This window comes from Nocardioides guangzhouensis (assembly GCF_004519545.1).
GTDB classification, from domain to species: Bacteria; Actinomycetota; Actinomycetes; order Propionibacteriales; family Nocardioidaceae; genus Nocardioides; species Nocardioides guangzhouensis.
Genome location: NZ_SDKM01000028.1, coordinates 1 through 57,671, shown reverse-complemented (window position 1 = coordinate 57,671; position 57,671 = coordinate 1). Strand labels below are relative to the sequence as shown.

At 71.8% G+C, this 57,671-nt stretch carries 47 protein-coding genes and 1 pseudogene (1 of these 48 running past the window's edge); 28 read left to right on the top strand and 20 right to left on the bottom strand.

The window, feature by feature from the left end:
• From EKO23_RS17705 to EKO23_RS17675, 7 genes are all read left to right on the top strand, one after another.
• Nucleotides 1-258: the 3' portion of a hypothetical protein gene (locus EKO23_RS17705; RefSeq protein ID WP_134719455.1), read on the top strand. Its footprint begins 351 nt before the window's first position; only the last 258 of its 609 coding nucleotides appear in the window; its start codon lies off the left edge, out of view; it ends in the stop codon at nt 256-258.
• A 55-nt stretch (nt 259-313) separates the two neighbouring features.
• Complete coding sequence (locus tag EKO23_RS17700) at nt 314-970, top strand: ArsR/SmtB family transcription factor (RefSeq protein ID WP_167880539.1); 657 nt, start codon at nt 314-316, stop codon at nt 968-970.
• Nucleotides 967-2,199, top strand: a complete 1,233-nt coding sequence (locus EKO23_RS17695; protein WP_134719453.1) for an MFS transporter — start codon at nt 967-969, stop codon at nt 2,197-2,199. Before EKO23_RS17700 ends, EKO23_RS17695 begins: the two co-directional genes overlap by 4 nt.
• A gap of 133 nt (nt 2,200-2,332) precedes the next feature.
• A complete protein-coding gene (locus tag EKO23_RS17690) occupies nt 2,333-4,093 on the top strand; it encodes a DUF429 domain-containing protein (RefSeq protein ID WP_134719452.1) in 1,761 nt (586 codons plus the stop codon).
• Nucleotides 4,094-4,197: 104 nt separating this feature from the next.
• Entirely contained in the window at nt 4,198-5,208 is a 1,011-nt protein-coding gene (locus EKO23_RS17685; RefSeq protein ID WP_167880538.1) for a patatin-like phospholipase family protein, read from the top strand.
• A gap of 351 nt (nt 5,209-5,559) precedes the next feature.
• Complete coding sequence (locus tag EKO23_RS17680) at nt 5,560-5,898, top strand: ArsR/SmtB family transcription factor (protein ID WP_134719450.1); 339 nt, start codon at nt 5,560-5,562, stop codon at nt 5,896-5,898.
• Nucleotides 5,895-6,404 carry an SRPBCC family protein gene (locus tag EKO23_RS17675; protein ID WP_134719449.1) on the top strand — a complete coding sequence of 170 codons (510 nt, stop codon included), beginning with the start codon at nt 5,895-5,897 and terminating at the stop codon, nt 6,402-6,404. Before EKO23_RS17680 ends, EKO23_RS17675 begins: the two co-directional genes overlap by 4 nt.
• A 23-nt stretch (nt 6,405-6,427) precedes the next feature.
• On the opposite strand, the gene EKO23_RS17670 is transcribed toward EKO23_RS17675, so the two are convergent.
• The 3 genes from EKO23_RS17670 to EKO23_RS17660 all read right to left on the bottom strand — a co-directional run bounded on the left by EKO23_RS17670 (nt 6,428) and on the right by EKO23_RS17660 (nt 8,443).
• Nucleotides 6,428-6,895, bottom strand: a complete 468-nt coding sequence (locus EKO23_RS17670) for a hypothetical protein (RefSeq protein WP_134719448.1) — start codon at nt 6,893-6,895, stop codon at nt 6,428-6,430.
• Between the two features lie 30 nt (nt 6,896-6,925).
• Nucleotides 6,926-7,843: a GNAT family N-acetyltransferase gene (locus EKO23_RS17665; protein ID WP_134719447.1), complete on the bottom strand. Its 918-nt coding sequence runs from the start codon at nt 7,841-7,843 to the stop codon at nt 6,926-6,928.
• Between the two features lie 75 nt (nt 7,844-7,918).
• A complete protein-coding gene (locus EKO23_RS17660) occupies nt 7,919-8,443 on the bottom strand; it encodes a type 1 glutamine amidotransferase domain-containing protein (RefSeq protein WP_134719446.1) in 525 nt (174 codons plus the stop codon).
• A 140-nt stretch (nt 8,444-8,583) separates the two neighbouring features.
• Here EKO23_RS17660 and EKO23_RS17655 point away from each other — a divergent pair, with 140 nt between their 5' ends.
• Nucleotides 8,584-9,366 (top strand): PIG-L deacetylase family protein, encoded by a 783-nt coding sequence (locus tag EKO23_RS17655; RefSeq protein WP_134719445.1) that lies wholly within the window; start codon nt 8,584-8,586, stop codon nt 9,364-9,366.
• A 130-nt stretch (nt 9,367-9,496) separates the two neighbouring features.
• On the opposite strand, the gene EKO23_RS17650 is transcribed toward EKO23_RS17655, so the two are convergent.
• Nucleotides 9,497-10,147 (bottom strand): helix-turn-helix transcriptional regulator, encoded by a 651-nt coding sequence (locus tag EKO23_RS17650; protein ID WP_134719444.1) that lies wholly within the window; start codon nt 10,145-10,147, stop codon nt 9,497-9,499.
• A 150-nt stretch (nt 10,148-10,297) separates the two neighbouring features.
• On the bottom strand, nt 10,298-10,903 hold the full coding sequence (locus EKO23_RS17645) for a YceI family protein (protein ID WP_134719443.1): 606 nt from the start codon (nt 10,901-10,903) through the stop codon (nt 10,298-10,300).
• Nucleotides 10,904-11,169: 266 nt separating this feature from the next.
• Between EKO23_RS17645 and EKO23_RS17640 the strand changes: the two genes are divergently transcribed.
• The 5 genes from EKO23_RS17640 to EKO23_RS17620 all read left to right on the top strand — a co-directional run bounded on the left by EKO23_RS17640 (nt 11,170) and on the right by EKO23_RS17620 (nt 15,843).
• Nucleotides 11,170-12,132 (top strand): alpha/beta hydrolase, encoded by a 963-nt coding sequence (locus tag EKO23_RS17640; RefSeq protein ID WP_167880537.1) that lies wholly within the window; start codon nt 11,170-11,172, stop codon nt 12,130-12,132.
• 60 nt (nt 12,133-12,192) lie between these two features.
• Nucleotides 12,193-13,983: a DEAD/DEAH box helicase gene (locus EKO23_RS17635; protein ID WP_134719441.1), complete on the top strand. Its 1,791-nt coding sequence runs from the start codon at nt 12,193-12,195 to the stop codon at nt 13,981-13,983.
• A 230-nt stretch (nt 13,984-14,213) separates the two neighbouring features.
• Complete coding sequence (locus EKO23_RS17630; RefSeq protein WP_134719440.1) at nt 14,214-14,633, top strand: hypothetical protein; 420 nt, start codon at nt 14,214-14,216, stop codon at nt 14,631-14,633.
• A 122-nt stretch (nt 14,634-14,755) separates the two neighbouring features.
• A complete protein-coding gene (locus EKO23_RS17625) occupies nt 14,756-15,355 on the top strand; it encodes a TIGR03086 family metal-binding protein (RefSeq protein ID WP_134719439.1) in 600 nt (199 codons plus the stop codon).
• 32 nt (nt 15,356-15,387) lie between these two features.
• Nucleotides 15,388-15,843, top strand: coding sequence for a nuclear transport factor 2 family protein (locus tag EKO23_RS17620; protein ID WP_246051161.1), 456 nt, complete (start codon nt 15,388-15,390; stop codon nt 15,841-15,843).
• Here EKO23_RS17620 and EKO23_RS17615 read toward each other — a convergent pair.
• Nucleotides 15,831-16,319, bottom strand: coding sequence for a cupin domain-containing protein (locus tag EKO23_RS17615; protein ID WP_134719438.1), 489 nt, complete (start codon nt 16,317-16,319; stop codon nt 15,831-15,833). The two genes, EKO23_RS17620 and EKO23_RS17615, sit on opposite strands and share 13 nt — an antisense overlap.
• 62 nt (nt 16,320-16,381) lie before the next feature.
• Entirely contained in the window at nt 16,382-17,701 is a 1,320-nt protein-coding gene (locus tag EKO23_RS17610) for an ankyrin repeat domain-containing protein (protein WP_246051160.1), read from the bottom strand.
• Nucleotides 17,702-17,779: 78 nt separating this feature from the next.
• Here EKO23_RS17610 and EKO23_RS17605 point away from each other — a divergent pair, with 78 nt between their 5' ends.
• The 4 genes from EKO23_RS17605 to EKO23_RS17590 all read left to right on the top strand — a co-directional run bounded on the left by EKO23_RS17605 (nt 17,780) and on the right by EKO23_RS17590 (nt 24,061).
• Entirely contained in the window at nt 17,780-20,491 is a 2,712-nt protein-coding gene (locus EKO23_RS17605) for a helix-turn-helix transcriptional regulator (protein ID WP_134719436.1), read from the top strand.
• A 202-nt stretch (nt 20,492-20,693) separates the two neighbouring features.
• Nucleotides 20,694-22,598 (top strand): M4 family metallopeptidase, encoded by a 1,905-nt coding sequence (locus EKO23_RS17600; protein WP_217702679.1) that lies wholly within the window; start codon nt 20,694-20,696, stop codon nt 22,596-22,598.
• A gap of 411 nt (nt 22,599-23,009) precedes the next feature.
• Entirely contained in the window at nt 23,010-23,744 is a 735-nt protein-coding gene (locus EKO23_RS17595; RefSeq protein WP_134719435.1) for an AzlC family ABC transporter permease, read from the top strand.
• The gene (locus tag EKO23_RS17590) at nt 23,741-24,061 is read left to right on the top strand and encodes an AzlD domain-containing protein (protein WP_134719434.1); all 321 of its coding nucleotides are present in this window, start codon (nt 23,741-23,743) and stop codon (nt 24,059-24,061) included. Before EKO23_RS17595 ends, EKO23_RS17590 begins: the two co-directional genes overlap by 4 nt.
• A 247-nt stretch (nt 24,062-24,308) precedes the next feature.
• Here the strand turns inward: EKO23_RS17590 and EKO23_RS17585 are convergent, their stop codons facing one another.
• Both EKO23_RS17585 and EKO23_RS17580 read right to left on the bottom strand, forming a co-directional pair.
• A complete protein-coding gene (locus EKO23_RS17585; RefSeq protein WP_134719433.1) occupies nt 24,309-24,722 on the bottom strand; it encodes a VOC family protein in 414 nt (137 codons plus the stop codon).
• A 49-nt stretch (nt 24,723-24,771) separates the two neighbouring features.
• Nucleotides 24,772-25,827, bottom strand: a complete 1,056-nt coding sequence (locus EKO23_RS17580) for an endonuclease/exonuclease/phosphatase family protein (RefSeq protein ID WP_167880536.1) — start codon at nt 25,825-25,827, stop codon at nt 24,772-24,774.
• Between the two features lie 138 nt (nt 25,828-25,965).
• On the opposite strand from EKO23_RS17580, the gene EKO23_RS17575 reads away from it, so the two are divergent.
• From EKO23_RS17575 to EKO23_RS17560, 4 genes are all read left to right on the top strand, one after another.
• The gene (locus EKO23_RS17575) at nt 25,966-27,186 is read left to right on the top strand and encodes an MFS transporter (protein WP_134719431.1); all 1,221 of its coding nucleotides are present in this window, start codon (nt 25,966-25,968) and stop codon (nt 27,184-27,186) included.
• Between the two features lie 201 nt (nt 27,187-27,387).
• Nucleotides 27,388-28,764 (top strand): NAD-dependent succinate-semialdehyde dehydrogenase, encoded by a 1,377-nt coding sequence (locus EKO23_RS17570; protein WP_134719430.1) that lies wholly within the window; start codon nt 27,388-27,390, stop codon nt 28,762-28,764.
• Between the two features lie 57 nt (nt 28,765-28,821).
• A complete protein-coding gene (zwf, locus tag EKO23_RS17565; protein ID WP_134719429.1) occupies nt 28,822-30,258 on the top strand; it encodes a glucose-6-phosphate dehydrogenase in 1,437 nt (478 codons plus the stop codon).
• Between the two features lie 43 nt (nt 30,259-30,301).
• Nucleotides 30,302-31,282 (top strand): DUF2332 domain-containing protein, encoded by a 981-nt coding sequence (locus EKO23_RS17560; protein ID WP_134719428.1) that lies wholly within the window; start codon nt 30,302-30,304, stop codon nt 31,280-31,282.
• Between the two features lie 127 nt (nt 31,283-31,409).
• On the opposite strand, the gene EKO23_RS17555 is transcribed toward EKO23_RS17560, so the two are convergent.
• The 5 genes from EKO23_RS17555 to EKO23_RS17535 form a co-directional block, all read right to left on the bottom strand.
• Nucleotides 31,410-33,785, bottom strand: a complete 2,376-nt coding sequence (locus tag EKO23_RS17555; RefSeq protein WP_134719427.1) for an ABC transporter permease — start codon at nt 33,783-33,785, stop codon at nt 31,410-31,412.
• A 9-nt stretch (nt 33,786-33,794) separates the two neighbouring features.
• Nucleotides 33,795-34,517, bottom strand: a complete 723-nt coding sequence (locus EKO23_RS17550) for an ABC transporter ATP-binding protein (protein ID WP_246051159.1) — start codon at nt 34,515-34,517, stop codon at nt 33,795-33,797.
• A 216-nt stretch (nt 34,518-34,733) separates the two neighbouring features.
• Nucleotides 34,734-37,514 (bottom strand): LuxR family transcriptional regulator, encoded by a 2,781-nt coding sequence (locus tag EKO23_RS17545; RefSeq protein WP_134719426.1) that lies wholly within the window; start codon nt 37,512-37,514, stop codon nt 34,734-34,736.
• 91 nt (nt 37,515-37,605) lie between these two features.
• Nucleotides 37,606-38,193, bottom strand: a complete 588-nt coding sequence (locus EKO23_RS17540; protein WP_134719425.1) for a TIGR03086 family metal-binding protein — start codon at nt 38,191-38,193, stop codon at nt 37,606-37,608.
• Nucleotides 38,190-39,200, bottom strand: a complete 1,011-nt coding sequence (locus EKO23_RS17535; RefSeq protein ID WP_246051157.1) for a sigma-70 family RNA polymerase sigma factor — start codon at nt 39,198-39,200, stop codon at nt 38,190-38,192. The genes EKO23_RS17540 and EKO23_RS17535 overlap by 4 nt, the downstream gene beginning before the upstream one ends.
• 162 nt (nt 39,201-39,362) lie before the next feature.
• Here EKO23_RS17535 and EKO23_RS17530 point away from each other — a divergent pair, with 162 nt between their 5' ends.
• Nucleotides 39,363-39,734 carry a VOC family protein gene (locus tag EKO23_RS17530; RefSeq protein ID WP_246051164.1) on the top strand — a complete coding sequence of 124 codons (372 nt, stop codon included), beginning with the start codon at nt 39,363-39,365 and terminating at the stop codon, nt 39,732-39,734.
• Here the strand turns inward: EKO23_RS17530 and EKO23_RS17525 are convergent.
• Both EKO23_RS17525 and EKO23_RS17520 read right to left on the bottom strand, forming a co-directional pair.
• Nucleotides 39,698-41,245 (bottom strand): glycerol-3-phosphate dehydrogenase/oxidase, encoded by a 1,548-nt coding sequence (locus EKO23_RS17525; RefSeq protein ID WP_134719423.1) that lies wholly within the window; start codon nt 41,243-41,245, stop codon nt 39,698-39,700. The genes EKO23_RS17530 and EKO23_RS17525 overlap by 37 nt on opposite strands.
• Nucleotides 41,242-41,808, bottom strand: coding sequence for a TetR/AcrR family transcriptional regulator (locus EKO23_RS17520; RefSeq protein WP_134719422.1), 567 nt, complete (start codon nt 41,806-41,808; stop codon nt 41,242-41,244). Before EKO23_RS17520 ends, EKO23_RS17525 begins: the two co-directional genes overlap by 4 nt.
• Nucleotides 41,809-41,825: 17 nt before the next feature.
• On the opposite strand from EKO23_RS17520, the gene EKO23_RS17515 reads away from it, so the two are divergent.
• The 4 genes from EKO23_RS17515 to EKO23_RS17500 all read left to right on the top strand — a co-directional run bounded on the left by EKO23_RS17515 (nt 41,826) and on the right by EKO23_RS17500 (nt 47,764).
• Nucleotides 41,826-43,388, top strand: a complete 1,563-nt coding sequence (locus EKO23_RS17515; protein WP_246051156.1) for an FAD-binding oxidoreductase — start codon at nt 41,826-41,828, stop codon at nt 43,386-43,388.
• The gene (locus EKO23_RS17510) at nt 43,385-44,326 is read left to right on the top strand and encodes a diacylglycerol/lipid kinase family protein (RefSeq protein WP_134719421.1); all 942 of its coding nucleotides are present in this window, start codon (nt 43,385-43,387) and stop codon (nt 44,324-44,326) included. The genes EKO23_RS17515 and EKO23_RS17510 overlap by 4 nt, the downstream gene beginning before the upstream one ends.
• Nucleotides 44,327-45,422: 1,096 nt before the next feature.
• Nucleotides 45,423-46,268 (top strand): glycosyltransferase family A protein, encoded by an 846-nt coding sequence (locus EKO23_RS25385; RefSeq protein WP_167880535.1) that lies wholly within the window; start codon nt 45,423-45,425, stop codon nt 46,266-46,268.
• A gap of 80 nt (nt 46,269-46,348) precedes the next feature.
• Nucleotides 46,349-47,764, top strand: coding sequence for a glycosyltransferase (locus EKO23_RS17500; RefSeq protein ID WP_167880534.1), 1,416 nt, complete (start codon nt 46,349-46,351; stop codon nt 47,762-47,764).
• A gap of 6 nt (nt 47,765-47,770) precedes the next feature.
• On the opposite strand, the gene EKO23_RS17495 is transcribed toward EKO23_RS17500, so the two are convergent.
• Nucleotides 47,771-49,075, bottom strand: coding sequence for a UDP-glucose dehydrogenase family protein (locus tag EKO23_RS17495; protein WP_134719418.1), 1,305 nt, complete (start codon nt 49,073-49,075; stop codon nt 47,771-47,773).
• 18 nt (nt 49,076-49,093) lie between these two features.
• Complete coding sequence (locus EKO23_RS17490; protein ID WP_217702678.1) at nt 49,094-50,338, bottom strand: nucleotide sugar dehydrogenase; 1,245 nt, start codon at nt 50,336-50,338, stop codon at nt 49,094-49,096.
• A 119-nt stretch (nt 50,339-50,457) separates the two neighbouring features.
• Between EKO23_RS17490 and wecB the strand changes: the two genes are divergently transcribed.
• Nucleotides 50,458-51,540 (top strand): non-hydrolyzing UDP-N-acetylglucosamine 2-epimerase, encoded by a 1,083-nt coding sequence (gene wecB, locus EKO23_RS17485; protein ID WP_134719416.1) that lies wholly within the window; start codon nt 50,458-50,460, stop codon nt 51,538-51,540.
• A gap of 12 nt (nt 51,541-51,552) precedes the next feature.
• On the opposite strand, the gene EKO23_RS17480 is transcribed toward wecB, so the two are convergent.
• The gene (locus tag EKO23_RS17480; RefSeq protein ID WP_167880533.1) at nt 51,553-52,176 is read right to left on the bottom strand and encodes a hypothetical protein; all 624 of its coding nucleotides are present in this window, start codon (nt 52,174-52,176) and stop codon (nt 51,553-51,555) included.
• A 116-nt stretch (nt 52,177-52,292) separates the two neighbouring features.
• On the opposite strand from EKO23_RS17480, the gene EKO23_RS17475 reads away from it, so the two are divergent.
• Entirely contained in the window at nt 52,293-54,398 is a 2,106-nt protein-coding gene (locus EKO23_RS17475) for a glycosyltransferase (RefSeq protein ID WP_167880532.1), read from the top strand.
• Between the two features lie 1,069 nt (nt 54,399-55,467).
• Here EKO23_RS17475 and EKO23_RS17470 read toward each other — a convergent pair.
• Nucleotides 55,468-56,799: pseudogene (locus tag EKO23_RS17470) on the bottom strand (IS1380 family transposase).
• Nucleotides 56,800-57,671: the final 872 nt, after the last annotated feature.

Sequence of the window (57,671 nt, the reverse complement as noted above, 5' to 3'; positions counted from 1 at the left end):
CCGGCCTGGTGCGCGGTGACCGACCCGGTCGCGCGGGTCGTCCTCGACGGGGTGCGCACCCGCGGGAGCGCGGGCGGCGGCCGTCGCGAGTGGTACGGCGCCACGTCGGTGCGCGCGGTGACGTCGCTGGCCGGGCGCTTCGACGGCACCGACCTCGGGTCTCTCGCGGAGGTCGACCCGCCCTGCCGGTTCGGCTTCACCTCGACCCCGCGGCGTCCGTCGCTGACCGACGTGGTCACGACCGTCGACGTCCCCTGACCGAGTCATACAAGGGCACTTGTGCATGTCGGCGGGGACCGTCACGCTGACGCCCATGACCCGCCGTACCGCCGCCGAGCGGCACTCCGACTCCGCTCCCGACCGCGCCCCCGGCGCCGAGTCCGGTGCCGACCTGCTCGACGTCCTGATCGCCTTCCACCACCCGACCCGACGCTGGCTGTGCGAGGTGCTGTCCGCCGAGGGCCCGGCCAACGTCGGGATGCTCGCCGAACGCACCGGTCTCGCCGTCGGATCGGTCAGCCACCACCTCAAGGCGCTGCACCGGCACGGGTTCGTCGAGCCGGCGCCGGAGCTGGCCCGCGACACCCGGCAGAGCTGGTGGCGACTGGTGGCCCGCGACCTGAGCTGGCTCTCCGACGACTTCGTCGAGGGCACCATGGGTCGCCGGCTCGCGGAGGACGCCGAGGTCGCGAACTTCCGACACCACGTGCGTGCGGTCCGGCAGTGGATGGCGGTCGCGCACGAGGTGCCCGACGAGTGGCGCCGGGCCGCGGTCAGCACGGACACCTACGTCCGCGCCACCGTCGAGCAGACCACCGAGCTGAGCCGTCGGGTCACCGAGCTGCTGGTCGACTGGTCCCGGGAGTGCCGGGCCGACGAGCGGGCCCGGCCCGACGCCGTACGCCGACCGGTGCGGGCGCATGCCCGGGTCTTCCCCAGCGGCCCGGTCGCTCCGGAGCGGACCCGATGAGCCCGACCGTGACCGGCGCCCCGGTCCTGCTCGGTCCGCCTCCGCCGCTGGTCCGCCGCGACCGGATGGTCGTCATCTGGGTGCTCGCCGTCACGGTCTCGTGGTTCGGCGACGCGATGTGGACCGTGGCACTCGCGTGGACGGCGGCCCACACCCTCTCCCCGGCGATGGCCGGCGCGGTGATCGGCCTCGAGACGCTGCCGGCCGCCGCCCTGGTCCTGGTCGGCGGCGTCCTCGCCGACCGTTTCGACACCCGCCGGGTGCTGGTCTTCGGCCAGCTCGCCCAGGCGCTGGTGATGGTGGTCGGCGCGATCGCGTGGACCGCCGGGTACCAGGGCGCGACCACGCTGGTCGTGCTCGCCGTGTCCTTCGGTGTCTCGGTCGGGCTGACGCTGCCCGCCGGGATGACCCTGGTCCGCCAGCTGGTGCGCGAGGAGGACCTGGGCACGGTCAGCGGCTGGAACAACGTCGCCGTCCGGGTGGCCCGCCTGCTCGGCGCCCCGGCCGGCGGTCTGCTCGTCGCCTGGCGCGGACCGGCCGCGCCGATGCTGCTCAACGCGGTCACGTTCCTGACCATCGCGGCCACGCTGGCGCTGGTCGTCCGGCCGCGCTACCGGATCCCGCGCACGCCCGCCCCGGTGCTGGCCAGCCTGAGCGACGGGCTCGGCTACCTGCGCAGCACTCCGGCCGCCCGCCTCCTGGTGATCGGTCTGACCGGCCTCAACGTCTTCGTCACCCCGGCGGTCGCCCTCGGCGTCGCCCTGGGCGTGAGCCGGTCCGGCTGGGGCTCGACCTGGCTCGGTCTCGCCGAGGGCGCGCTCGCCGCGGGTGCCATCGTCGGCAGCCTGCTCGCGATCCGGCACCGACCGCCGCGCCCAGCGCAGCGCTCGTTCGGCGTGCTCCTCGTGCAGGCGGTCGCGATCGTGGGCATCGGGATCGGCGACCGCGGGGTGCTGGTCACCTCGATGGCCGTCATCGGGCTGACCTCCGGCCTGGCCTCGGTGTGGCTGTCGGCGACCTTCCAGCGGACCGTCGCCAGCACCCACCTCGGCCGGGTCTCGTCCGTGCTGCTGCTCGGGGACCGCACCCTGGTCCCGCTCGCCCTGCCGGTGTTCGGCGCGCTCGCGGCCGGTGCCTCGCTGGTCACCGCGACCGCCGTGTTCGGGGCCGGCATGTTCGTGCTGTGCCTGACCCTCGCCACCCGCCCGTCCGTCGCTCGCCTCCGCTGACCCGGCACAAGATGTGCCGACTCACCGTGATCCGGCGACGGTGACCCGGCACAAGATGTGCCGACTCACCCTCGGAAGGGCATGGTGACCCGGCACAGGATGTGCCGGGTCGGCGGTGCGGCATGCTGACCCCGTGCACTTCGTCGGCGTGGACCTGGCCTGGGGAGACCGCAAGCCCACCGGGCTCGCGGTCCTCGACGACGGCGGACGGCTGCTGCGGGTGACCGCCGCCGACACCGACGAGGCGATCGGCGCCGAGCTCGCGCCGTACGTCGACGGCGCCTGCCTGGTCGCCGTCGACGCGCCGCTCGTGGTCACCAACGCCAGCGGCAACCGGCCATGCGAGGCTGCGCTCAACCGCGACTTCGCGAAGTTCGACGCGGGAGCCCACCCGTCCAACACCCGCAAGGCGGAGTTCCGCGACGAGCCGCGCGGCGCCCGGCTCGCCCGCGCCCTCGGGCTCGACATCGACCCCGCCTCGACCGCGAAGCGGCGGGCGATCGAGGTCTACCCGCACCCGGCGACCGTCGCGTTGTTCCGGCTGGGCCGCACGCTGAAGTACAAGAACAAACCGGGCCGCTCGCTCGACCAGCTCCGCGGTGAGCTGCTCTCCCTGGTGCACCACCTCGAGGGCCTCTCCGACGCGGCGACCCCGCTGCTGCTCGACCACCCGGACTGGGCGGCGCTGGTCGGGCGCATCGAGCAGGCGCGCACCAAGGCCGACCTGCGGCGCTGCGAGGACCCGGTCGACGCGGTCGTCTGTGCGTACGTCGCGCTGTTCGCCGAGCGCGAGCCGCAGCAGACCACGACGTACGGCGACCTCGAGCGCGGCTACATCGTCACTCCCACCCTGCCCCCGGGTCATCGCCCCGCCCCGCGCCAGGCGGCGGCCGAGGCCGCGCAGGACCGGGCCGAGCAGCAGCGGGTCGAGGAGGGGGCCTCCGACGCCGTGCAGGCCTATGCCCGGCTGCAGCCGTCACTGCGCGAGGTGACCGAGCGGTGCGTGGCCGCGGTGACGGAGGCGCTGGACGAGGCCGGCATCAACTACCTGTCGGTGAGCGGGCGTGCCAAGAGCGTCGCGTCGTTCGCGGCCAAGGCGGCCCGCCAGATCGATGGCACCCCGGTGTTCACCGACCCGCTGCGTGAGATCACCGACCAGATCGGGGTCCGCGTGATCACCTACCTGCAGCCCGACGTGACCGCCGTGGCCGGGCTGCTCGCCGAGCAGGCAACCGTCCTCGACGACCGCGACATGGGCCGGGAGACCGCGAGCGAGGGCCGGTTCGGCTACTCCAGCCGCCACCTGCTGCTGGAGATGGACGCGGCGCGAGCCGTGCGCCTGCCGGTCCAGGTGCAGATCCGGACCGTCCTCCAGCACGCGTGGGCGGAGTTCGAGCACGACATCCGCTACAAGGGCACGATCCCCGCGGAGCACGTGCCCGACCTCGACCGCCGGTTCACCCTGGCCGCCGGGCTGCTCGAGCTCGCCGACCGCGAGTTCTCCGAGATCCGCGACCGCCTCCAGGCGGGGATGTCCGGGCAGCGGCCCGAGGCGGACCGGGCCGACCCACGCATCGGTGCGCAGGAGCTGGCGGCCTTCCTGGCCGGGCAGTACGCCGACGCGAGCTGGTCGCGCACCGACCACTACGCCTGGATCTCCGGGCTCCTGCTGGAGCTCGGCGTCACCTCGCTCACGGAGCTGACCGACCTGCTCCGGCCCGTCGACAGCGAGGCGATCAACGAGCGGCTCGGCTACAAGCACCCACCCAGCGCCGTACGCCGCCTCGACGACGCACTGCTGTCGGTGTTCGGCGAGAAGTACCTCGCCCTGCACGGCAACGAGCACCGCGAGAACCTGCTGCGCACCCGCCTGGAGAAGATGCGCTCGGCCTGACCAGGCGTGGCGACCTCGCCGCGGGTATCACGCAGCGGCGTACGGCGCTCCTCGATTCCATGGCGGCCGTGCCGGGAGCGGCTGCACCGATGGGGGGAGGAGCCATGGTCGACGAGGCGCAGGCATCGCCGGAGCGCGAGACGGCCGACCTGGTGCTCGAGGGCGGGGGCGTGAAGGGCGCCGGCCTGGCCGGCGCGGTGGGCGTGCTCGCCCGGGACCACGACTTCCACCGGGTCGCGGGTACGTCGGCCGGCGCCATCGTCGCCGCGTTCGTCGCCGCGGGTCGCACCCACGACCTGGAGCGGCTGACCATCGACACCGACTTCGCGCAGTTCCTCGACGAGGGGGTCGGCGGCCGGTTCCTGGGGCCGATCGGCAACGGGCTCGACGTGATGCTCCGCGAGGGGATGTACCGCGGGCGGGTGCTCTACCACTGGTTGCGCGAGAACCTGGCCGCTGCCGGCATCACCACGTGGGGCGACCTGCGGCTGCCCGGCGCCACCCGCCGTACGCCGATCGAGCACCGCTACCGCCTCGTCGTGATCGTCTCCGACGTCTCCCGCGGGCGGATGCTGCGGCTGCCCTGGGACTACGAGCGGCTGCTCGGCGTCGCCCCGGACGGGATGCCGGTCGCCGACGCGATCCGGGCCTCGGCGTCGATCCCGTTCTTCTTCCGCCCGTGGCGGCTGCCGGTCGACCCGCGGCTCACCGGCGGTCGGCGCCGGCTGGTGCTCACCGACGGCGGGATGCTGTCCAACTACCCGATCGCGCTCTTCGACGACGAGCCCGACCATCCGACGATCGGGGTGAAGCTGTCGGCGCGGATGGCGCTGTCCGAGACCCGCTGGCAGGAGTCCGACAACCCGGTCTCGCTGGCCCGCGCGCTGATCGCCACGATGACCAACGCGCACGACCAGATCCACGTCGACCAGCCGTCGGTCGCCTCGCGGACGATCTTCGTGGAGACCAGCGGCGTCCGCTCGACCGACTTCCGGCTGGACCCCGAGACCAAGCGACGGCTGTTCGACAACGGCGCCGACGCGGCGACCGACTTCCTCGCCTCGTGGGACTACGACGCCTGGCGCGCGGCGTACGCCCCGGCGCTGGTGGCGTGACCGCCGTCGCGCCCCGTGGTGCTGTCGTGCTCGTGCTGCCGTAACCCCGCAATCGCAGCCGCATGACATGGGGAGGCCGCTCGGCGATCCGTCGTACGGCCGCAATTGCGGCCGCATGACATGGGGAACGGCTGGCGATCCGTCGTACGGCTGCAATTGCAGCCGCATGACAGGGGTTGGCCCCGGAATTCAGTCACGCGGCTGCAAATGCGGGCTTGTGACATCCCAGGGCGGCGCCCGTGGTGTCGTACGGCTGCAATTGCAGCGCCATGACAGTCGCGGAGCCGAGATCCGCAGCGCCAGCCAGTCCGTAACTAGACAGTTACGTAAGTCGCCCGTTACATTCACCGGGTGACCAGCACCTGGGACTGCCTCGCCGACCCGGTCCGCCGACAGATCGTGCGGCGCCTGGCGGCCGGGGAGCTCACGGCCGGTGAGGTCGCGGCGGACTTCGCGATCAGCCGCCCGGCCGTCTCGCGGCACCTCCGCGTGCTGCGGGAGGCCGGCGTGGTCGTCGTGCGCGCTGACGCGCAGCGACGGGTCTACGCCCTGGCCCCGGACGGGCTGGACGAGGTGCGCACCTGGCTGGACGAGGTCACCGCGTTCTGGGGCGGACGCCTTTACGCGCTCGGCACCGAGCTGGCCCGCGGACGGCGGGCACGACGAACGACGGAGGAGAGGCCCCGATGAACACATTCCGGCAGGACCTGGAGCCCGACCTCGCGCTGGTCGACGGGCAGGCGGTGGTCCGGTTCGAGCAGACCTGGGACACCGACGCCGCCGACCTGTGGGAGGCGGTCACCGACCCCGGCCGACTTGCCCGCTGGTTCGCCCCGGTCGAGGGCGACCCGGTGGTGGGTGGCGAGGTCGTCGTCCACTTCGACGACGGCGACGTGCCCGGCTTGCGGGTGCTGGCCTGCGACGCCGGCCGGTCGTTCACGGTGGCCTGGCCGATGGCGCAGGGCGGCAGCGAGGTCGACGTCGAGGTCCGCGCGGACGGTCCGGCCCGCAGCACGCTGGTCCTCACCCACCGGCTGCTCCCGCGCGACAAGGCCGCCGGGTACGCCGCCGGCTGGACGGCGCACGTCGGGCACCTGCACGCGCACCTGGCCGGTGGGAAGCCTGGGGACTGGGCAGCTGCCTTCGGGGCGGCGCGCGAGCGGATGGTTGCGCGGGTCGCCGCCCTCGGCGACTGAGCCGGAGCCACGACACCGGGCCATCAGGGACGCCGGCGCAGCTGCCGCGCCCGAGTCGCGGCGAGCAGCCCGACGGCGGCGGTGACCGGCAGCAGGACGACGACTGCCCAGAGGACTCGCCACGAGAGGAACCCGTCCGACGCGACGGTGCCGATGAGGTCACCGTCGAACAAGCCGGCCAGCACGCTCAGCAGGCAGAACGCGCTGAGGACCACGGCTGCGATCCGCCCGACCGGAGGTCGCACGTTGCGTGCTGCCAGCCAGGCCAGGACGAGCTGCACTGCCCCGACCGGCAGCGGCACCGTGGACTCGGTGTCGAAGCCCCACGCCCCGCCCCACGTCTCGGCCCCCGTGGCGACGCCGATGAAGCCGCCGATCACGTCGCAGACCAGCAGCACCACCATGGAAGCGAGGAGCGCTCGCCCCGAAGCCACCCACGGCATGGCCTGGAAGCGGAGCAGGGCCCCCTCCTGCCGCGGCTGTTCAGCCATGGACACAGGATGTCACCACGACCGCCGCCGTCAGACGTCGATCGCGCGGTTGACCCAGTTCGACGTCACCTGCATGCCGACCCCCGCGTAGAGCCCCAGCGCCCCGGTCCGCGAGTCCGTGCTCAGCTCCGAGCGCGTGGCGCCGTGCTCGCGGGAGATCGCGAACGAGTCGGCCAGCAGCGCGGTGGCCAGGCCCTGCTTCCGCTGGTCGCGGCGTACGGCGAGCTTGTCGACGTAGGCGCAGCCCGAGGCCAGCACCACGATCGACACCCCGACCACCGCGCCCTCGGGGTCGGTGGCGACGCGGAGGTTCCACGGCTCGAACCCCGGCCGGCGGAACACGCTCGCCGCGAAGTCCTCGAAGGTCTGCCGCGGCCGGACCGACCACTCGAGGAAGGCGTCCTCGACCACGGTCCACACCGCCTCGTGCTCGTCCGGGGTGGCCGTGCGTACGGCGTACCCCGGGGGCAGCGGCCGGGACGGGATCGCCGCACCCTCGGGCAGCTGCAGCACCCAGGAGTTCCAGCGCACCCGGAAGCCGAGCGACTCCAGGAGCCGGTCGCCGGGGGAGCCCTCGGGCTTGGGCATCCCGATCACGTCGTCACCGGCGGCCCGCGCGGTCTCCTGCAGCCAGCCGGCCAGCCAGGTGCCGATGCCCCGGCCCTGGTGGTCCGGGTGCACCGCGGCGTCGCCTCGGGTGTGCCCGGACCGCTCGGCGTACCCGACCAGGGCGTCGCCGGCGAAGACGCCGATCGTGGAGGCCGTGATGTCGAAGCTGGGTCGTTGCCAGTCGCCGACGATGTCGGCGTACTCGATGACCACCTCGCCGAGGACCGCCATCTCCTCGGCGGCCATCACGTCGGTCACCGCCTGGGCGTCGTCGAGCGTGAGCGGACGGGCGAGGAGCCCCTCGGGCAGGCCGTCGGTGAGATCGGGGTGCTGGACCATGTCCGCATTGAACCGGTTGCCCCGGTTCACCGCAGCCGGTTTCCGGGTCCCGGCCCCCTGCCCGTCGCGCGGACGTCAGGAAAGCGCGTCGAGCAGCGTGCCGTTGAACGCCGGGAGGTCTCCCGGGTTGCGGCTGGTGATGAGGTTCCCGTCGACCACCACCGTCTCGTCGGTCCACTCGCCGCCCGCGTTGCGGATGTCGGTCTGCAGGCTCGGCCACGAGGTGAGCCGTCGGCCGCGCAGGACGTCGGCCTCGACCAGCGTCCACGGCGCGTGGCAGATCGCCGCGACCGGCTTGCCGGAGGCGACGAACTCGCGGACGAAGGCGACCGCGTCCTCGTCCAGCCGGAGCGCGTCGGGGTTGGCGACGCCGCCGGGCAGGACCAGCGCGTCGTAGTCCTCCACGGACGCCTTGCCGACCTCGGTGTCGACGGGCCGGGTCTCGGCCCGGTCGAGGTGGTCGAAGGTCTGCACCTCGCCGGACTCGGTCGACAGCAGCGAGGCCCGGTGGCCCGCGTCGGTGACGGCCGCCCACGGCTCGGTGAGCTCCACGCGCTCGATGCCCTCGGTGGCGGTCAGGAATGCGATGTGCTTGCTCATGCCCTGTCCGTAGGCCACACGGGCCATCGGTAAACCCACCCCTCGGGATGGTTTGCGGGGCAATGTGCCGCGACTAGGGTCCCGAGGTAGCGGTGGAAGCAGGCGCCGTCGTGACGACGACCCATGCGACGGGAGCACGCATGACCGACCTGATCACCGGCCCCCGGGAGCACGTGCCCGAGGGCCTCCATGCGCGGGTCCTCGACCCACGCCCGACCGCGGTGCCGCTGCGCGCCTGGCAGGACCGCCTGGCCCGCATGGAGTCGCGACCCGACCCGCTCGCGGGTGCCGACCGGGTGCTCGTGGTGTCCGCGCACCCCGACGACGAGACGATCGGCGCCGGCCGTCTGGTGGCAGGCTTCCCCGGCCCGGCGGTCGCGGTGACCATGACGGCGGGCGAGCGCTGCCTGGCCGGGGAGGGCGTCGACGCCGTCGACATCGGCGTACGGCGGGTGGCCGAGTGGCGCTCCGCCGTCAGCGCGCTGGGGGCCGAGGCCCTCGAGACCCAGCGCTGGCCGGACGGGCAGCTGGACCGGCACCAGGCCGAGGTGGCGCGACTGCTGGTCCGTCTCGCGCAGCCCGGCGACGTGCTCCTCGTGCCGTGGCGGCACGACCCGGACCGCGACCACCGCGCGCTCGGCGCGGCCGCGGTCGAGGCGGCGGCGGTCGCCGGAGTGCGCGTGGTCGAGTATCCCGTGTGGGCGCCGTACCTCCGGACTCCGCACGAGGTCGGCGCCACTGGCCAGGCCCTGGTGCCGGTCGACACGGACGCCGAGGCCGGGGCCCGGTGGCGCCGAGCGCTGGGGGAGTACCTCAGCCAGGTCGAGCCCTGGCTCCCGGGCTGGGCGCCGCTGGTCCCGGCGGACCTGCTCCAGCACCATGTGACCCAGCTCATCGTGGAGGGCGAGCAACTTCACCCCTAGGGGTGTTACGCGCCCCCTCCGCGCCCCCTAGATTCGTCCGGGGCTGGGTGGCGCCGCCTGCTCGGTGCCGCCCAGCCCCCGCTCGGGGGAGTGCGGGTCTCCTCGCCCGGGTGCGCGCAGCGAGCCGAGCTCAGCTGCCCGAGATGTCCGGCTCGGAGACCCGCACCCGGTCCGGCAGGAAGCCGTGCGTGGCGCCCCAGAGCACCGCCTGCGACCTGCTGACCGCGCCGATCTTGCGGTAGCAGGACCGGATGTAGGACTTGATCGAGTTGATCGAGAGCGACGTCCGCAGCGCGATGTCGGCGTTGCTCATGCCCTGCGTGATCAGCGCGAGCACCTCCGCCTCGCGCGCCGTGAGCCCCTCCTCGCGGCCCGGCCAGTCGCCGCCGATCACGGCGCTGCGGCCGGGATCGGGCGAGATCACGGTCTCCCCGCGCGCCACCGCCTCGAGGGCCGAGGTGAGCTCGGCCGCGGTCAGCGACTTGGAGAGGTAGCCGGCCACCCCGCGCTGCATCGTCGCGGTCGTGAGCAGCTCCTGGAGGTTCCACGAGTACACCACCAGGTGGCGGACCCGCGGGTTGGCGAGCAGCTCCTTGACCCGGTCTCCGTCGCCCTGGGGCTGCGCGAACGTGTCGTAGAGCGCGATGTCGACCGGTTGCTGCACCGGGAGCGCGGCGTCGAGCTCCACGACGTCGAAGGCGTCGGTGTAGGAGCGCAGCATGTCGGCCAGCCCCCGCACCACCACCTCGTAGTCGTTGACGAGGGCGAGACGGATGGCCATGTCGCCACCGTACGCCGTTCGCGGCTGGTCCGGACCGGTTCCCCTGGCGCCTTTCTGCGCCGACGTACGACGACGCCCGCCGGGGGTGCGCATCCCCGGCGGGCGTCGTAGCAGTGGCAGGAGCCGGGCGGCTCCGTGCGTGAGGTGAGGTCAGGCGTTCTGGATCGCCGAGACGTCGAACTCGAGCTTGATCTTCTCGGAGACGAGCACGCCGCCGGTCTCGAGCGCGGCGTTCCAGGTCAGGCCCCAGTCCTTGCGGTTGATGCTGGTCGCGCCCTCGAAGCCGACGCGCAGGTTGCCGAACGGGTCGCGGGCCGAGCCGGTGGACTCGAACTCGATCGTGACCGGCTTGGTGACGCCCTTGATGGTCAGGTCGCCGGTGATCTGCCAGGTGTTCTCGTCCTCACGGACCACCTCGGTGGAGGTGAAGGTGATGGTCGGGAACTGCTCGGCGTCGAAGAAGTCGCCGGAGCGCAGGTGGCCGTCGCGGTCCGCGTTGCCGGTCTCGATGCCGGCGACGTCGATCGCGAGGGAGACGGAGGACGCCGCCGGGTTGGCGGTGTCGATCTTCGCGGTGCCCTCGAAGGAGGGGAACGAGCCGCGAACGGTGGTCACCATCGCGTGCCGCGCCGAGAAGCCCAGTCGGGTGTGGCTGGTGTCGAGGGTGTAGTCACCCGAGATGTCGTCGACGGCGGTGGTGGCGGCGTCGAAGACGGTGTCCTCGGTGGCGGGGCGGTTGCGGGTGAAGATGCTCATCAAAGCTGCCTTTCCTGGGTGTCTTGGTGCTGCCTTGTTGAACTTTCAACCATGATCCTAGGTCGGTTCATTCCCACTTTCAACCTGCAACTTTCTGTGATGCATGCCACAAGCCGCGATCGGGCACGGGAGGATCGCCAAGCAGGGCAGGAGATTCTCGGCGGAACTTTCACTGCGCAACCGTTCCGATGTCCGTGACCTGGACCACATGCCGGGCTAGTGTCCGGCCGAGCCGCCGGGCCCGGGCCGGCCACGAGGAGGACCGCGTGATCGAGATCCACCCGCGCCGCAGCTGTCGGTCGGTGGCCGTCCGTGGCCTGAGCCGGGCCACCGTCCGGCCGGTTCTCGGGTTCTTCCCGGTGCGCGGGCCGATGTCGCCGCTCAAGGCCGCGGTCGATGTCACCGCCGGCCTGCTGCCCCGCCTGCCCAGCACGACGTACCACCACGTCGAGGGCGACGGCTGGACCGCAGAGCTGGTCACTCGCCGCGACCTCGCCGACCAGGAGCTGGTGGACGCGCCGGGCGCGATCGTCTACTTCCACGGGGGCGCGTTCGTCTTCTGCGGGCTGGCCACCCACCGCCGGATCGTCGAGCGGCTGGCCGAGCGGACCGGGCTGCCGGTCCTGTCGGTGGCATACCGCCAGCTGCCGGGGCACCGCGTCGAGACCAGCGTGTCCGACTGCGTCGGTGCCCTGAACTGGCTGCTGGAGCAGGGCGTCGACCCCGCGGGCATCGTGCTCGCCGGTGACTCCGCGGGTGGCCACCTGGCCTTCGCGGTGGGCCTGGAGGCGACCGCGCAGGGGGTCGACCTGGCCGGCATCGTCGGGCTCTCGCCCTGGCTCGACTTCGACAACGCCGCCCGCCGCCGGCACCGCAACGCGTGGCGCGACGACTTCATCCCGACCTTCCGCCTGGACCGGGTGGCCCGGCTGGTCACCGGCGTGCCGGTGCTGGACCCGGAGCACTCGCCGGTCAACCGCGACCTTGCCGGGCTGCCGCCGGTGCTGATGATCTGCGGCCACGACGAGGTGCTGCGCCACGACGCCGAGCTCATGACCGAGCGGCTGCTGTCAGCCGGCGTCGCGGTGACCCTGCACCTCTGGCAGGGCCAGGTGCACGCGTTCCCGGTGCTCGGGAACTTCCTGCCGGAGAGCGCGGCCGCGCTCGACCAGGTGGCCACGTTCGTCGGCAGCACCGTCGGCGTACGCCGGCTCCGGGCGGTCTCCTGAGCCGTCCGGCCATCGGCGAACGATTCGGGCGGGACAGCTCTGCGGGCCTACCCTTGACCGGTGAGTGACCCTTCCCCCGACCGGCTCGACGACGACCAGCACGACGATCCCGGCCCCACCTTCGCCGACCTCGGCCTCGACCAGGGCGTGCTCGACGCGCTCCGTGCCGTCGGGTACGAGACCCCGTCCCCCATCCAGGCCGCGACCATCCCACCGCTGCTCGACGGCCGGCACGTGGTCGGACTCGCGCAGACCGGCACCGGCAAGACGGCGGCGTTCGCTCTGCCGCTGCTCTCCCGGCTCGACCTCGCGCAGGCCACGCCGCAGGCCCTGGTGCTCACCCCGACCCGCGAGCTCGCGCTCCAGGTCTCCGAGGCGTTCGAGAAGTACGCCGCGCGCCTCAGGGGTGTGCACGTGCTGCCCGTCTACGGCGGACAGGGGTACGGCGTGCAGCTCAGCGCGCTGCGCCGCGGCGTGCACATCGTGGTGGGCACGCCGGGCCGGATCATGGACCATCTGGAGAAGGGCACCCTCGACCTGTCGGAGCTGCGGTTCCTGGTCCTCGACGAGGCCGACGAGATGCTCAAGATGGGCTTCGCCGAGGACGTCGAGACGATCCTGGCCGACACCCCGGACGACAAGCAGGTCGCGCTGTTCTCCGCGACCATGCCGGCGCAGATCCGGCGGATCTCGAAGAAGCACCTGACCGACCCGGTCGAGATCACGGTGAAGAACCGGACCACGACCGCGGCCAACATCGCCCAGCGGTACCTGATGGTGTCCTACCCCCAGAAGGTCGACGCGCTCACCCGGATCCTCGAGGTCGAGAACTTCGAGGGGATGATCGTCTTCGTCCGCACCAAGAACGAGACCGAGACGCTCGCCGAGAAGCTCCGCGCCCGCGGGTTCTCCGCCGCTGCGATCAACGGCGACGTCGCCCAGGCCCAGCGCGAGCGGACCGTCAACCAGCTCAAGGCCGCGAAGCTCGACATCCTCGTCGCCACCGACGTCGCCGCCCGCGGCCTCGACGTGGAGCGGATCAGCCACGTCGTCAACTACGACATCCCCACCGACACCGAGTCCTACGTGCACCGCATCGGCCGCACCGGTCGGGCCGGGCGCAGCGGCGACGCGATCTCGTTCGTCACCCCGCGCGAGCGCTACCTGCTCAAGGCCATCGAGAAGGCCACCCGGCAACCGCTCACCCCGATGCAGCTGCCCACCGTGGAGGACATCAACGTCACCCGGCTGGCCCGCTTCGACGACGCGATCACCGAGGCGCTGGCCACCGAGCGGGTCTCGTTCTTCCGCGACGTCGTCTCCCACTACGTCCGCGAGCACAACGTGCCCGAGGTGGACGTGGCCGCGGCGCTGGCCGTCGTCCTCCAGGGCGACGAGCCGCTGCTGCTCGAGGACGAGCCGGCGCCGCCGGCCCGCGAGCGCCGCGGCGACCGCCCGGAGCGTGGCGAGCGGGGCGACCGGGGTCCGCGCCGGGACCGTCCGCAGCGCGGTGGCAGCGGCGGCCCGCTCGCGCCGTACCGGATCTCCGTCGGCAAGCGGCACAAGGTGGAGCCGCGCCAGATCGTCGGCGCGCTCGCCAACGAGGGTGGCCTCGGCCGCTCCGACTTCGGCCGGATCGACATCCGCGGCGACCACTCGATCGTGGAGCTGCCGCGCGAGCTGCCCTCGGGCACCGAGGACGCGCTCCGGGGCACCCGGATCAGCGGCAAGCTGATCGAGCTCCGGCCGGCCGCCGCGACCGAGGCCGAGCACCGCCCGCGCCATGACCGCGGCACCGACCGCGGGTACGACGACCGGCCGCGCAAGAAGCCGCGCCACAAGCGCCCCTGACCTACCGCCCCGCTGGTTGAGGACGCCTGCCCCCGCTGGTTGAGGAGGTCGCTCTGCGACCGTCTCGAAACCAGCGGACCGGCTGCGGCCGACGCGCCCCGACCCCGGGGCCCGTCGGGGTGTCGTCGGGTCAGTCCCGCCCCGAGCAACCACCCCAGAGTCCGGCCCCTGCCCTTCCGCCACGCCGGTGCCCCCGACCTACGCTGCGAGGTCCGGGGGAGGAGACGACCATGGTGCGGACCCTGTGGGCGGTGGTGGGCGCCGTCCTCGTCGTGCTCGGGCTCACCGTGGGGCTCGGCGCCTGGCACCAGGCCCGGGACTACCGCGAGGCGACGGCCGCGCTCCAGGCCGCGCTCCGGCCGGACCCCGAGGAGTACCTGCGCCAGGTCCGGCCGCACCTGGAGCAGCCGCAGAGCGACCAGCAGCTGCTGGCGACCGGCAACTCCCTGTGCGTCGAGCTCGACCGCTCCGACGGTGACGTCCGGGCGCTCGCGGCCGACATCGGGGCGCACGGGCCGACGGACCCGGACGAGCTCGCGACGTACTCCCACGACATGACGTACATCGCGGACAAGTCGATCAAGTGGCTGTGCCCGCGGTGGGTGGATGCCTACCTCGAGCAGTTCCCCACCGGATCCCCGACCGTCTGACCGCTGACCCGGCACAAGATGTGCCGGGTCGGCGTCGGTCTGGCCCGGTGAGTCGGCACAAGATGTGCCGGGTCGGCGTGGGGGTGCGATGAGTTCTGTGGACGACGCGGGTCGGACCACGCATGGACACCAAGGACCCCGCCCACGACCCCGCCCATGACTTCAGGCCCGCGACCCGCACGATGACCCGGCTGGTGGCCGGCGTCCGGGACGACCAGCTGACCGACCCGACCCCGTGCCCGGACTACACGGTGGGCGACCTCGCCGACCACATCGGCGGGCTCGCGCTGGCGTTCACCGCCGCGGCGCGCAAGCAGGTGCTGCCCGGCTCCGAGAACGGCGGCTCAGGGGATGCCTCCCGACTCGAGGACGGCTGGCGCGACCGGGTGACCGGCGACCTGGCCGCACTGGCGGACGCCTGGACCGACCCCGCGGCGTACGACGGCGAGGCCACGGCCGGCGGCGTGACCATGCCGGCGCCGGTGATGGCGCAGGTGGCGCTCAACGAGGTCGTCGTGCACGGCTGGGACCTGGCCCGCGCCACCGGCCAGGACTTCGACGCGCACGACGCCGACCTGCTCGCCTGCCTGGCGTTCGCCGAACCGTTCTCCCAGCCCGGGACCGAGGAGATGCGGGGCACCGCCTTCGGACCGGTGGTGCCGGTGCCGGACGGGGCCGACGACCTGACCCGGCTGCTGGGCTACCTGGGGCGCCGGGCCTGACGGTCGACCGGCGACGCAGCTACGGTGGGGCCGTGGTCGACGACGTGCACGCGAGCCGCGGCACCGCCGCAGACCGGGAAGCGGTCGAGAGCGTCGTCCGTGCCTTCTTCGCCGCCTTCACCTCCGGACCCGACAGCTCCGCCCGGCTCGACACGCTCAGGTCGCTGTTCCTGCCCCGGGCGGTGATCACCAGCGCGTGTGGCCCGGAGCCCGCGGCGTACGGCGTGGAGGAGTTCATCGCCCCTCGCGAGGCGCTGCTGTCCGGCGGCACCCTGGTCGACTTCCGGGAGTGGGAGGAGGGCGGCCGCATCGACCTGTTCGGCGACGTCGCCCACTGGTTCGGCAGCTACGCCAAGCAGGGCGTGCTGGACGGGGAGCCGTTCACCGGCCGCGGGGCCAAGTCCCTGCAGCTCGTCCGGACCTCCGCCGGATGGCGGATCAGCGCGGCGGCCTGGGACGACGAACGAGACGTGGCTCAGAGCCAGTAGTTGTCGTGCGCGAGGTAGAACGCGTCCTTCTCCTCGTCGGTCATCGTCAGCCCCTCGCCGAGCTTCTTGAGGGTCTCGAAGTACTCCTCGCGCGGTGCGCCCGGCGAGAACATCAGCAGCATCGACGCGCGCTCGCCGGACTCGTTCCGGAAGCCGTGGATGCCGCCGGCCGGCACGTGCGCGAAGTCGCCGGCGGTGCAGTCGGTCCAGCCGGTGCCGTCGTGCAGCCGCACCGTGCCGGAGAGGATGAAGAAGGACTCCGAGATCGTGCGGTGGAAGTGCGGGTCCGGGCCGCTGACGGCGGTGCCGAAGTTCCACCGGTAGAGCCCGAACTGGCCGCCAGTGGACGCGCCGGTCGCGAGGTAGTCGACGCTGCCGCCGGAGCGGTACTCCAGGTCCGGTGCGCTGTCACCCCGCCGGATGGTCGCGCTGGTGGTGCCGTTCTCGCCGAAGTAGATCGGGTCGGGGTAGCTCATGCGCCCACTCAACCCCGGTCCGGCCCGCGCCGTCGACCGTTACTGGCCGATGCGGCTGCGGCTCAGTCGGCGCGGGCGAGGATGGCGGCGACCCTGGCCTGACCCTTCGATCGGGCGTGCTCGAGGGCGGTGACGCCGTCCTGGTCGGCGATGCCCGGGTCGGCGCCGGCGTCCAGGAGGATCCGCACGATCTGCTGGTACGGCGCGGACCCGTCGCCGAGGATCACCGCCTCGAGCAGCGCGGTCCAGCCGAGGTCGTTGATGTGGTTCACGTCGATGCCGGTGCGGGAGACCCGGCGCACGTAGTCGACGTGGCCGCGCTCGCTGGCCGGGATGATCGACACCCCACCGTACCGGTTGCGCAGGGTCAGGTCGGGGTCGTGGCGCAGCAGCAGCTCGGCCATCGGCACCGAGCCGGTCACGCCGGTGACCAGCCACGGGGTGTCGGAGCGGTCGTCGACGGCGTCGGGCGAGGCGCCCAACGCGACCAGCACCTGCGCGGCCGCGAGGTGGTCGGCCGCCGAGGCCAGCAGCAGTGCCGTCCGGCCGTTCCCGTCCCGCGTCTCGAGGTCGGCGCCGGCGCGCAGGGCGACCGCCACCCCGTCGGCGTCGCCGTGGGCCGCGGCCCGGAGCAGGGCGGCGTCCGGGCGGTCGGGTACGGCGCCGAGCCCCCGGCGGAGCGTCCGGACCACAACGTCCTGCCCGCGGTCCGTCGCCTCCTGCAGCGCGGTGGTGCCGGTGCCCGTCGGCACGTCGAGGTCCGCCCCACCGGCGACGAGCACCCGCACCGTCGTGACGTCGTCGGGGGTGCCCTGGCCGAGCACGATCGCCTCGTGCAGGGCGGTCCAGCCGAGGTTGTTCACGTGGTCGACGTCCTTCCTCAACGGGGTGCGCAGCAGCCGGCCGACCACCTCCCAGTGCCCGCGCTCGGCGGCCCGGATCAGGCCGGTGCCGTCGAAGCTGTCGTGCAGGTGGACCTTCGCGCCGCGGTCGAGGGTGAGCTCGAGCAGCCGGAGGTGCCCTTCGCTGGTGGCGATCAGGAACGCATTCTGCACCGACGCGTCGCGCCAGTTGACGTCCGCGCCGCGGTCGATCAGCCGCCGGGCCCGTCGTACGTCGTTCGCCCAGGCCGCGTCGACCAGCGCCCGGTCGAGGCGGGGCCCGCCGTCGGGCAGAGCCGTGCTGGTCGACGTCCTCGTCGGCGGGGTCGTGGGGGCGCTGGTCGGCGCGCTCGGGCGAACGGTCGGGCCGTCGCCGGTGGTCTCACCCTCACCGTCCGCGCCGCTGCACGCGCTCGTGAGCACCGCCAGCCCGGCCAGCACCACCGACGCTCCGCGCCCCAGCCTGGCCCGCCGTGCCGTCCTGCCCACGCTCCCTCGCACGCGTCCAGTCTGCCGGGTCGGGAGCAACGTCACCGGTTGTCGTGGCAGTCGCCCGCCCCGGACGTTAGCCTTCCGGGGATGTCGTCCCTGGTCGGTCGCGGAACGCTGCTCGACGGCGTACGCCGATCGCTCGCGGCCGGACGCGCCGTTGTGCTGCATGGCGCCCCCGGCGCCGGCCGGAGCGCGGTCCTCGACGAGCTCGAGACCGCCGCCGCGTCCGCGGGGACCACCGTGCTGCGGGTCGGCGGTGCCGCCAGCGAGCAGGGCCTCGCCTGGGCCGCGCTGCAGGACTTCTGGGACCAGGCGCCGGCAGAGCTGGTGGCCGCGCTGCCGTCCGGGGACGCCGCGCTGCGCGAGGGCCTGGTGGGTGCCCCGACCGACGAGGAGACCGGGCACCGGGTCGGCCGCGCCTGGCTGCACCTGCTCGAGGGGATGGCCGACGCGGGGCCGGTGCTGGTGCTCATCGACGACGCCCACTGGGTCGACGAGCCGTCCGTCCGTGCCGTGGTCTACGCCGGTCGGCGGCTGGTCGACCGGGTCGGCTTCGTGGCCGCCGTCGGCGACGAGGTGCCCGAGATGCCCGGCCTCGCGCGGGTCGACCCCATCGAGGTCGGGCCCCTGGCGGCCACCGACCTGGTGGCGCTGCTGACCACGCACGGCCTCACCCCCGCGGTCGCCCAGCGGGTGGCCGCGGAGTCCGGCGGCGTCCCGTCGCTGGCCCTCGCCCTCGCCGGCGCCCTCGGTGAGCACCCGTCCGTCCAGGGCCGGCCGCGTCCCACGCCGCCGAGCATCGCGCGGATGCTGCGCGAGCGACTCTCGACCCAGCCGGACGACGTACGCACGACCCTGCTGCACGCCGCCCTGCTGCTGCGGCCCACCACCCGGCTGCTCGTGCGGGCCGGTCTCGACGACGCCGAGGCGCACCTGCGGCAGGCGACCCGGGCCGGGCTGGTGGTGGTCGACGACGAGGCGGTGCGGTTCACGCCGGCGGCGCTGGCGCAGGTCGCGGCCGAGGCAGTGCCCGCGGCCGAGCGCGCGGCCACGCACCGGCGGCTGGCCGTGGCCGCACCGTCCACGAACGAGCGGCTCCGACACGAGGCGCTGGCCGCGCCGGGTCCCGACGCCGAGCTCGCCGGGCGGCTGGCCGACGGCGCCGGGGACGCGCTGCGCCGCGGTGCCCGCGAGCTCGCGGCCGAGCTGTTCCTGCTGGCCGCCGACCACGGCCCGGCCGAGCTGCACGCCGAGCGGACCGAGTGGCTGGCCTGCGCGATCGAGGCCGGCGCCCCCGGCAACCACGCCGACCTCGTCTACCGCGCGATGGACGACTTCGACTTCGCGGATGCCGAGCCCGGCCAGCGGGTCCGGGTCCGGCTCGCGCTGGTCGAGCTCGCCGGCACCGGCCGGTCTGCGATCGACGAGGTGCTCACCGCCGCGCTCGCCGACGCCGGCGACGACCCGCTGCTGGTGGCCAACGTGCTCCTCCAGCGGGCGCGGCTGCACCTCATGGAGTCCCGGCCGCTCGAGGTCGAGCGCAACGTGGTCGAGGCGGTCCGGATCATCCGGCGTACCGGTGACGAGGAGGCAGAGGCGATGGCGCTGCCGCTCCTCGCCGTGACCCGGCGCTGGACCGGCGCCGGCGACCACGACGAGGTGCTGGCCCGCGCGGTCGCGCTGCCCCAGCCGCCGACGCCCGGGCTCGTGCACACGACCCCGCGCTACATGGCCGCGCGGTTCGCGTTGTACGACGACCGGCTCGACGAGGCGTGGAGCCGGTTCCTCGCGCTGCTCGCCCAGGTCGAGTCCGGCGCCGGGCAGGACACGGTGCACGTGCTGCGCTGCCTGGTCGAGGTCGGGGTGCGGCTCGGGCGCTGCCGCGAGGCGCTGGAATACGCCGCCCGCGCGGCGCGCGTCGCCGAGCGCTTCGACCTCGACCCGCAGGCGAGCTGGTTCATCAGCGCCGTGGCCGAGCTGGCCGGCGGCGACCTCGAGCGGGCCAGGACCCTGGCCGCGCAGGGCGTCGCGGTGTGCGACGAGCGCGGCGACATCCGGTACCTCCAGCGACACCTGCTGGTGCAGGGCCAGGTCCTGCTCCGGCTCGGTGCCGCCGGAGACGCGGTGGCCGCGCTCACGCGGGTCCGCGCGATCGAGCGCGAGAACGGCATCAGCGACCCGACCGTCAACCGCTGGCAGGCCGAGCTGGTCACCGCGCTCGTCGCCACCGGCGACCTCGACGAGGCCGCCGCCGTCGCCGCCGAGGCCCACGCGCGGCTCGACGGCCGGCCGGGCGCCGAGGGCACCCGGGCCCAGCTCCTGCGCGCCGAGGCCGGGCTGCACACGGCGCGCGGGGACCTCGACCGTGCGGACGTGCTGCTCGACGAGGCAGCGGCCACCTTCGAGCGGCTCGGGATGCGGGTCGACCTCGGCCGGGCACTGCTCGGGCGCGGGTACGTCGAGCGGCGGCGGCGCCGGGTCGCGGCCGCCCGCGAGGCCCACCTCGCGGCGTACACGCTGTTCCGCGAGATCCACGCCGAGCCGTGGGCTGCCCAGGCCCAGCGCGCCCTCGAGCCGGCCCGCGCCGAGCCTGCTGTCGGGGACGACCCGGCCGCGCTGCTCACCGACACCGAGGCCCGGGTCGCGCGCGAGGTCGCCGACGGCGCCAGCAACCGGGAGATCGCCGAGCGGCTCTACCTGTCCGTGAAGACGGTCGAGGCGACGCTGACGCGGATCTACCGCAAGCTCGAGGTGCGGTCCCGGACCCAGCTCGCCCGGCGGATGGTGCCGCGCGGCTGACGGCCCTGCCGACCGCTGGTTGAGGAGCGAGCGCCAGCGAGCGTCTCGAAGTCAGCCGGTGGTCTCGAGACGGCCTCGTCCCTCGGCCTCCTCAATCACACGGTGGCGCAGGTCGAGGGTTTTCCCCGTTACGCCGCGACGTACCCGCGCCGTTGACTCGATCCGGCCGCCCGCCAACCCCCGGGCGCCGGAAGGAGCAACCGTGAAGTCCCCCACCTCACCGACACGGAGCCGGGTCATCGGTGCCGTCATGGCGACCACCGTCGCCGGCGCCCTGGCTCTCGCCGCCCAGGCCCCGTCGTACACCCAGGCCGGCACCGAGCGCACCGCGCCGCCGGCCGTGGCGAAGGACGCGCAGGGCCGCTCGGACGCGATGTCCGCCGCGAAGGAGTACGTCGCCGAGCACGGCTCGATGTTCAAGAAGAGCAAGGACGACACGTTCGTCCGCACCGGTGTGCACCAGGGCAGCGCCGGCACCTGGTACGTCGCCTACGAGCGCACCTACCAGGGCATCCCGGTCGCCGGCGGCGACTTCGTGGTGGCCGTCAACAAGGACGGCAAGGTCACCGGCCGCACCTCAGGGCAGGAGAAGACCATCGACCTCGCGTCCGTCCAGCCCACGGTGAGCAAGTCCGCGGCCCGCAGCGACGCCCGTGCCGAGCTGAAGAAGGACGAGGGCGCGACCGCGCCGCAGCTCGTGGTGTACGCCGAGGGGACCCCGCGGCTGGCCTACGAGACCGTGGTGACGGGGGAGAAGAGCGGGATCCCGTCGAAGCTGCACGTCTACACCGACGCGAAGACCGGTGAGACGCTGAGCAGCTGGGACGAGGTCGTGGCCGGCACCGGCTCCGGCTACTACAACGGCTCGGTCTCGTTCGGCACCTCCGGCTCCGGCACATCGTGGTCGATGACCGACACCTCACGCTCGGGCCAGAAGTGCGGCGGCCAGAACGGCGCGGCGTACACCGGCGCCGACGACGTCTGGGGCAACGGCACCGGCACCAGCCTGGAGACCGGCTGCGTCGACGCGATGTACGCGATGAACAAGGAGTGGGACATGCTCGCGTCCTGGCTGGGACGCAGCGGCATCAAGGGCAACGGCACCGGCTACCCGGCGCGGGTCGGACTCAACGACGTCAACGCCTACTGGGACGGCTCGATCACCAACTTCGGCCACTCCTCGGACAACGCGCGGCAGCTCACCGCGATCGACATCGTCGCCCACGAGAACGGCCACGGCATCTTCTACACCACGCCCGGCGGCTCCTCGGGCGACAACGAGACCGGCGGCATGAACGAGGCGACCGGCGACATCTTCGGCGCGCTGACCGAGGCGTACGCCGCGAACCCGAACGACCCGGCCGACTACCTCGTCGGCGAGGAGGCCAATCTCACCGGGTCCGGCCCGATCCGCAACATGTACAACCCGAGCGCCCTCGGCGACCCCAACTGCTGGTCGACCTCGATCAAGAACACCGAGGTGCACGCCGCCGCCGGCCCGCTGAACCACTGGTTCTACCTGCTGGCCAAGGGGTCGAGCTCCTCGCCGGCCTCGCCGACCTGCAACGGCTCGACGGTGACCGGCCTCGGCATCCAGACCGCCGGCAGGATCTTCTACAACGGCATGCTGCTGAAGACGTCGAGCTGGACGCACGGTGCGGCCCGCAAGGCGACGTTGCAGGCGACGATCAACCTCTACGGCACCTCGAGCTGCACCACGTTCAACACCGTCAAGGCGGCCTGGGACGCGATCTCCGTGCCCGCCCAGTCCGGTGAGGCGACCTGTGGCGGTGGCGGCGGTACGTCGTGCACCGAGGTGACCACGACCGGGTCCGCGATGTCCGGCTACTCGACCTACAAGCCGTCGTCGTCGGGCTTCTCGGCCGCGGCCGGCACCATCAAGGGCTGCCTTTCCGGCCCGACGGGCGTCGACCTCGACCTCTACCTGCAGCGCTGGAACGGCGCCTCGTGGGTGGACGTCGCGGCCAGCGAGGGCACCACGTCGACCGAGACCATCACCTACTCGGCGACCGCCGGCAGCTACCGCTGGGACGTCTACGCCTACTCCGGTTCCGGCAGCTTCACCCTCAAGTACGACGTGCCCTGACCCGCACGTCGTACCTCCGGGCGGCCGGCCCACCCAGGGGCGCCGGCCGCCACCGGGCGGGGTGCCCACCCCCCAACAGGGGCACCCCGCCCCCGGACCGCCCCGGGACCGTCCCCCGCGGGACGGCCGGCGGCCCACCGACCCGGACGTGCCGACTCCGCTCGTCCGGCTCCGGGAGTGCAGCTCGGGCACCGCGCTCCCGGAACCCGGCCCCGGCGGGCCTCACCACCTGCCGGGGCCGGTCTCATTCCCGCCCAGGTGCCCGGTCTTGTCCGCCGAGGTGCCCGGTCTTGTCCGCCGAGGTGCCCGGTCTTGTCCGCCGAGGTGCCCGGTGTTGTCCGCCGAGGTGCCTGGTCTTGTTGGTCGAGGTGCCCGGTCTTGCGGGAGCGGCCTGATGCTTGAATCGCGGCTATGAGGGGGAGCGGGCTGCGGCGGCTGCGCGAGGACCTGGGCGCCGAGCTGATCCGGGACATCACGCTCGTGTGCCTGGCGGTCGGCGTCGTGGGCGTGTCGTACGGCGCGATCACGACGTCCGAGGGCCTGCCCGTGTGGACCCCGACGTACCTCTCGATCGTCGTGCTCGCCGGCGCTAGCCAGTTCCTGTTCACCGCGCTCGTCGCCGCCGGCGGCAGCCCGTTCGCGGCCGTGCTTGCCGGGCTGCTGGTCAACGCCCGGCACCTGCCGTTCGGGTTCGCGCTTGCGGACACGGTCAAGGACCACCGCTGGATCGGCAGCTACCTGATGATCGACGAGTGCGTGGCGTTCGCGCTCGCGCAGCGCGACCCGGTGCGGCGCCGGCTGGTCTTCTTCACCTGCGGTGCCTCGCTGGTGGTCTGCTGGAACGTCGGCGCGCTGGTCGGGGCGCTGGCCGGTACGGCGATCGAGGACACCGACGCGTTCGGGCTCGACGCCGCGCTCCCCGCCGTACTCCTGGCCCTGGTGCTGCCCGCCCTCCGCGACCGCGGCATCCGGCGGCCGGCGCTGCTCGGTGCCGCGATCGCGCTGGTGGTGACTCCGTTCGTCCCGGCCGGGCTGGCGGTCCTGTGCTCGCTCGGCGGCCTGGTGCTCGCCCGCCCGGGGCACAAGGAGCCCGACCGCCCGGAGCCCGGCCGCCCGGAGCCCGATCGCCCGGAGCCCGACGCATGATCGGCACCACCGAGATCCTCGTGGCCGGCGCGGTGCTGGGTGCCGGCACCTACGCCTACCGAGTGGCCGGCCCGCTGCTGCACACCTGGTTCACGCCCAGCCTCCGCGTGCAGGCGCTGATGACGATCGCGGCCACGGTGCTGCTCTTCGCGCTCGGGGTCACCAGCGCCCTGATGGACGGCACCCACCTGGCCGACGCCGCGCGTCCCGCCGGGGTGGCCGTCGGTGCGGTGCTCGCCTGGCGTCGTGCCCCCTTCGTGGTCGTGGTCGTCGCCGCGGCCGGCACCGCCGCCGGCCTGCGCCTGCTCGGCCTCTGACCCCCTCGTTGAGTCGCGCCCGCCTGGTCGTTGAGTTGCGCCCGCCTGGTGGTTGAGTTGCGCCGGGCCGGTCGTTGAGTGGCGGCGCGCGCGTGGCGCGACCCAACGCTGAGGGATGCGCGACTCAACGCTGAGCGGGGCGCAACTCAACGCTGATTGAAGCGCGACTCGACCCTTAGCGGGGCGCGACTCAACGCTGAGCGGGGCGCAACTCAACGAACAGGGAGGCGCAACTGAACGGAGGGGGTCAGAGGGTCAGCCGGATCTGCCGGGGACCGCCGCCACCGTCGCGCTCGGCAGGGGACCGCTCGATGCAGAACTCGTTGCCCTCCGGGTCGGTCAGCGTCACCCACCCGGAGCCGTCCTCCTTGCGGTGGTCGCCGGTCACGGTGGCGCCCAGGGCGACTGCCCGCTCCACCTGCTCGTCGCGGGTGCAGTCGGTCGGCTGGAGGTCGAGGTGCATCCGGTTCTTCGCGGTCTTGCCCTCGGGCACAGGTATGAACAGCATCGTCGGGAACGACTGCGGCGGGTACGTCGGCGCCACCAGCACCTCGGGATCGTCGTCGTAGTAGAGGTTCCAGCCCGTGAGCGCGGACCAGAACGACGCGAGCGAGCGGGCGTCCGCGCAGTCGACGGTGATGTTGTGCAGGGAGACGGTCATGGGTCGATCCTGACAGCGCCGGGAGCGCCGGTCACGGGAGTTTCGGCGGTCAGTCCCGGGCGCGCTCGAGCGGGACCTTGCGGCCCGGGATCGCCACCTCGGCCGCCACCAGCGGGTGGTCGCTGGTGCGGTTGACCAGCCCGCCGTCGATGACCCGGTAGCCGCTGAACGACACGGCGTCGGAGCCGAAGATCCAGTCGACCTGCATGCGCGGCGGCGGGGCGCAGCCGCTGCCGGTGCTGCCGCCGTTCGCTGCCTTCAGCGTGGTGTTGGCGGTCAGCGGGCAGAAGTAGTCGGCGCGATCGTTGAAGTCGCCGGTGAAGAAGACCGGGTAGCCGGAGGCCGACAGCTCGTTGGCCAGCGCGATCTCCCGGGCGGTCGCGGCCCGCCGCGACCCGCCGTTCTGCCCGTGGTCGGCGGTGTCGGCCGGGTTGTGGAAGTTGGCCACCCACAGGCGCTGCCCGGTCGCGTTGTGCTGGAGCAGGACGTACGGCATCCGCCGCTCCTGGCCGCCGAAGTACGGGATGCCCACGGTCTGGGTCTGGACCGCCGTGAACACGTCCTTGCGCCAGGCGATCGAGTTCTCGACACCAAGGTTGCCGACCGCCATCCCCGGCCACACGCCCCAGGCGCCACCGGTACGGCCCACGAAGTTGTTGAACTGCGGCTGCTGGAACTCCTGGAGCCCGACGATGTCGGCGCTCTGGCCGTTGATCAGGCCGACCGCCCAACCCATGCGCGTGGCGCTCGACGCGTAGCCCTTCCGGTTGCCGCCGGGCTTCGTGTGGCTGTGGCCGAGCACGTTGAAGGTGGCGATCGTGAAGGAGTACGGGTCGTAGACCTTGAACTTCGGCTTCGGCTTGAGCTCGAGCGTGACCCGCGGGCCGGTGAGCTTGCCGGTGCGCGCGCCGGCCTGCGGCGTGGCGGCCCCGCTGGTGGGCTCGGGTTCGTGCGTCGAGATCGTCGCCGAGGTCGTCGGGCGGCGGTTCCCGGCGGCGGTCTCGCTGTCGTCCGAGGGTGCGACCACGAAACCGAAGGCCACCACCACGGCCGTCACGAGCAGCGCAGGCGCGAGCATCAGGACGAGCTCGGGTGGTTTGCGCACCGGAGCACGATACCCGCGACGTGACGTACGTCGCCAAAGGACGAAGCCTGACCCGGCCCGTCCGCGCGTGACGAGCCCCACCCGCGGGCGGCCGTAATTGCGTGGCTCGGCGCGGGCTCCCGGTGGAACCATTCAACCATGAGCTTCTCGGTATATCGCCGGATCCTCGGCATCCGGGACGCCCGCAACGCGCTGCTCCTGGGGCTGCTGATCCGCACGCCCATGTGGGCCGGCGCCATCATCCTGACCCTGCACGTCGTGACCACGCTCGGCCACAGCTACTCCGCGGCCGGCCTGCTCACCACCTGCTCGACCGTCGCCCTCGCGGTCAGCGCACCCTGGCGCGGCCGGCTGCTCGACGTCCGCGGGCTTCGGCGGACGGTGCTGCCGCAGCTGGTGGTGCTGGCGGTCGTGTGGAGCATCGCCCCCTGGGTGGGCTACTGGCTGCTGCTGCCGCTGGCGTTCGTCGGCGGCCTGTTCGTGGTCCCGACGTTCTCGATCGTCCGCCAGGTGCTGATCTCCTCGGTCGAGGACCGGCACCGGACCGCGGCGCTGTCGCTCGACTCGTTCGCCACCGAGCTGACCTTCATGGTCGGACCGGTCGTCGGCGTCCTTGCCGCGACGTACCTCGACACCCGGTGGGCGCTGTTCGGCGCCGAGATGCTGACCGTGCTGGGCGGCGTGCTGGTCTGGGTGCTCAACCCACAGCTGATCCGCGAGGACGAGCAGGCCACCGAGCACGTCGGTTGGCGCAGCTGGGTCAGCCCGCTCGTGGTGGCCGTGCTTGCCGCGTCGGCGGCCAGCACGGTGGTCCTCACCGGCACCGACCTCGGCATCGTCGCGGCCCTGCGCTCGATGGGGCATCCGGAGTCGATCGGCTGGGTGCTCGCGATCTGGGGGCTCGGGTCCGCCGTCGGCGCGCTGGTGTACGGCGCGATGCACCGGCCGGTGCCCGTCTTCTGGTTGCTGGCGCTGCTGGCCGCGGCGACGCTCCCGGTCGCGCTGGCTCCCAACCGGTTCTGGCTGACCGCCCTGCTGTTCGTCGCGGGCCTGTTCTGCGCGCCGACCATCACCGCCACCATCGACCACCTGTCGCGAGTGGTCCCAGCGCGGGCCCGGGGCGAGGTCATGGGCTGGCACGGCTCGGCGCTGACCATGGGCTCGGCCCTCGGCGCCCCGGTCGCCGGGGTCGCGATCGACCGCGGCGGCTGGGAGGCCGGCTTCCTGGTGACCGCCGCGCTCGGACTCGCGGTGGCGCTGGCCGGTCTGGTCGCGTCCGCCCGGCGCCACGCCGCCGTACCCCTCGTGCCGGCTCCAGAGCCGGGCCCGCACCCGGCCGCCGAGCGCAGCGCCGCCTGACGCCGACCCGGCACAAGATGGGCCGACTCACCGTCCGATGTGGACGCCGACCCGGCGCAGGATGTGCCGGCTCGGCCGGGGTTCGGGGCGGTGACCCGGCGCAGGATGTGCCGGCTCGGCCGGGGTTCGGGGCGGTGACCCGGCACAAGATGTGCCGGGTCACCGTGGTGGGGAGCTTCGGGGCGGTCCTAGGCTGACCGCATGACGACTATCGACGTGCTGGACCCGGTTGACGGAACGGTGATCGACCAGGTGCCCGACCTCGGGGTCGAGGATGCCCTCGCCGCGCTCGACACGGCAGTGAAGATGCAGGCGGACTGGGCCGCCACCCCACCCCGGCAGCGCGGGGAGATCCTGCGCCGCGCCTTCGAGCTGATCATCGAGCGCAAGGACGACTTCGCGCGCACGATCAGCCTGGAGATGGGCAAGCCGCTGGCCGAGGCCGCGGGGGAGGTGGTGTACGGCGCCGAGTTCCTCCGCTGGTTCAGCGAGGAGGCCGTGCGCATCGACGGCAGCTGGCTCAAGGCGCCCGCGGGCGGCTCCCGGCTGCTCACCATCCGCAAGCCGGTCGGGCCGTGCCTGTTCGTCACGCCGTGGAACTTCCCGCTGGCGATGGGCACCCGCAAGATCGGGCCGGCACTGGCCGCCGGCTGCACGGCCATCGTGAAGCCGGCTGCCAACACACCGCTGACGATGGTCAAGCTGCTCGAGGTGTTCGCCGAGGCGGGGCTCCCCGACGGCGTGCTGCAGCTGGTCACGACCTCCGACTCCGGGGGTGTCTCCAAGGCGCTGATGGCCGACGCCCGGCTGCGCAAGGTCTCCTTCACCGGCTCCACCGCGGTCGGCAAGGTGCTGGTCGCGCAGGCGGCCGACAACCTCCAGCGGGTCTCGATGGAGCTCGGCGGCAACGCGCCGTTCATCGTGTTCGAGGACGCCGACCTCGACAAGGCGGTCGACGGCGCGATGATCGCCAAGATGCGCAACATGGGCGAGGCCTGCACCTCGGCCAACCGTTTCCTCGTGCACACCGCGGTGGCCGAGGAGTTCACCCGCCGGCTCGGCGAGCGGATGGGTGCGTTGCGGGTCGGCCGCGGCCAGGACGACGGCGTCGACGTCGGGCCGCTGATCGACGAGAAGGCCGTGAACGACGTGGCCGAGCTGGTCCGCGAGGCGGTCGAGAAGGGCGCCCGCGTGGTCACCGGCGGTGGCGACCCCGACGGCAACTTCTACGCGCCGACGGTGCTCGCCGACGTACCCTCCGACGCCCGGATCGCCCGCGAGGAGATCTTCGGGCCGGTCGCACCGGTGTCGACGTTCGAGACCGACGACGAGGCGATCGCGATGGCCAACGACACCGAGTACGGCCTCGCGTCGTACGTCTTCACGGCGTCGCTCGACCGCACCCTCAAGGTCGTCGAGCACCTCGAGTTCGGCATGGTCGGCGTCAACACCGGCCTGGTCTCGAACCCCGCGGCCCCCTTCGGCGGCGTGAAGTTCAGCGGCTTCGGTCGCGAGGGCGGCTTCGAGGGCATCGAGGAGTACCTCGACACGGTGTACGTCGGGCTCGCCGCGGACTGAGCGACCCGGCCGGAAAGACGTTCCCCACGCGAAACACGTCCGTGGCAGTCTGGACCCATGGCTGAACCCGCCCAGGGCACTCCCGGTCCTCCGACCACGGTCATCCTGTTCGGCGCGACCGGCGACCTGTCACGGCGGAAGCTGCTCCCGGGGCTGCTGCACCTGTGGCGCTCCGGGCTGCTCCCGCACGTGCAGGTCGTCGGCACCTCGCTGGACGACCACACCCGTGAGTCCTTCATCGACCTCGCCCGCGCCGGCATCGCGGAGTTCAGCGAGGACGCCCAGGACAAGGAGGAGTTCCCGGAGTTCGCCAAGCACCTGTTCTGGGCGCCGAACGGGGCGGACAACCTCCGCGCGGCCATCGAGGAGGCGGAGTCGGGCTGCGACGACCAGCACACCCGGCTGCACTACCTCTCGGTGCCGCCGAAGTCCGCGCTCGCGGTCGTCAAGACCATCCAGGACGCCGGCCTGGTCGAGAACAGCCGGATCATCATGGAGAAGCCGTTCGGCACCGACCTCGAGTCCGCGAAGGCGCTGAACGCCAGCCTGCACGAGGTCTTCGACGAGCGGCAGATCTTCCGGATCGACCACTTCCTCGGCAAGGAGGCGGCGCTCAACATCCTCGCGTTCCGGTTCGCCAACGGGCTGTTCGAGCCGATCTGGCACCGCAACTTCATCGACCACGTGCAGATCGACATCCCCGAGAAGCTCTCGCTCGAGGGGCGGGCGGCGTTCTACGAGAACACCGGCGCCTACCGTGACATGATCGTCACCCACCTCTTCCAGGTGCTGGCGTTCACGGCGATGGAGCCGCCCGTCGCGCTCGACCCGGAGTCGATCACCGAGGAGAAGCGCAAGGTCTTCCGGTCGATGCTGCCGATCGACCCGCACCACGTGGTCCGCGGTCAGTACACCGGCTACACCTCCGAGCCCGGCGTCGACCCCGACTCCGAGACCGAGACGTTCATCGCGCTGAAGTGCTACATCGACAACTGGCGCTGGGCGGACGTGCCGTTCTACCTCCGCCACGGCAAGGCCATGGCCGAGGGCCAGCGGATCATCTCGATCGCGTTCAAGGAGCCGCCGCGGTCGATGTTCCCGGAGGAGTCCGGTGTCGGCGAGCACGGCCCCGACCACCTGACCTTCGACCTCGCGGACCGGTCGCGGATGTCGCTGTCGTTCTACGGCAAGCGGCCCGGCCCGGGCTTCCGCCTCAACAAGCTCTCCATGCAGTTCGACATGGGCAACACGCACTGGGCCGGCTCCGGGCTCGAGGCCTACGAGCGGCTGATCCTCGACGCGGTCAAGGGCAACCACACGCTGTTCAACAGCGCGGAGGGCCTCGAGCGCCTGTGGGAGATCTCCCAGCCGCTGCTCGACCACCCGCCGCCGGTCCGGGCCTACGACCCGGGCACGTGGGGGCCGAACCAGATCCACCAGCTCATCGCGCCGTTCTCGTGGCGGCTGCCGTTCGAGCGCAAGTGGCGCGACTGACCCACTGCGTCCCCTGACCGGGAGGGTCGGGATACTGGCGTCCGTGGAGATCTTCCAGCCGGTCGCGGACTCGTACGCCGCCTTCGCCGTGGAGGCGACCGACTCACCGTGCTTCGCGGGCTGGGCCGCCTCGGTGGCCACGGACCCCGAGGTGCAGGCCCGGATCGCGGAGCTCCCCGACCTCAAGCAGCAGGCCAACCTGGTCTTCGCCGCCGCCCGCTGGCACGGCGTACCGGCGCCGGGCCCGTACGCCGGACTGCGTCGCGCGGTCCTCGAGGACTGGGACACCCTCGTCCCGACGATCATGGCCCGCTCCACCCAGACCAACGAGGTCGGCCGGCTGGCCACGCTGGTGCCGGTGCTCGCCGGGCTGCGGGAGCCGCTGGCGCTGATCGAGGTCGGCGCCTCCGCGGGGCTGTGCCTCTACCCCGACCGTTGGGGCTACGCCTGGACCCACGAGGACGGGACCACCACGAAGCTCGCCTCCCCGGACGGCGACCGGGTGCTCGCCTGCGACGTGACTGGCCCGGCCCCGCTGCCGGACCGGCATCCCCAGGTCGGCTGGCGCGGCGGCATCGACCTGAACCCGCTCGACGTCACCGACCCCGACGCGATGGCCTGGCTGGAGACCCTGGTCTGGCCCGAGCAGGACGACCGGCGGGCCCGGCTGCGTGCCGCCGTCGAGGCGGCGCGGACGGAGCCGCCGTACCTCGTCCGCGGCGACCTGCTCGACGCCCTGCCGGGACTGCTCGACGAGGTGCCCGACGGGCTGACGCCGGTGGTCTTCCACTCCGCGGTGATCGCCTACCTCGACCAGGCCGGCCGCGCCCGCTTCCACGACCTGATGACGGGGCTGGTCGCCGACGGCCGGTGCCACTGGATCAGCAACGAGGGCCCGCGGGTGCTGCCCGAGGTCGCCGCCACCGGCCCGGCCACCGACCCCGGACCGTGGTTCGTGCTCGGTCTCGACGGTCGCGCCGTCGCGCACGCCCACGGGCACGGCCGGGCCATGCGCTGGCTCTGACCCGGCGTTCGGACCGCGAACAGAGCTGTAACGCGGTGTTCTTGTCACTCAGCACGTGGTCGAACGCGTGCCAAGCGACATGAACACCGCGTTACAGCGGCGGTGTCCGATAGAAAGAAACGGGGGGTCAGGCGTAGCGGAGCGCGTCACCGGGGCGGAACCGGACCGCCCGGCGTACCGGCAGGAAGAGGACGAGCAGCGCGAGCACCGTGGTCCCGACCAGGGCGACGAGGATGTTGCCCGGAGGGAAGACGACGGGCAGGCGTACGTCGACGATCTCCCACACGAGCCGCACGATCAGGCGCGTGAGCAGGTAGCCGAGCGGGATCCCGATCAGCCAGCCGACCACGGCGAGCGTCACGCCCTCCGTGGTGAAGATGCGGCGGATGTCCCGGGCCCGGGCGCCGATGCTGCGCAGGATGCCGATCTCACGGGTCCGCTCGAGGACGTTCGTGGTGATCGCGTTGGCGAGCCCGACCATGCTCATCGCGACGATCAGGAAGCCGAGCACCGCGATGGTCGTGGTCAGCGAGCTGTTGGCCGCCACCTCGTCGCGCTCCCTGACGTACCTGATCTCGCTGGTGATCTCGTAGCCGGCCGCGGCCAGGCGGTCCTCGAGGAGCGAGGTGGCCCGGTCCACGGCGGCCGGGTCCTGCGAGTCGGTGCGGACCCAGTAGGCGCTGGCGCCGGTGGGCCGGTCGAGCAGCGCGCGCGTGGTGCGCAGCGGGACGTACAGCGCGGTGCCGTCCTCCTGCTGGTTGGTGGCCATGCCGACGATCCGGAACCGGGCGCCGCCGGATGTGGTGGCGAGGGTGACCGTGTCGCCCACGTCGATGCCGGCGTTCTGCGCGATGTTGCGCTCGATCACCGCAACGGGTTCGCCGTCCCGGTTCTCGTCCGCGGTGAACCACCGGCCGGCGGCGAGGCGGTACCGGAACAGCGGGTCGGGCTCGACGCCCCACACGAACGCCTCCCGGCCGGCCAGCTCCACCGTGTTCTTCAGGACCGGCTGGGCCTCGGCGACGCCCGGCGTCGTGACGATGGTCCGGCGGGCGCGCTCGTCGAACGGCGCCCGCCCGCTCGTGGAGATCTGCACGTCCTCGAGGTGGGAGCCCCACGACGCCTTGGTGCTGTCGGTCGCGGCCTGCGCCAGCGCCAGCACCGCGAGCAGGTTGCCGACGGCGAGGGCGACGATGGCGGCCGTGGCCAGGCTCCGCCGCTTGCGCCGGCCGACGTTCCGCAGCCCGATCTGCATGACGCGCGGCAGGAAGCCGGCTCGCCGCAGCGCCCGGTCGACGGCGTCCTGCCCGCCGGTCGTCGAGCCGGTCGCCTCGAGCGCCTCGCGGAGGTCGACCCGCAACGCCCGGCGGATCGCGGGGAGCGCGGCGAGCGGCGGCGCCACCAGCCCTACCAGGACGCTGGCCAGCACCACCCGGAGGTCGACGCCGAACCCGACCTCGACCGCCCAGTACGTCGACCCGAAGTAGCGCGCGAGCAGGCTCGAGAGCGCGATCCCGAGCAGGGTTCCGAGCAGCGAGCCGAGTGCGCCGAGCAGCAGCGTGGTCCGCGCGTACACGAGCGCCACCTGCCGGCGGCGGGCACCGACCGCGCGCATGACCCCGATCTCTCGCGTCTGCTCGGCCACCAGCGTGCTCAGGGTGTTCGAGATCAGGACGGCTGCGGAGATCAGGGCCAGGACCGTGATCACGCCCAGCAGCTTCGCGAACTGCTCGGTGTCGGCCTTCCCCGGCCAGTCGCCGGCGGCGCGGATGCTCGGCAGGTTCGTGAACCCGTCGAACCCGGGCACCGTCGCCAGCTCGCGGCGCACCTGCTCGACGGTACGGCGGGCGGCCGGGGGGCTGGGGTCGTCGAGCCGCAGTGCCAGCTCGCCGTACCCGGGCTCGCCGCTCAGTCGTGCCACCGTGCTCGCCGGTGCGTAGAGCACCACGACGTTCTCGTCCTGCACCTGCTCGCCGCCGGGCAGGGTGCGCCCGCGGCCGCTGAGCGTGAAGTCGGCCCGCTCGCCGGCGGCGCCGACCAGGGTCACGGTGTCGCCGGTGGACCCGTCGTACACGCCGACGTTGGCATCCTGCACGTCGGCCAGGAGCTCGTCCGGTCCGGGGAAGGATCCCTGCTCGACGCGCACCACGTCGACGCCCTGGTCGGCGAAGGCCCGCACCCCGACCAGGCGCGCGGGGGCGCGGCGCGCACCGATCAGCACGCGCGCGTCGACCCCGGACCGGGCCTCGACCGCGGCGACGTTCGGCAGCGCGGCGATCCCGGCGAGCTGGTCGTCGGTGAGCTCGACCGGCCGCATGGCCACGGTGACGTCGGCGAGCCGGCCGGCCGCGACCTCGTCCTGCATCGTGCGGTCGATCAGGGTCGGGACCGCGAAGAAGGAGATGCTCGCGACCGCGATCGCGAGCGTGAGCACCGTGAAGATGGTTCGGGCCGGCCGGCGGGACAGGTCGGTGACGGACTTGCGCAGCTCCGCCGACAGCATGACGACTCCTCAGTCACCGACGACGCGGCCGTCGCGGATCTCGACCACCCGGCGGGCACGGGCCGCGAGCTCGCGGTCGTGGGTCACGAAGAGGATCGTCTTGCCCTCGTCGTTCAGCCGTTCGAGGAGCCGGAACATCTCGGCCGCGGTGACGGTGTCGAGGTTGCCGGTGGGCTCGTCCCCGACGATCAGGCCGGGGTCGGCCGCGAGCGAGCGTGCGATCGCGACCCGTTGCTGCTCGCCGCCCGAGAGCTCGGTGGGCAGGTTCTCGACCTTGTCCGCGAGCCCGACCACCTCGAGGTTGTGCCGTGCCCGCTCGAAGCGCTCGTGCTTGGAGCCGCGGCGCAGGAAGTCCAGGGGCAGGGCGGCGTTCTCGAGCGCGGACAGGGTCGGGAGCAGCTGGAAGAACTGGAAGACGATCCCGACGTTCGCTCCGCGCCACACGGCCAGCTCCTCCTCGCTGAGCTGGTCGAGGCGGGTGCCGTCGAAGGTGACCGTGCCGGCGGTGGGGCGGTCGATGCCCGTGATCATGTTGAGGATCGTCGACTTGCCGCTGCCCGACGGCCCGACCACGGCGACCATCTCCCCGCGGGTGATCGACAGGTCGACGCCGCGGAGCGCGCGGTACTCCAGCTTCCCGGTGCGGTAGCTCTTCTCGACGCCGGCGAGCTCGATCAGCGGGGGCCGGACGACGTGCTCCGCCCGCTCCTGGCTGGTCATCGCTTCGCTCATGGACAATGCTCCCGCGCTCGTGCTCACTCGCAGGATCAGTCCCCGCGATGCCCGGCGCACAGGGTCGTTCGACCCACGTCGCCCGGGCCGTTGCCCACTGCCGATCCGACCCGCACGCCAGCTGTAACGCGGTGTTCGTGTCACTCAGCACGCGTTCGAACACGTGCCAAGCGACCTGAACACCGCGTTACAGCGGCGGTGTCCGATAGAAGCAGGTCAGCGGATCAGCAGGGACCCAGCCGGGCCACCGTTGAGCGGCGCGTTGAGCGTCTCCGCGAGCCGGGTCCGCGAACGGATCCCGAGCTTGCGGTAGACGTTCGACAGGTGCCACTCCACGGCCTTCACCGTGACGAACAGCTGCTGCGCGATCTCCCGGTTGGACAGCCCCGAGGCGGCCAGGTCGGCGACCCGCCGCTCGGAGACGGTCAGCTTGTTGACCCCGGGCATCTGTGCCGGCTGGACGTCCTGGCCGAGCCGGCTCAGCAGCCGGTGCACGCGATCCGCCAGGGGGTGCAGCTCCTGGTGGTTCGCGTGCGACTCCGCCTGCCGCAGCAGCCGGACCGCCTCGTCGGACCCCTGCCCGGGCGTCATCAGCACCATCATCCCGGCCAGGTCGGTCGCGATCTGTGCCTCGAGCCGCAGCGCACGGGTGCCCTTGAGCACGTCGAGCGCCTCCCGCAGCATGCCCATCCGGTCCCCGGTCGGGTCGACCGCGGCCAGCGTCCGCAACGCCAGGGCGACGGAGTACGGCGCCCCGAACTGCCGCGCCAGCCGCGCGTTCTCCCGGGCCAGCCCGACCGCCTCGTGGGCCCGCCCGAGCCGGATCAGCGCGAGCGCCTGCCCGGACCGCCACGGCAGGATCGCCGGGTTGTCCATCCGGTCCGCGACCAGGTGCCCGACCTCGGCGTACAGCGTCGCCGCCTGGTCGTGCTCCCCGTTGGCCTCGGCCAGGTCGGCCAGCGCCCACGCGGCGTACGCCCCGGTCATGCCGGGACTGTGCGCCACGGACTCGAGCTCGGTCCGGTGCTCGGCGGCGAGGTCGAGCTCACCCCGCGCGATCCGGCACTCGACGAGTCCTGCGAGCACCCCGGGCAGGTAGGCGTTCCAGCCCTGCGAGCGCTGCCCGAGGGCCGCCTCGAAGTCCTGGATCGCCTCGGTCACCATGCCCATGTAGACCCGCGAGAAGCCGCGCAGCGACGACGCGCTCGCGAACGACGAGGTCGCACCGCGACCCTGCGCCCGCTCGATCGCCTGGCTCAGCAGCCGCTCGCTCTCGTCGAACGCCGAGGTCCAGGTGAGCGCCCCGGCCGCCAGGTAGAGGCCGGTGCCCTCCGGGTTCTCGTCGTCGAGCAGCCGACCCTCCGCCGCGGCCCGCCGGGCGAGCTCACGGGCCCGGTCGGCGTCCTTCCCGGCGAAGCTGAGCAGAACCGACCCGGACGCCAGCGCCAGCCGGTCGTCGTACGTGTCGTCCGCCTCCGGCTGCTCCAGGATCCGGTCGACCTGCTCGCGCAGGTCGCTCGCGTGCGGACCGTCCAGCATCCCCGCGAGCACCATGCGCGCGGTGAGCCGCTGCCGGGCCGGGCAGGAGACCTGCTCGGCGTCGAGGAACGACGCGAACGCCGCCGCCGCCTCCTGGTGCCGACCGGCCATGACCAGCGCGTCGCCGACCTCGGCCTTGAGCATCGCCAGGTCGTTCGGCTCACCGGTCAGGTCCGCGGCCATGCCCCACACCACCAGGGCGGTGTCGATGTCGCCGGCCCGGGCGTGCGCGGTGGCCGCCGCCGAGAACAGCGGGATCTGCGCCTCCCCGACCGGTCCCTCCGCGATCGCGCGGTTGAAGTAGCGCACCGCGAGGTCGTGCTGCCCTGCCTTGAGTGCCGCCTTCCCCGCCTCGGCCAGCCGCTCGCGGTGGTCGTCGTCGGCACCCGGCAGCGTGTGCAGCAGGTGGTCGGCGACCACGGCCCGCGGCGCACCGCGCCGGATCAGGATGCGTACGGCGCGACCGTGCAGCTCGGCGGACTCGGCCGGCGTCATGTGCTCGAGCACGGCACTGGCGATGAGCGGGTGCTGAGCCTGGAGTCTCCCGTTCTCCAGGCTCAGCAGGTGCGCACCGACCAGGGCCGAGATGTCCCCGGCCACGACGTCGAGCTTCTGCTGGCTGAGCTCCGCGACCGTCCCGACCGCCGCCGCCCCGTCCAGCACGCACACGGCGCGGGCGGTGTCGGTGGCGGTCTCGGAGAGCCGTGCGAGCCGGCCGGCGATCGAGCCGACCACCAGGTCGGGCACGGTGTCGGCGTCCTCCAGCAGCTCCCGCACGAAGAACGGCACGCCCCCCGACATGCCGTGCACCCTCGTCGCGTCGTCCACCGAGGCGTCCGTGTCCACCTGCCGCAGCAGCGACAGCACGGCGTCCTCGGTGAGCGGTGACGGTGTCAGCACCGTGCCGCTCATCCGGACCCGGGCCAGCGCCTCCGCCGAGGTCACCGGCTCACCGGTGCGTACGGCGTACAGCAGCAGGCACGGCAGGTGCTGGATGGTGCTGATCAGCAGGTCGAGCACCTCGAGCGAGCCGACGTCGGCCCACTGGAGGTCGTCCACCACGATCAGCAGCGGCTGTTCCTGGGCGAGGTCCTCGAGCACCCAGCGGGCGCCGTACACGAGGTCGCCGACCCCGCGCTGGACATCGTCCGACAGCTCGCTCAGCACGTGTCCGGGACCGTCCAGGGGAGCGGCACCGTCGCGGTGCGCGATCACGCTGAGCCAGTCACGCAGGAGTGCGTAGCCGATGTTCGGAGTCATGGGTGTACACCGGGTGTCGATCACTCGCCACCCGGAACTGGCCGCCCGTTGCCGGGCATGACCTAGCAGCCTCGTCTTGCCTATGCCTGCCGGTCCTTCGATCGCGCACAGACCCCCCCGTCCCCCACTGGCGCGGGTCATGAGCCTCCCGAGAGTGGCGATCTCCGTGTCACGTTCAACTATCGGAGTCCCCACCATGTCAAAGAGGCTAAGCCGGGCTATGCCCCGGGCGAGTCGAATGTCCGGAATTAACCTGTTGGAGGTAGTCCGCCATGACCCGGACGGGCCATCACGGCCCCAGCCCGGGCTGAGACGCGGGACAACCCGTGTGACGTCCGGTGAAGGAGAGCAGCAATGCGGAGGATGGGGCTCCCCCAGTGGTCGGCGTCGGCGGACCGAACCGGCTGGGGCGGTCGGCTCGGGTGATGAGGTGCGGCGCAGCGGACAGCAGCGCGGTCGCCAGCGCCTCCGGGATCGGCTCCCCGGTGCCGGTCGCCTGGCCCACGTCCCAGCCGTGCACGGCGATCTCGAGGGCGCCCGCGTGCAGCAGGACCCGGCTCTCGATGCGGGCCGGTCCGAGCCGGGCCTCGGTGGCGTGCGGGTTCGACCAGGCGCCGAGCAGGTGGCAGGCCTTGTCGCGGAGCACGCCCACGCCGGCGGCTGAGACGACGGGGGCCGGCGCGATCGCGATCACACCGCGGCTGGCCTCGGTGAGTGCGTCGAGCGAGTCGGCCATGTGGGCGAGCAGGTCCGCCAGGCTCCACTGCGAGCACGGCGTGGGCCGGGTCAGGAGCTCGTCGCGGACGCCCGAGAGGGTGCCGCGGGTGTAGCCGATCGCGCGTTCGAGGAGCTCCACCGGGTCGGTGGAGGCGGTCATGGCCGCAGCGCCGCGACGTCGTCGTCGGTGAGGTGCGCGGGCAGCCCGAAGGTCTCGAACACCTCGCGCCCGAAGAACGCCACCACGTGCCGGACCCGGTCGCCGTCGACGTCGAGCACCTGCAGGTGGAACGGGTCGTAGCCGCCGGCGGGGTTGTGCATGTAGAGGCCGAACGCCGGCTGGCCGTTCGCGGTGGTGGCCAGCATCGGCATGTCGTGGGCACCGCCGGGGCACTGGGTGTCGATGAGGCGGCCGATGTTGGCGGCCCCGCGGTACCACCCGAGGTACGGCGGCATCTCCCAGACGGCGTCGGTCTTCAGCAGCCCGACGATGGCGTCGATGTCCTTGCGCCAGAAGGCCTCGACGTACGCGTCGAGCAGCTGCTTCTGGTGGGCGTCGAGGTCCTCCTCGACGGTCTCGGCGGTCGCGTGCACCTGCTCCATCTGGGCGTGCGCGCGCTGCAGCGCGGAGTTGACCGCGGCGGGCGTGGTCTCGAGCGCCTCGGCGACCTCCTTGGCCGACCAGCGGAGCACGTCGCGGAGGATGAGCACGGCGCGCTGCCGGGCCGGCAGGTGCTGGAGCGCGGCGATGAAGGCGAGCCGGATCGTGTCACGCTCGGCGACCACGACCGCGGCGTCGGGCACCGGCTCGAGCCACGGCACCTCGGTGTCCTGCTCGAGGGCGTCGCCGGCGAGGGAGTCGGCGGTGCCGAGCCCGGCCGGCAGCGGCCGGCGGTTGCGTCCCTCGAGGTTGGTCAGGCACACGTTGGTGGCGATGCGGTAGAGCCAGGTGCGCACCGACGAGCGGCCCTCGAAGCCGTGGAACGCGCGCCACGCGCGCAGGTAGGTCTCCTGGACCAGGTCCTCGGCCTCGTGGACCGACCCGGTCATGCGGTAGCAGTGCGCGAGCAGCTCCCGCCGGTAGGTGTTCGCGAGCTCCTGGAAGTCGCCCTCGCCCTCCGGGGTGCCGCCCGGGCCGGTCACCTGCTCGTTCGCCGTCGTGGTCACGTCTGCCTCCCTGGGTGCCAGTCTGCCTGTGGTGCGGACCAGCGGGAAGGGTGGAACTCATCGGTGGTCCCGACAGGCGTGTCGCCGGGCCGATGAGTTGTGCCGCGGCGAGCGGTCCTATCCGGTGAGCCGCCCGCGACGAGAGGACCGCCCGTGCACCGCATGATCTTCCCGAACCTGCCGGTCAAGGACGTGGCGGCCGCCCGGGCGTTCTGGACGCACCTGGGCTTCGACTTCAACGAGGAGTTCTGCAACGACCGGGCCGCGTGCCTGGTGATCAACGACCTGGCCAGCGTGATGCTGCTCCAGGAGGACTTCTTCCACGGCTTCCACCAGACCCAGCGACACACCGGGACGGAGGCGCTGATCTGCCTCACCGCGACCAGTCGCGACGACGTCGACCGGCTGTGCGACCGCGCCGGGGACGCGGGGGCGGAGGCGGCCGGGACCGTGGACGAGGGGCCGATGTACGGCGGGTCGTTCCGCGACCCCGACGGTCACCTCTGGGAGGTCCTGTGGATGGAGACCAGCTGAAGCGCCCGCTCGGCGGCCGGCTCGGCCAGCGCCCGGTCGGCGGGCACCAGCCCGATGCGGGTACGCCGGTCCAGCAGGTCGGCGACGTCCAGCGCGCCCTCGTGGGTCACCCCGAACACCAGCTCGGCGAGGGTGACGGGGACCCCGGGCGCGACCGGCGCCAGCAGCTCCGCGTCGTCGAGCCCGGTGACCGCCCGGGCGTCGGCCAGCACGAGCCCGGCCTCGGTGCCGTAGCGGCGTACCAGCCGGCCCGGCGCCTCGACCGCGGCCAGCTGGGCGCGTGACGCGGCGCCCAGCAGCGGCAGGGTGCGGGTGCGGCAGCGGCCGGGGGCGAGGCCGGTGGCGTCGACGGCGTCCTCGGCCATCCGGCGGTACGTCGTGAGCTTGCCGCCGACGACCGTCACCACCCCCGTCGGGGAGGTGAGCACCGCGTGACGCCGGGACAGGTCGGCGGTGGCGCCGTCGCTGTCGAGCAGCGGCCGGAGCCCGGCGTACGCCCCGACCACGTCGGCGCGGCGCAGCGGCCGGTCGAACGCCGCGGCGACCACGTCGAGCAGGAAGCCGATCTCGCTGTCGGTGGGCTGCGGCACGTCCGGCACCGGCCCGTCGACCGGCTCGTCGGTGAGCCCCACGTAGACGGTGCCGTCGGGCTGGGGGAGCAGGAACACGAAGCGGTTGGCCGCGCCCGGCACCGGCACCATCACCGCGGTGGTCAGCCCGGGCAGGGTGGACGCGCGCAGCACGAGGTGGGTGCCGCGGCTGGGCCGGAGCGGGACGTCGACGAGGTCGCCCGCCCAGACGCCGGTCGCGTTGACCACGGCGCGGGCGGCGATGGTGCGGGTCTCGCCGGTGGTGGTGTCGCGCAGCGTCGCCGAGGTCCCGGTGGCCTCCACCACGCGCACCCGGGTGCGGACGTCGGCGCCGTGCGCCACCGCCGTGCGAGCGAGGCAGGTGACCAGTCGCGCGTCGTCCTCGAGCTGTCCGTCCCACGAGAGCAGGCCGCCGCGGAGGCCGGCGGAGCGCAGGCCGGGGGCCAGCGCCAGCACCTCGGTGCGGCTGATCCGGCGGGGGTGGGGGAGCGTGCCGGGAGAGGTGCCCGCGGAGCGACGGAGCAGGTCTCCGGCGACCAGACCGGAGCGCGCGATGGCGGCCTGGCCGCGGGTCACCGTCGACATCAGGGGGATCAGCATCGGCAGCGGGTGGGTGAGGTGCGGGGCGGTGACGTCCATCAGGATGCCCCGCTCGACGGCGCTCTCGTGGGCCACGCCGAGCTGCAGCTTCGCGAGGTAGCGCAGGCCGCCGTGCACGAGCTTGGACGACCAGCGGGAGGTGCCGAACGCGAGGTCGTGGGCGTCGACCGCGACCACGTCGAGCCCGCGGCTGGCGCCGTCCAGCGCGACGCCCGCGCCGGTGACGCCGAGCCCGACCACGAGGAGGTCGGTGCGCTCGGGGAGACCGGCCAGGCCGCTGCCGACCCGGGCGTCGGCTCCGTCCGGGACCGGCGGGCTCATGGTGCGAGCCCTCGGGCGAGGAACCGGCCGAGCTCGTCGTCGAGCTCGGCCTCGGTGAGCCCGCCGTCGGCCATGGTGTGGGCGGACAGCGCGAACCCGTGGGCGGCGAGGAGGACGGTGCGGGCCAGCAGCACCGGGTCGCCGGCACGGAGGCGACCCTGGTCCTGGCCGGCCGTGACCCGGGCGGCGAGGGCGTCGAGGATCAGGTCCTGGCTCCGGCCGCGGCGGTCGAGGAGGTAGGGAACGACCAGCTCGGGATCGACGTCGAGGATCCGCCGGAACAGCGGGTTCGCGCGCAGCGCGCGGACCGCGGCGACCACGCCGGTCGCGATCCGGTCCGGGTCGACGTCCTCGCCCTCCGGGACCGCGGTCGCGACGCCCGCCCACTCGCGGGTCATCAGGTCGGCGAGCAGCGTCTGCATGTCCGGCCAGGCGCGGTAGATCGTCATCCGGGAGACGCCGGCCCGCCGCGCGACGTCGGTGAGGGTGGTGCGCTTCCAGCCCACGTCCAGGATGCAGTCGCGGGCGGCGTCCAGGTAACCGTTGTGACGATCTGACGTCATGTGTCACACTGTAACACGTGAGCACCGAGATGCACCCGACCCGCTGGGGCGACCCGGCCGCCGTCGCGCCGCTGCCCGAGACCACCCGCGGCCTGGTCGAGCTGGCCTTCGGCATCCACGAGTCGCCGGCCGTCGAGGAGGTCACGCTGCCCCCGGTCGGCCTCCCCGGCGCGGTGCTCGACGAGCTCCGGTCGCTGCTCGGCGACGACCACGTGCACACCGACGACGCCACCCGCCGCCTGCGCACCCGCGGCAAGTCCACCCCCGACCTGCTGCGCGCCCGGGCCGGCGACCTGGCCGACGCCCCCGACGCGGTGGTCCGCCCGGCCACCCACGACGAGGTGGCGGCGGTCCTCGACGTCGCGGTCCGGCACCACGTCGCCGTGGTCCCGTTCGGCGGCGGCACCTCGGTCACCGGCGGCCTGGTCGCCCGTCGCGAGGGGTACGCCGGGGTGCTCAGCCTCGACCTCGTGCGGATGAAGGGCATCCGCGACGTCGACCCGGTCTCGATGACCGCGGTGCTCGAGCCCGGCCTGCGCGGGCCGGAGGCCGAGGCGCTGCTGGCCGGGCACGGGATGACGCTCGGCCACTACCCCCAGTCGTTCGAGTACGCCAGCATCGGCGGCTTCGCGGCCACCCGCTCCAGCGGCCAGTCCAGCGCCGGGTACGGCCGCTTCGACTCCCTCGTCGTCGGCCTCACGGTGGCCACCCCGGCCGGCACCCTCGAGCTCGGCTCCGCCCCCGCCACCGCCGCCGGCCCCGACCTCCGCCAGCTGCTGCTCGGCTCCGAGGGCGCCTTCGGCGTGATCACCGCGGTCCGGGTTCGCGTCCGCGCCCTGCCAGCCGAGAAGGTGTACGACGCCTGGCACTTCGCCTCGTTCGACCAGGGCGCCACCGCGATGCGCACCCTCGCCCAGTCCGGCCTGATGCCCACCGTGCTCCGGCTCTCCGACGAGACCGAGACCGCGCTCAACCTGGCCAGCCACTCCGACGTCGGCGGCGAGAGCACCGGCGGCTGCGCCATGATCGTCGGCCACGAGGGCGCCTCGGTCGCCGTGAAGCGGGCTGCGGTCGCGGCGGTGCTGACCGAGCTGGGCGGCACCGACCTCGGGGAGGAGCGCGGCCGGGCCTGGGCCGCCGGCCGCTTCCACGCGCCGTACCTCCGCGACGCGATGCTCGACGTCGGCGTCCTCGTCGAGACCCTCGAGACCGCGACGTTCTGGTCGAACGTCGACCGGGTGTACGCCGCGGTCCGCGACGCGCTGACCGGCGCGCTCGGCGAGAAGGCGCTGGTGCTCTGCCACATCTCGCACGTCTACGAGACCGGCTGCTCGCTCTACTTCACCGTCGCCGCCCCCGAGGCCGACGACCCGCTCGCCCAGTGGCTGGCCGCCAAGGCCGCCGCCAGCGACGCGATGACCGGCGCCGGGGCCACCATCACCCACCACCACGCCGTCGGCACCGACCACAGGCCGTGGCTCTCCCGCGAGATCGGCGAGGTCGGCGTCGGCATCCTGCGCGCGGTCAAGGCCGAGCTCGACCCGACCGGCGTGCTCAATCCCGGGGTGCTGGTCCCGTGAGGCCCGACCACGTCCCCGACCGTCCGGCGCCGGCCAGGACCACGCGGTCGTACTCGTTCCTGGTCAACCCGCTGTCCGGCGGCGGCGCCGCCCCGGGCACCGTGGTCCCGGTCGCGCGGGCGCTGCGCGACGCGGGGGCGACGGTCGAGGTGACCTACTCGCCCGGCCCGCTGGCCACGCTCGACCTGGTCCGCGACGCCGTCGCGCGCGGCGACGTCGTGGTCTCCGTCGGCGGCGACGGGATGCTGTCGTCGGTGGCCGGTGAGGTGGCCGCCCGGGGCGGCACGCTCGGACTGGTCCCGGCCGGGCGGGGCAACGACTTCGCCCGGATGCTCGGCGTGCCGACCGACCCGACGGCCGTCGCGGAGGTGCTGCTGACCGCCGCGCCCAGCCCGGTCGACCTGCTCGCGGTGGACCTGGCCGACGGGTCGACGCGCGTCGTCGCCGGGTCGGCGTACGCCGGCGTGGACGCGCGGGCCGCCGACCTGGTCGACCGCGCGCACCGGCTGCCGCGCCGCCTGCAGTACCCCTACGCCGCGGTCCGCGCGCTCGCCACGTTCACCCCCGCGACGTACGCGCTCAGCCTGGACGGCGTCGCGCACGAGGTGCGCGCCGCGACCGTGGTCGTCGCGAACTCCGGCTACTACGGCTCCGGCATGCACATCGCCCCGGACGCCTCCGTCACCGACGGGCTGCTCGACGTGGTGGTGATCGCCGCGGCCGGCCGGCTCGACCTGATCCGCTCGCTGCCCAAGGTGTACGACGGCTCCCACGTCGCCCTGCCCGAGGTCACCGTGCACCGGGCCCGCGAGGTCCGGATGGAGGTGGTCGCCGGCGAGGTCCCCGTCGGCGCCGACGGCGAACCCCTCACCGTGCTCGCCCCGGGCACCCCGCTCACGGCCCACGTCGTCCCTCACGCGCTCCGCGTCCTGCGCTGAGCGCGCCGACGGTCGCCCTCCTTGCGGTCGTGCCGCCCGAACAGGCGACAATGGGTGCACGGCCGTCACACGGGATTGGCGAGCCGGATGCCAGGGAAGGTGGGGAATGAGTCGACAGGAGGCGGACCCGCTGCAGCGGTTCCTGGCCAATGTTTCGGGACCTGTCATGGTCGTGCATGACCTGGCGTCTGCCGACGCCGTGCCATCACTCGCTGACGACGTCGTCCGCTGGCGAGAGGGCGAGCCACCACCGACCGAGGCGACACGGTGGGGCGGTGTCCTCGTGTGTGTCGCCGACACGGCGTCCCTGCGACGTCTCTTGTCCGGGATGCCGCGCGTCGGCCCGGCGCGAGCTTTCGCATTTCGCCTGCGCGAGGCGACCGCTCCGGTACTTCCCACGATCAGACCTGAATGGCCCGCCCTGGCGTCGGTTCAGGCGCGGCGGATCGATGAGGGATCCCTGACCGTCCTGCGCTTCGTCAAGGCCGCCCCCGTCGCGGCAGTGCTGGCCCAGGTGGCCCACGACGCCGTACCGGGAAGGTCCAGCGGCAACGGTGGCCTGTTCGTGGGCACGACGTGTGGTGCCCCCATTCCGGCCGACCCCTCCCTGGGCCACTACGCAGAGCCGACGGCTGCGGTCGACCCGGAGTTGCAGGTGCCTCCGGACGTCGTTCTCTCAGACCGTCCCGTCACGCTCGCGGAGCACGAGGTCATAGCTCGGGCGCCGACGGTCGTCACGGACCTGGACCAGCTCGTCGGTCCGATCGACGAGCGGGTGCTCTGTCCGACCGGATTCGTCCAGCGCGGAACCGAAGGCCAGGTCGACCTGACGGTCGGGTTCGACGGCCGGATCCGCCTCAGCGGGGCGGGCCTCGACCTCGCGGTCGACGTTCGACGAGGCGCCACGCCGCGCATGATCGCGCAGCTCCGCCCGGTCCGGGCGGTGACCGTCCGCTGGCCACGCACCGGGTCCCAGGGACTCGCCCGTGTCGTGGCTGGGCTGGCCAGCGCCGGCATCCCTCTGGTCGCCGATCGAAGGGTCGAGAGGAGCCCACGGAGCCTGGGACCGCAGCTTCGGGCAGCGCTCGGACAGTCCGTGGACATCTCCACGGACCTGCGTCGCGAAGAGCACAGCATCCGGTTGCGACGAGCTGCCCTCGCCGAGCACTCGACGCTGGCGTGGCGGACCAGGCTGGCATCACGCGCCGGTGTCCCCTTCCGGCCGCAGCCCCGGACGTCCGTCTTGCTGGCGACCATGCGGCCGGGCAAGCTTGCCTTCGCGCTCAGGCAGTTCGGCCGGCAGCGAGGCGTGGACGCAGAGCTGGTCCTGGTGACCCACGGCTTCACGGCCGATGAGAGCCGGGTGCGCGACGTGATCGGTGACCGACCGGCCACCTTGGTCCCCAAGCCTCGCGAGGCGATGTTCGGCGACGTGCTCAACGCTGGAGTCGATGCAGCCGCTGGAGACGTCATCGTGAAGATGGACGACGACGACTGGTACGGCCCCGACTTCCTCAGCGACCTGCTGTGGGCACGCCACTACTCAGGCGCGGACGTCACGGGAATGCCAGCGGAGTTCGTGTACCTCGAGGGTTCCGACCGGACAATCCGGCGGACGGACGAGTCCGAGCGCCATGCCAAGTTCATCGCTGGTGGCACCATGCTCCTGCCGCGTGGCCTGTTGAGGGAGCTCGGCGGCTTCCGGAAGGTCCGGCGTTCGGTGGATGCCAACCTGTTGGCGGCACTGCAGGCCGCGCGCAGCCAGGTATACCGAACGCAGGGCCTGGGCTACGTGCTGCACCGATCGCCGGGCGGACACACCTGGGACCCGGGAGACGCCTATTTCCTGGACGCTGACCGATTGGGCGAGACCTGGGAGGGCTTCACCCCCAGTCGGCTGATGGAGCACGAACCCACCGAGACGACGCCGGACGGCTGCTGATGCGATGGCGACGCGAGTCCCGGAAGCCATGCGTCTTCCGCCAGCCCGCCATCCGCGCGAACGACTGGACGACGCTCGACGTGCCTCGGCTGGGGGGGTGGGAGCCGAGCCTGTCTGTCTCGGTCGTCGTCCCCGCCCACCAGCCGCGGCACCTGGCCCTGGTCCTGGCCGGACTTGCCGCCCAGTCGTACCCGACGGAGCTGCTCGAGGTGGTCGTCGTCGACGACGGCTCCGTCCCACCGATCGAGCTGCCGGAGATCCGCCCGGCGCGCACCAGGGTGGTGCGCCCGCGCGAGGGGTGGGGGCCGGCTGTCGCGCGGCAGGTCGGTGCCGAGGCAAGTGACGGGGCGGTTCTCCACTGGCTGGACGCGGACATGGTGCCGCATCGGCACCAGGTCGAGGCGCAGCTTCGCTGGCACCATGCAGTGGACTACGCGGTCGTCCTCGGTCACAAGGTCTTCGTCGATGGCGATGCCTTCTCGGGCGTGGAACCGGTCGTGCTGCGCGACACCGTCCTGGCGGGCTCCGCGCCCGAGGACCTCGCGCGTGGCGGTGTCGTTCTTCCGCACACCTGGATCGAGGCGATCATGGAGGCCACCGACTCCCTCGCCGCAGCGGGACCGCGTGCCATGCGCGTGCATGTCGGAGCGAGCGGGTCGGTGGGTCGCGACCTGTTCCGTGAGTCCGGTGGCTTCCCGACGGATCTCATCACCGGCGAGGACATCGTGCTCGGCTACCGGCTGCGCGAAGTGGGTGGGGTCTTCATCCCGGACGCGGAGGCCCGAAGCGTGCACGTCGGTGCGTCTGCCGTGATGCGCGTCGAGGCTGATGTCAATCGCTACAACAAGCCGTTCATCACGGACCTGGTGCCCGAGTTCCGCGGCTACCGTTCGGCCGTTCCGCGGACGTACGCCGTGCCGTACCTCGAGGTCGTGCTCGACGTGACCGACGTCGCCTACGAGACCGCCCGCCTCGCCGCCGACGCCGTCCTCGCCTCCACCGTCCCCGACCTGGTAGTAGCCCTCGTCGGACCCTGGGACGAGCTTTCTGACGAGCGTCGGTCAGTCCTCGACGAGGCCCTCCTCGACCTCCGCCTCCTCCGCGCGGCGTACACGAGCGATTCGAGGGTCGCGTTGGTGGACAACCCTTCCGAGCGCTCTCGAGCGAGCTTCCGGCTGTCCCTTCCCGGGCTCGACGAGGTCCCTTCAGGCAGATCCCTCGAGACTCTGCTGTTCACCATGGATGACGAGCACCTCGGTCTCGTCGTGGTGGATCTCTCCAAGGGAGGCCGGGCCCGCCTCGAGCGCACCGGCGCCGTCGCCCGCGCTCGTCGCCTTGTCGATGCGCAGCCCGACCCAGCCGACCTCGAGGCGGCCCTGGAGGCCGTCTACCCGACCCGCAGTTACGACGCCGCCACGGCGGGGTTCGTGCCACTAGCGGAGGCCCGGCAGCCCAAGCGTGTCAGGGGTCTCAAGCCCTGGCGGACAAAGGCGTGACTCGGGTCAGCGCCCGATCCCCCGGAACTCCCAGCCCGCCTCGCGCCAAGCAATGTCGTCCAGTTTGTTTCGTCCATCGATGACAACCCGCCTGGCCACCACGTCTCCGACCTTGTCGGGGTCGAGCTCTCGATACTCCGGCCATTCTGTGAGGTGGAGAACCAGGTCGGCATCGCGGCACGCGTCCAGCGGGTCGGAGGCGTATTTCAAAGTGGGGAACCGGCGTCGAGCCGTGTCGATCGCTTCGGGATCGTGAACGCACACCTCAGCGCCAGCAAGGTAGAGCTGACCGGCGATCCACAGTGCCGGCGAGTCTCGCACGTCGTCGCTGTGCGGCTTGAATGCGGCACCAAGAACGGTGACACGCGGCTGGTGGACTTGTGCGAGAGCCGACTTTGCCATGTCCAGCACGCGCTGGCGCTGCCGCTGGTTGATCGCGTCCACCTCACGAAGGAAGCTCATCGCGTCCTCGACGCCGAGCTCACCGGCCCGATGCACGAACGCGCGGATGTCCTTGGGCAGGCATCCGCCTCCGAAACCGACGCCGGCGTTGAGGAACGATCGACCGATCCGCTCGTCGTGGCCGAGGGCGTCCGCCAGTGCGCGCACGTCTGCGCCCGCGGCTTCGCAGACCTCGGCAATGGCGTTGATGAACGAGATCTTCGTGGCGAGGAAGGCGTTCGCAGCCCCCTTGACGAGCTCGGCGGTGGGGAAGTCCGTCACCACGACCGGGCAGCCGTCAGCGATTGGACCGGCATAGATCCGTCGCAGCAGGTCCTCCGCTGCGGGTGACGCGACCCCGAAGACCAAGCGGTCCGGCCTGAGGGAGTCATCCACGGCCCGACCCTCACGGAGGAATTCGGGATTCCATGCGAGGGCAACGTTCGGCACGGGTGCCATATCCAGCACCCGCTGGGCCAGCGCTTCGGCCGTCCCCACCGGGACGGTGCACTTGCCCACGATCAGCGCACCCGGCCGCAGCCGCGGGGCCAGGGATGAGATCGCGGACTCGATCTGGGTCAGGTCGGCACCGAGCCCGGACTCCTGCTGCGGGGTGCCTACGCACAGGAAGTGCACGACTGCGAACTCAGCGGCCTCTTGGTACGAGTCAGTGAAGCGCAGTGATCCGTTCGCCGTGTGCTTGCTCAGCAGTTGCTCGAGACCGGGCTCGTAGAACGGCAGGTGGCCCTCCTGGAGGCGGTGCCGCCGCTGCGGATCGATCTCCACCGCGAGCACCTCGTGACCCATCTCAGCAAGACACGCAGCATGGGTGGTTCCGAGGTAGCCGCAGCCGATGACGGTGACACGCATGAACGAAACCTCGCTGGACTACAGGCGCTCGACGTCGGACGATCCCACGACGCCGCGCGTGTCGAGCATGAGCGGGCTGACCGCGGCAATCGCCGAGGTGTCGTACTCTCGGTGGTTCACCAGGAGCACGACGATGTCGGCCTCGCCGGCACCCGTCAGCACGTCGTCGACGCGGGCAGCCTGCTTGACCGACCAGTCGGAAACGTACGGGTCGTGGTAGCTCAGCACAGCGCCGAGCGCGAGAAGCTTCTTGGCCACGTCCAGCGCGGGAGACTCCCGCTCGTCGGCGATGTCAGCCTTGTACGTGACTCCGAGCAGCAGCACCTTGCTGCCGTACGTCGACTTGCCCGCGCGGTTGAGCTGATCCTGCACGCGTCGGGCGACGTACGTTGGCATGAGCTCATTGATCTCCTGCGCGAGCTCGATCATACGGAAGCCGCGTCCGAGCTGGGTGCGGACCCGGTGGCTCAGGTAGCTGGGGTCGATCGGGATGCAGTGGCCGCCGACGCCTGGACCGGGGTAGAACGCCTGGAAACCGAACGGCTTCGTAGCAGCCAGGTCGATGACGTCCCAGAGATCGACGTCGAGGTCGTGGAATGCCTGGGCCATCTCGTTCATCAGCGCGATGTTGACGTGGCGGTAGGTGTTCTCGAGCAGCTTGGCCGCCTCTGCCTCCCTGGTTCCCTTTGCGTGGACAACGCTGTCGACGACGAGGCCGTAGAACTCGGCGATGCGCTCCCGGCTGGCCGGGTCGTCGGCGCCGACAATCTTGGGAGTGTTGACCAAGCCGTAGGTCGCGTTGCCCGGGTCGATCCGCTCGGGGGAGTAGCCGAGCTGGAAGTCGACGCCGGCAGTGAGGCCGGACTCGCGCTCGAGGATCGGGCGGACCATCTCGTCGGTGGTGCCCGGGTAGGTGGTCGACTCGAGCACGACTAGGCAGCCGGGCTTCAGGTGCTGTCCGACCGAGGCCGACGCGGCCAGCACGGCGCCGAGATCGGGTCCGCCGTCCGGCGACAGAGGCGTGGGGACGCAGATGACGACCACGTCCGCCTCGGCAACGACGGAGGTGTCCGTGGTCGCGCGGAAGCCTCGACCCAGCGCGGCCTCGACGTCCTGGTCCGACAGGTCGTCGACATGGGAGCGGCCGGCGTTGAGTTCGGCGACCACCATGTCGTCGAGGTCGAGGCCTGTGACCTTGATTCCCACTTCGGCGGCCCGATGGACCAGCGGGAGACCGACGTACCCGAGTCCGACGACGATCACGTGCATTGAGTTCCTCCAGAGTTGCTGGCGAAGCCGAGGGCCCCTCTTGCGCCGCGACTGGCAGAGTTTGCCACAATCTCGCGAGATCCAAGCAATCCACGCCTACCAGAAGGCTGCTCATGAACCCTCCGGTTGTCCACGTCACGGGCGCACGGCCGAACTTCCCCAAGGCGGCTCCCATCATCGCGGGGCTCGAGGACCTCGGCGTCGACCAGTTGCTGGTGCACACCGGGCAGCACTACGACGACCGCATGTCGGACGTGTTCTTCCGTCAACTGGGCCTCCCTGCCCCGGACGTCAACCTCGGGGTCGGGTCGGGAAGCCATGCGCGCCAAACTGGCGCGATCATGGCCGGGCTCGAGGACTGCTTCAACGAGACCGAGCCGGCTGCCGTCATCGTCTACGGCGACGTCAACTCGACCGTGGCCGCTTCGCTGGTCGCGTCAAAGATGCACATCCCACTCGTACACGTGGAAGCGGGTCTCCGCTCCTTCGATATGTCGATGCCGGAGGAGGTGAACCGGCTCGTCACCGACCGCCTAAGCGACTTGCTGCTGGTGACCAGCCCCGACGCGATCGCTCACCTCGCCCACGAGGGTGTCCCGGCCGATCGCATCCACTTCGTCGGAAACCCGATGATCGACACGTTGCTGCGCCTGCTCCCTGACGTACCGACCCGTCCGTCGGTCGGGTTTGACCTGCCGGACCTGTTCGTGGCCGCCACCCTGCACCGGCCCGGAAATGTCGATAACCTCGAATCGTTGCTCCGCGTGCGTGACGCGATGCACCGCACAGCCGACCTTGCGCCAGTGGTGATCCCAGTGCATCCTCGCGGCCGCGCTGTGATGGAGGAGAACGCCTTCTTCGACCACCCCGAGATCTACCCTGTCGATCCGCTCGCCTACCTGGACTTTGTCTCCCTCATGCGCGCCAGTGCTTGTGTAGTGACGGACTCCGGTGGCGTTCAGGAAGAAACCACGGTGCTCGGAGTACCCTGCCTGACGTTGCGACCCAACACGGAACGGCCGATCACCATCACCCATGGGACGAACGTGCTGACCACCCCTGAGCGGCTGGCTGACGATGTCTGTGAAGCGCTGGCGCCCCATGAGGGCACTGGCGATTCGCCCATCCCGCCGCTGTGGGACGGTCAGGCAGGTGCCCGAGCCGCGGCTCTCATTGCCCGCATTTCCCGGGAGTAGTGAGACCGGGCTTCAGGGAGCGCCACGAGCGAACAGCGCGCGGACCAAGCGGCGGACGCCTTGGGCATCTCGTGAAGTCTGCCTTTCGAGTTCGCCGCGCAGCCGGGCGACTTCCGCCTCGGCAGCAGCCAACCGTCGGGTGAGTCGCTGGACGCGCACCCGCAATCGGTCCGGGTCAACAGATGCACCAGTCACCGCCCGTACCTCGGAATTCTCGGCCCACCTCTCGCTGGCGCGACGATCTCGGGCGGCATCGACAAAGGCGTCGAAACTGGACGCACCGACCCTGGGGTGTTCGCCATCGACCCACCAGTGTGGATCCCCTGCAGCAGTTGTGAAGGCCAGCGCGCAGACCGGGCCAGCAGCCCACAGGCCGAGAAGGCGGTGCCTTGGGGTCGGCGGGCAGTTGTCCATGACTTCCAGCGACTTCGCGTAGCCCACCCCAGTCAACTCGATTAGCACGGCAGGACTGACCGACAGCCTCTCTCGGACTCGTGGGTCTGCACCTGCGGCGATATAGATGACACCGAGGTGCCTGCCCACCCTTCCCGCAGCAGACAGTGCGGAGGCCGTGTCCAGGTCCTCGACGTGCTCGAACCTGGCCACCAGCCCGTTCAGTGGCATGGGGTCGACCACGCCGACCAGTCCGATCGAGGCAGCGCGATCATGGGGCCCTTCGTGGTGCAAGACGCGTCGCTCCTAGGATGGGTCCGTGCGATTCAGTCATTCGGAGACTATCCAACGGTGCCTGCATGGCCAGTGACGGTGCCTGGCCGGCGATATCAGTCGTCATCGCCACCTGGCGTGAGGGCGAGATGCTCCGCGCAGCCCTTGAATCGCTGACGGCTCAGACCCTCGATCACGCGAAGTTCGAAGTTGTCGTCGCCGCTAACGGGCCGTCTGACCGCGCCGACCTGCTGGTGGCGGGTTTCGCGGACGCTCATCCCCACCTGCACGTTCGGCTGGTTCGAAGGCTGGCACCTGGTGCGGCTGCCGCCAGGAACTGGGGTGTGGCAGCGGCCCGAGGTGACTTCATCGCATTCCTGGACGACGATGATCGACTCGCCCCCCACTACCTCGAGAGTCTATTGGCCCGGGTCGAGGAGGGCGTCGTTCCCTTGGGCTACGTCATCGACGTGGCCGTCGGTGACGGCGACCCGTCACCGACCGACATCACGGACAACTACATCAATCGAGCCATGCTGCCCCATGAAGGGCAGGTAGTCCCGGCCGAGCGGCTGCCCGAAGCGTTGAGCGCCTCGCACGGCAAGCTGGTGCCCCGCACCTTGGCGACAACCTTCCCCTTTCGGCACGACCTGAGGTCCTCCGAGGACGTCGTCTTCTGGGCGGGGATCTTCGCAGCGACTGAGTTCCATGTCTCGGTCCCGGCTGCTGACGAGGGGTGCACATACTTCCGTGGACTCACCGCGGACGGGCTCTCACGTGGAGGTGACCCGTTCCAGCGTGATGTGCGTGAACGCCTGTTCGCGGCCAAAGCGCTCTCCGAGCTTCGACCAGCGGCTGACGTGGGCAGGGCGTTCGTGCGCCAGAAGCTCCGGATGCAGGCTCACGTCGTCCGCAAGTACATCGACGAGCGACCGTCCGAGCGCCCAGCGGTGATGCGTGAGATCAGAGAACGGGACATTCCGACCTTTCCCTACACGATCCTGAATCACGGCCACGCGCAGGACCTCGCCGTTCTCTATGCCTTTCCGCCCTTTCAGGACACCAGCGCCATGGTGGCCGCGCGTCGGATCCGCGAGCGCGGCGAGGTGGTCGACGTCGTGAGCAACAACCTCGACAAGATCCGACCACTTGACACCCGGTCGCTCGCCGTGAGCGCGGAGTTCGTCGACCAACACATCCAGCTCAACGTAGGTCAAGCGTTCTCGAACTGGATCATCATGGAACGCTTCGCCTCCGCTGCCGCACAGCGCGTCGTGGCGTTGGAGAACCGTAAGGCGCACGGTTACCGCTCCGTCTACAGCCGGGCCGCTTGGGCTCCGTCACACGTGGCGGCCGCCCTGTTGAAGGCGCGGCGCCCTGAGCTGCGCTGGATCGCCGAGCTCTCGGATCCACTCCTCATGAACGTGCATGGACAGCAGCGCCCTGACCAGTGCCGGCCCGGGAAAGCCTGGAACGAGCTCAGCGCGGCCCTGCGGGATGCTGGGTATGGCGAGCCTGCCTCTATGAACGCCTGGGAGTGGATCGAGTGGCTGACCTACGCGCTCGCTGACCAGGTGGTCTTCACGAACGAGAACCAGCGGACATACATGCTGGATTACTGCACCTCGCGCGATCTTGCGCGTCGGGCGCGCGAACGGTCGGTCGTGCACCACCAGCCCGTGCCAGAGGCGGCGGACTACCACCGGGTCCGAACCGCGTACGAGCTCGACGTCGACGTGGCGAACATCGGATACTTCGGCGTCTTCTATGCCAACCGCGGTGCGGAGGAACTCCTCGGCGCGCTCGAAGCGATCGGACCCGACCTGCGTACGCGGATTCGCATCCACATCTTCACCGATAGGCCGAGGGAACTGTGGCAGCAGGTGGCCGGCCGTGCCGTGGCCGACACCCTGGTCGTGAATCCGATGATCCCCTACTTCGAGTTCCTCAACCTGACCACGCGGCTTGACGTCCTGTTCGTGCAAGACGCGCAGACTGCCTCCACGCATCCCCTCAACCCATACCTCCCGTCTAAGATATCGGACTACCTGGGGAGCGGGACGCCGATCTGGGCGGTGGTGGAGCCGGGAAGCGTCCTCAGTTCGATCGCTACGCGCTACCAGTCTGAGCTGGGGAACCGTGAGGAGGCGAAGCGTGTCTTGCGAAGCATCGTCAAAGATCTTTCACGTTGACACAGGAGTCTGGACCAGTCACCGCACCTCGTTCAAAGCGGCCACCGAGTCGACGGTCACGCGGTAGGTACCCTGCCCGTCGTGGTATGGGGTGGGTCCCCAACGGGTCGGGATCGGCGGCGAAGAGCCACGCGACCTGGCGAACCGCGATGACGAATCGGCTGCTGATGAGGCTGAGAACCCGTCAAGTAGCACTGCGACGCCGCGGCGAAGGGCCGCGATGCCGTGTTGGTGTCCCAAGGGCTCGATGCGCGGGAGTATGGCCGCGCTGAGGTTGCGCCGCATACGCGCTGAAGACCTAAGGGATTGCCGCGAAATCGACCCCCAGCAGGCTCTCCTTCTCGTCGTTGAAGGCCGCTTGTGAAAGAGGAGCGGGCCGCTTAGTCCACGCTCCCGGGCGCCCGGGGAGCGCAGACACGTCCCGACTACCGCAGTTGCCATAGAAACTCAGGATCGGTGGGCAGTGGATCCGGACGGGCGCCGGGTTCATCCGAGGAACTGAGCGAGGCGGCTCTGGCTCTTGGAGATCGACGTCCACGTCACGCGGCAGAGAGGAGAACGCCTCCACCGACGAGCGCCTGACGTCGGCCATGCTGGTGAGCAGTGTGACGGTCCACTCTCGGGGAGGTACCGCGTGGCCCGTCACGTACTGCTCTACGAGTGCCACGTGTCCGTCTGGGTTCATGTACGGGCGCTGTCTCGAAGGTCGTAGTCGCGTGCCTCCTAAAGGCATCAGGTGCACCCGAACGTGCCAGTCCGTCGAGTTCTGAACGTCAACGATCGACGTGCCGGGGAGAGAGGCTCGAGTATGAAGCCGATTCCGGAAGAGCCAGGCGTTCCTCCGCCCTCGCGATGGCCTCGGGAGTTCCGCCAAAGTCCGTCTCGCCAAGTCCTGATGCGTCGAGGGACGCATGCACGTGAGGAACAGCGTGCTTGACGATGTTCGTCTTAGCCTGAATCCACCGATGTGGGTCCTGTGTTCGGCATCGGGGTGCTGAATCGTGGTCGTGGCCGCTTGGTGTCGGGTGAGTGCGCGACGGGTCGGCCGGTCTGTCCGGCTTCTCCGATGTCATTGGTCGTGGAGGCGGCGGGGCAAGACCTCAGGTTGGTGGGTCGGGTAGCGCGTAGTCGTCGCAGCGCGGCGATGAACTGCTCGGGCCCAGGGCCATCGCCGGGGTAGCCGCAGCACGAGGCGGCGTCCGGTGCGCACCAGACGGCCGGCGACGGCGTAGACGCGGCGGCGGATCTTCTTGGTCATCACGTGTCCCAGTCCAGGCCCGAGTCGAGCGGTCCAGCGGGTGAGGTTGTGAGCGATGGTGTTCAGCACCAGCCAGGCGGCGTTCCCGCCGAAGCTCTTGGTCGGGAAGTGGCTCATGGCCAGGTCGTGCTTGAGGTTGCGGATGGTCAGCTCGACCTCGGCGTGACGACGGTGGTCGGCCTCCAGGCCGACCAGGTCCCCGGTTCGGTCGGTGATCAACGGGTGGTAGTCGAAGACCGGGAACAAGGGATCTTGGCCACGGTTGTGCGCCATGGCTTCGGTCGGGGGCGTGCGTCGCACGATCAGTCGCACTGGCACCACGTCGGTGCGATGGTGACCGCGGGTGTCCTGGGTGAACGGTGTCCGGGAGATCTCGGCGACACCGGCGCCGGGCAGGAAGTAGTCGATCGGCCGCCAGTCCTGTTCGGGGATCGCCTCGATCACGGACCGCAGTCGCCCGAACATCCGGGCGGTGACCGAGAACCGGACGTCCGCGGCGCGGCAGGTCGCGATGACGTCATGGTGGTAGAACCCGGAGTCGGCACGCAGCACGATCTGGCCGGCCGCACCCGCGCCGCGGAGCCGGCTGATGGTCTCGGTGATGACGATCGGCGGCCGCGGTCGCGTCGTTCGAGCGGCCCCGCCGCAGCCGCGAGTGCGCAACGTCGCCGGTGCCGGCAATCACCGCGACCAGCGGGTGGTAGCCGCGCCGGCCGGTACGCATCACCTCCCGCGCCCCGTCCTTGCCCGCCCGTACGTCTCACACAGCGTGGAATCGATGTCGATGGTCACCGAGTCGGCGAAGCCCGGATGTGCCCCGGCCGCGACTGCACGGGCGAGCAGCTCCCGGGTCACCGCGTCGAGCTGGCGGGCGTGGCCGAACCTGAAGGCCCGCAGAAATGACCCCACCGTCGAGGGCGCCGCGACCCGGTGCCCCAGCACGCCCTGAGCCGAGCCCGCCCGCAACGCGTCGATATCGTCTATGCGGTCCCCACCGGCCAGCATCGAGTGGATCACCGTCAGGCACTTCTCATCCGGATGCGCCCCCACGCTCCCGGGCACCGAGAGACGCTCGCGAAGCAATTCAGCTAGGCCCAACCGCTGCCCCAGCGCGGCCGCAACCAGCAGCCCGTCATCAGACACACCGTTCTCATCATCAGCACGAACATCGAAACGGCCCAGCGTGCAACACTTCGTCACCAAGAGGGTGCTCCTCGAGTTCTGCCTGATCTCGTGTGTGATAACCGTGATCGTGCAGGTCAGGAGCACCCTCTTGCTCAAGACCCGCCGCTACCGGGGCATCTGAGCGGTGGATTCAGGCTTAGGCGTCCACGCGAAAGCACGGGCTTTCGGGCCGAGTAGGGACAAATGAGGAGAGCAGCGAAGGCGCAACCGGAACCTCCGTGAGCAACAGCTCGCGCCCGGGTGCATGCGCCACCCAATCCAGAAGCCCCGCAACTGTCTGAAGCTGATTGGTGGAGTTGCCCGCGTACCACCCCCGCGAGGTCGTAGGGGTCGACATTGACGATCGGATCGGAGAGGGCTACCAGTGGCAGGCCCGCGCAGCCGTCAGGGCATCACTTGATAAGTCCGGCGGGGCCGTCCCCTCGCGATGGGGTATCCCGCCACTGAAGAAGACGGGGATTGCCTGCTGCGGATCCGCCACCGCTGTCAGCTTGCGAATAAAGACGTCCAGATGGCCACCGTCGGCCAGATCCATGACGTCAAGGAAGTCCACAAGAGATGTCTGTTGCGTGAACGTCTCGATGTTCCCCCAGGACTGCCTGGGCACCGTGAACCGTGTGTAGTCCAATCGAGTCACGCCGGTCGCGCCTCGCACTCTCATCCTAGACGGTATGGAGTGATCGCTCGGGGCTTGATGCTGCGAGTGGTTGCAGGCCGGGGCCTCGCTGACACAGATTCGTGGGTTGCCGAGCAGATTCCCTGCCTGGCCTATCCGACATGTGTCCTTGGGAGGCCCCGGTGTTTACCGAGCGTACGAGTGTGGGGCTCGA

Excerpts from the sequence above, each read along its gene's own strand:
- EKO23_RS17700 (WP_167880539.1), top strand. The coding sequence starts at position 314 with ATGACCCGCCGTACCGCCGCCGAGCGGCACTCCGACTCCGCTCCCGAC.
- EKO23_RS17695 (WP_134719453.1), top strand. The coding sequence starts at position 967 with ATGAGCCCGACCGTGACCGGCGCCCCGGTCCTGCTCGGTCCGCCTCCG.
- EKO23_RS17685 (WP_167880538.1), top strand. The coding sequence starts at position 4,198 with ATGGTCGACGAGGCGCAGGCATCGCCGGAGCGCGAGACGGCCGACCTG.
- EKO23_RS17675 (WP_134719449.1), top strand. The coding sequence starts at position 5,895 with ATGAACACATTCCGGCAGGACCTGGAGCCCGACCTCGCGCTGGTCGAC.
- EKO23_RS17670 (WP_134719448.1), bottom strand. The coding sequence starts at position 6,895 with ATGGCTGAACAGCCGCGGCAGGAGGGGGCCCTGCTCCGCTTCCAGGCC.
- EKO23_RS17665 (WP_134719447.1), bottom strand. The coding sequence starts at position 7,843 with ATGGTCCAGCACCCCGATCTCACCGACGGCCTGCCCGAGGGGCTCCTC.
- EKO23_RS17660 (WP_134719446.1), bottom strand. The coding sequence starts at position 8,443 with ATGAGCAAGCACATCGCATTCCTGACCGCCACCGAGGGCATCGAGCGC.
- EKO23_RS17655 (WP_134719445.1), top strand. The coding sequence starts at position 8,584 with ATGACCGACCTGATCACCGGCCCCCGGGAGCACGTGCCCGAGGGCCTC.
- EKO23_RS17650 (WP_134719444.1), bottom strand. The coding sequence starts at position 10,147 with ATGGCCATCCGTCTCGCCCTCGTCAACGACTACGAGGTGGTGGTGCGG.
- EKO23_RS17645 (WP_134719443.1), bottom strand. The coding sequence starts at position 10,903 with ATGAGCATCTTCACCCGCAACCGCCCCGCCACCGAGGACACCGTCTTC.
- EKO23_RS17630 (WP_134719440.1), top strand. The coding sequence starts at position 14,214 with ATGGTGCGGACCCTGTGGGCGGTGGTGGGCGCCGTCCTCGTCGTGCTC.
- EKO23_RS17625 (WP_134719439.1), top strand. The coding sequence starts at position 14,756 with ATGGACACCAAGGACCCCGCCCACGACCCCGCCCATGACTTCAGGCCC.
- EKO23_RS17615 (WP_134719438.1), bottom strand. The coding sequence starts at position 16,319 with ATGAGCTACCCCGACCCGATCTACTTCGGCGAGAACGGCACCACCAGC.
- EKO23_RS17605 (WP_134719436.1), top strand. The coding sequence starts at position 17,780 with ATGTCGTCCCTGGTCGGTCGCGGAACGCTGCTCGACGGCGTACGCCGA.
- EKO23_RS17595 (WP_134719435.1), top strand. The coding sequence starts at position 23,010 with ATGAGGGGGAGCGGGCTGCGGCGGCTGCGCGAGGACCTGGGCGCCGAG.
- EKO23_RS17590 (WP_134719434.1), top strand. The coding sequence starts at position 23,741 with ATGATCGGCACCACCGAGATCCTCGTGGCCGGCGCGGTGCTGGGTGCC.
- EKO23_RS17585 (WP_134719433.1), bottom strand. The coding sequence starts at position 24,722 with ATGACCGTCTCCCTGCACAACATCACCGTCGACTGCGCGGACGCCCGC.
- EKO23_RS17575 (WP_134719431.1), top strand. The coding sequence starts at position 25,966 with ATGAGCTTCTCGGTATATCGCCGGATCCTCGGCATCCGGGACGCCCGC.
- EKO23_RS17570 (WP_134719430.1), top strand. The coding sequence starts at position 27,388 with ATGACGACTATCGACGTGCTGGACCCGGTTGACGGAACGGTGATCGAC.
- zwf (WP_134719429.1), top strand. The coding sequence starts at position 28,822 with ATGGCTGAACCCGCCCAGGGCACTCCCGGTCCTCCGACCACGGTCATC.
- EKO23_RS17555 (WP_134719427.1), bottom strand. The coding sequence starts at position 33,785 with ATGCTGTCGGCGGAGCTGCGCAAGTCCGTCACCGACCTGTCCCGCCGG.
- EKO23_RS17550 (WP_246051159.1), bottom strand. The coding sequence starts at position 34,517 with ATGAGCGAAGCGATGACCAGCCAGGAGCGGGCGGAGCACGTCGTCCGG.
- EKO23_RS17545 (WP_134719426.1), bottom strand. The coding sequence starts at position 37,514 with ATGGTGGGGACTCCGATAGTTGAACGTGACACGGAGATCGCCACTCTC.
- EKO23_RS17540 (WP_134719425.1), bottom strand. The coding sequence starts at position 38,193 with ATGACCGCCTCCACCGACCCGGTGGAGCTCCTCGAACGCGCGATCGGC.
- EKO23_RS17530 (WP_246051164.1), top strand. The coding sequence starts at position 39,363 with ATGATCTTCCCGAACCTGCCGGTCAAGGACGTGGCGGCCGCCCGGGCG.
- EKO23_RS17525 (WP_134719423.1), bottom strand. The coding sequence starts at position 41,245 with ATGAGCCCGCCGGTCCCGGACGGAGCCGACGCCCGGGTCGGCAGCGGC.
- EKO23_RS17520 (WP_134719422.1), bottom strand. The coding sequence starts at position 41,808 with ATGACGTCAGATCGTCACAACGGTTACCTGGACGCCGCCCGCGACTGC.
- EKO23_RS17495 (WP_134719418.1), bottom strand. The coding sequence starts at position 49,075 with ATGCGTGTCACCGTCATCGGCTGCGGCTACCTCGGAACCACCCATGCT.
- wecB (WP_134719416.1), top strand. The coding sequence starts at position 50,458 with ATGAACCCTCCGGTTGTCCACGTCACGGGCGCACGGCCGAACTTCCCC.
- EKO23_RS17475 (WP_167880532.1), top strand. The coding sequence starts at position 52,293 with ATGGCCAGTGACGGTGCCTGGCCGGCGATATCAGTCGTCATCGCCACC.